Below are 53189 nucleotides of genomic sequence, written 5' to 3'. Positions count from 1 at the left end.
TGATGATCTTGGACGGGTGGTTATTCCGAAGGAGCTCCGGCGGACTCTCGGTATCAGGGACGGAGGGGGAGATCAACCGGGAGACGGGTTGGAAATTTTCGTTGACGGAGATCGAATCATTCTTCGGAAGTACCAGCCGGGCTGCGTGATCACCGGCAGCCAGGATGACCTGATCGAGTTCCACGGCAAGCAGTACAGTAGGGCTGCGATCCGGGAGTTGGCGCGGAAAGTTGGCGTGTAACTCGGACAAGCCTACCGGTCGGAATCCCGGCCGGTAGAGCTGTCAGCCATATCCGCAGACGTACGAGCGGGCCTCTCCCCGGCCCTGTCAGTGGCTCGTGCGTCTCCAGATGCGGCTGACGCATCAATGAGTGGTGGCGGAATCGTTAAAGACGCTAAGACATAAGGCAGATACGAGTTGGTGAGCCCCGGCACAACCTTCAGGCGCGGAGAGAGAAAGCCGAGCTCCCACTGCTTGGGCGTAGAACCGGAATCGGCCAGAAAGCAGTGTTCTGCTACCCGTTGAATAAATGCTGCCGTGCAAGGGTGGAAGTCCCTTGCCCACTCAATTACATAGGAAGGAGGGATGGCATGGGCGAAGCTGCTGGAGCTGTACTGGATGGGCTGTACTGCCAGGTCTGCGGGGATCTGATCGACGGCGAGGAGCCGGGGTATCCGCGGAGCTGCGAAGATTGCGAGGGATGATGGGCGATGAATAAGCAACTCATCGGTTACGCCATTCTGGCAGCCGAAAAGGAAGTTCATTTATCTACTCGGGACACGGAGCGGCTGGTTGCTGCTATGTCGCGAATCATGGGAAGAGCGGGGACCGATGAAGCTGAAGCGGCTGCCGATCGGTATGCCGACCTTATCCAGAAGTAAAAAGCCCCTTCGCGAGAGGGGCCTTAAGTAAAACGAATCTGCCGCCATTGTAGCATGATGGCGGCAATCCCACAAGGAGGATACACAAGTGATTATCAGCAAAGAAGACTTGATTCTTCAATTAATGGAATTGCCGAAGCAAATCGCTGCTGCGGAGGACAAGGTTCTTCAAGCACAAGACAAAGTCCTCGAGGCGAAGGATATCTTGCAACTTAAAGAGGATTCATTGTGGCTCAATGGCTCGATTGATGGGAAGAATGCCGAAATTCGCTCGGCTCAGATGCGTTCTTTTACAGAGTTGCAACGGATCGAGGTTTCCGATGCCGAACGCGAGTTGAAGCTTGCTGCGGTTCGGCTGCAGCAGCTTCGCGATCGCTTCCGCGCATTGAGATCTGTGGTTGATCTCTTGAAGGGAGTTGCTTAATTTGTCCGAGGCAAACCTGCAGGTTATGCCTCAATCCTCCGGCGGCAACGCCGGGGGTGGGGCGATCGTTGATTTCGAGTTTGGGAGTGCGGCGGACTTCCGCCGGAGGATGGTAGACATGAAGCAAAAGTATGATGCTGTTCAGGAATTTTTCAAGGAAGTCATGGTCAAAGATGAGGATTTCGGCGTCATTCCTGGTACTCAGAAGCCTTCGTTGTACAAGCCCGGCGCAGAGAAACTATGCGAGCTCTACGGCTTCGCGGCGATCGTGAAGTCGAAGGAAGAAGAACGAAGCTTCGATACAGGTTTCTATCGGGTTAACTTCACGCTTCAAATGATTCATCGAGCTTCCGGTACAATCATCGGCGAAGGCGTCGGTGAATGTAGCACAAACGAGTCGAAATACATGTATCGCTGGGTGAGTGAGAGCAAGGTTCCGCGTCATCTGGATAAGGAAGATCTTCTATTCGAAGAGAAGAATGGCTCGAACGGCCCCTACAGATCTTACCGCATTCCGAACGAAGATCTATTTAGCCAGTGGAACACCGTATTAAAGATGGCCTACAAACGCGCCTACGTCGGCCTGACACTGCAATGTACTCGCTCGAGCGGAATCTTCACTCAGGACGAAGCGGAGATGGACGATTACGCCGACGTCGCTCCTGAAGATCGCAAGCAGCAACGCGGAGGCCGTACCGCCAACGCAAGCAGCGGGCGGTATCAGGGAGGCGGGCAGCAGGCCGGCGGCAGTCGGTCTGGTAGCGGGCAATCCGGCGGATCCGTACAGAAGAATCGCGTACTCGGATTGATGAAGCAACAAGGTCTCGATTGGAACGGCCTCGCCGACGTGGCCAGCATGGCGCTCGGGAGACAGATCGTTAAGGTTGTGCAGGACATCAAGACGGAAGCAGAGTGGAAGACGGTCGGAGATTTCTTGGAGGCGGATGCGAAAGCGGTTGGATCCGACCAACCGGAGGATCTTGGCTTCGATCCTAATGACCTGCCGCCAGATTTGAGGTGATCCCGTGAAAATAGCACACGTTGCAGATGCCCACTGGGGCTATGGCTATGCCGGCCCCACGCCGGAAGCGCGGTTCGCAGACATAACCCGGACAATGGATTGGGTCGCGGATCGGATCATCGAAGAAGGTTGTGAGCTGGTGTTATTCGCCGGCGACGCCTTTAAGGACGCCCGCGTCTACATTGATCGGGCGACGGCGGAGATTCAGGCATTCGTTGACTGGCTCCGTCGCCTGTCCGACGCCGGCATCGAGGTGATCGTCATCAGCGGCACGCCGTCGCACGATGCGATCAGCGCCTATCATTTGATTCGTGAGATGCAGATCCCGGGCGTCGAAGTCGTGACTGAGCCGCAAACCGCGGCGCTGCCCTCGGATGGTGAGGTGATCGTTGAATGCTTGCCGGGCATGAACCGATCGTCGTTTGCGACGGATCCGCGTTATGCCGGCCTGCCGCCGCATGAGTTTCACGCCAAAATGACTGAAGACATCACGGATATTTGCTCGGATATGCGGGAGGATTCCGGAGGCGTCCCGGTCATCTTGATGTCGCATCTCTCCTACGAACTGGCGGACTTGGGCTTCGAGGACGCCTTGTTGCAAAACGAGCCAATCCTGACGGACGAGGCGGCTCGCATGTTCGATCTCGTTTGCCTCGGCCATATTCACCGGCCGCAGAAGGCCGGCAGCAACGTCTTCTACAGCGGCGCACCGGAGCGGCATAACTTCGGCGACGAACGGACGATACCGGGCTTTTGGATTCATGAGACCGGTGTAGATGAGCACCTTGAATTCTCCGGATTCAAATCTTCATTTATCGAAACGCCCGCTCGCCGCTTTCGGACGATTGATTGGTGCGACATGGACGTCGCGGCCTGGCTGGATGGTCAGGTGGACGACTTTGCTCATGTTCGCGATGCGATCGTCCGCGTCCGGTACACTTGCAGCGAGGAGTTGCAGAAGCGATTCGACCGGCGCTCGCTCGAGCGGGCGCTGTACGACGCCGGCGCCTACTTTGTGGCCGAGATCCGCGCGGAGGTCGAGCGGTCGGAACGCATCCGAGACACCGAGGTGACGGAGGGGCTGACGCCGCTCGCCGCGCTGGCCGCGTGGGCAAATAATGAGGGGCTTGCAGCGGCGGAGAGTGCCGAACTGTTGGCCATCACGGAAGAATTGATGGGGGTGTCGCGATGATCAAGCAGACCTTAGACAAATGGCGAGTTGAGGCGCGGGAGCGCTTTGGGGACAAGGGAGCGAACTGGAAGTTCGTCTGCCCGAGCTGTGGAAATGTTCGATCGCCGCAAGATTTCATTAATGCCGGCTGCAGTGAAGCTGAGGCTTCCCGACTCTCTTATCAAGGATGCATCGGACGTATCGCCCATGCTGGGATGAAAGTTGAGGCAAAAAGCTGCAACTGGTCCGCATACGGGTTGCTCGGAACAATGGGTAAAGGGCGGATTGTAATCACGCCAGATGGGCAGGAAACAGAAGTCTTTGATTTTGCGAAGGAGGCTTCGGAATGAGCGAAGTGGGGCGCTGTGCATACTGCAGAACCGAGCGGCCGGCATCGGAACTTAAGCCGGTGGCAATCATTTTTCAGGATTACAATTACGTCACTTGGAAGAAGTTCGTAAACCGCAAGACCAATCTCTATTGCGTCGACAAGCCGTGCCATGCGCACGATCAGATGGCGCACGAAGGGTAGGGTTAATATGAGCGAGCCTCTGACCTGTATCGGATGTGGCAAACATCCAGACGAGATCGACGAATATATTGAATGCGCCGCAGAAGAAGGGATGTCGCCCGTACAGTATGTGATTGAAGAGGAAGGCACGTATGACAAGTTCGAGCCCGAACGCTTCTACTGTACGCGATGCTATATCGAGGCGGGAATGCCACTGATCGGAGGGGGAGCACATGGAAGTTCGTGAAATCAGCGTAAGCATGCTCTATACGAAAAGCCTGCCGAATTACGAGAATCTTAAACTCGAAGCCGGCGTTACCATCGCGCTTGCTCCGGGCGACAGCATCGAGGAAGCCTACGAGAAAGCGTGGAAGCTGGCACGCGGGCAAGTCCGCGCTCAAATTCCGGCAAGGGGGGCGTCGCCGGTATGATTCCTATTCGCCTCATCATTAACAATTTCAGAGCCATCGAGCACGCCGACATTGATTTGTCGGCGGTTTCCTTGGCCGCGATCGCCGGCCGGAACGGCGCCGGCAAGTCATCCGCTTTCACTTTGTCACCGCGATTCTCCCTATTTGGCGACGTGATCTCCGGCATCAGTCTGGATGATCTGGTCCGTAAGGGCAGCACTGAGATGTCAGTCGAGTTTCACTTTGAACACCAGGGCAGCGTATACCGGACGATCCGGACACGCTCGACTAAAGGCAAAGGCAAGTCGACGTTGGAACTGCAGCAGCGTGTAAACGGCCAGTGGGAGAGCCGCAGCGCCGAGAAGATTGTCGACACAGAGGCGGTTATCCGCAATCTGCTCAACCTGGACGACGGAACATTTACGGCCAGCTCCATGATTCTGCAGGGGCAGGCCAATGCTTTTACTGGCGCAACGGCCGGCATGCGTAAGGAAATCCTGTCGCAGATTCTTGGCCTCAACATTTATCCGGAGCTACAGGAGCGCGCCCGTCAGAAGGCAGGACTCTTGAACATCGAGATCGAGAAGGCGAAGGACAAGATCCGGACGCTGGATGATCGGCTCGCGGGGCGCGCGGTAAAAGATAACGAATTGCAGGACCTCTTACAGAAGAACAGCGAGCTGTTGGCGGCGATCGACAAGGACGAGCAGGCGACCAAAGCGCTTGAGGCACAACTCGCTCTGCTTAACACGAAGCTATCCCGCGCGCAGCAGATCGGTCGCGAAATCGTAGCGATCGAGGGTGAGGTCGATGCGTTGCGGCAGGAGAGGGTGGAGCACGGCGGCCGCCTCGAGCGCGCCGAGAAGATCCTCGCGAATGAGGCGCTTATCCTATCGAAGTCTGCCGAACTTGAACAGATTCGCGGGGAGTTGGCGTCGTTGGAGTCGATGAAACCGAATTCGGATAGGCTGCGGACTGACCTGGACGCAATGCTGGTCGACCTGCAGAAACTCGACGAGGAATTGTTCCAGATTGAGAAAAAGTCGTTCGAGACGGCGCTACAGCTTGCCGGGCGCGAAGAGCTTCGGCAGCGGGCAGAGGAACATGAGCAGCAATCCTTGCGACTCCGTAATTTCGAGATTAAGGCGGAAGCGTGGAACGCGCTGGAGATGGAGATACACTCGCTCGAGTCGCGGCAGGATCGGGAGTTCGTCCGTGTTGAGGCGGAGGAGCGGCGACTGAAAGAACGTATAGCCGCGCTTGAGCAGCAGGAAGCACACATTCACGACAGCGGTTGTTTGCCGACTTGCAAGTTCCAGCAAGCGGCCGCCGCGGCTGTGGCAGAACTACCTTTACTCCGCAAGCAACTTGCTGAGCACGACCGATCGGTGCTGGCTGCGCTCGCGCTGACGATCGCCGAGAAGCAGACCGAACAGCAGGGACTCGGATACGACTTCGCTGCGCATCGCGATTGCAAGCGCTCGGTGGACGATCTGCGGGAGGCCGCGACGGCGTTCGCTCAGTTCTCCGGGAAAGACGAGCTGCTGCAGCAGTTGGAGCAGCAGGCCGCAGAGAAGAAGGCTCGCAAGACAGCGGGAGAAGCACGGCGGGATGATCTGAAACGCCAACTAGCCGACCTTGTGCAGGCGCTCGAGCCGCTGCCGGAACTCCGCCGCAAAGCGGAAGACTTGCAGCGGTACGCCCGCCTGAAGGATGAGATCGGCGCCGCGCGCGTGGCGGCCGACAACGCGAATGAGCGTATGTTCGCCATCGATGCGACGATAACTGCGAAGCAGAGCCGCCGTGACGAACTGGCGCTTGAGCAATCTGCGCTCGAAGTCGAAACGCTGGACCATGCAGCGATCAGCGAGCGCCTGGCGAACCTGCAGACGGTTATCGCGGCCGCCCGCCGCCAGCTCGCCGCCATGGGCGAGCAGATCGGCGGGATGAAGGCCATCTTGGCCGCGCTCGACGCCGACCAACAGGAGCGCGACCGGCTTGCTGCCGATCTCGAACCGAAGGTGCTGCGTTGGACGCGTTACCAGACGCTGATCAAAGCATTCGGCCGCGACGGTATACCGGCACTGATCATTGAAAATGCCGTTCCGCAGCTCGAGCGCATCGCGAACGAGATTCTCGGGCAGATGAGCAAGGGCAAGCATTACGTCCGCTTCGAGACGCAGAAGGAACTGAAGACGCGTGCCGGTCTATCCGAGACGCTTGACATCATGGTCGGCGACTGGACGGCGGAGAGACCGTACGAGACGTTCTCGGGCGGCGAGCAACTCCGCATCGACTACGCGATCCGCTTCGCCCTCGCTGAGTTGCTTGCGCAACGCGCCGGCAGCAAGGTCGAGTGGCTGACGATCGATGAGGGGCTCGGCTCGCAGGATGCGGAGCACCGTGCGCTTGTCCTGGATTCTATCAAGTCGGTGGCCAATCGGTTTAAGAGAGTCCTTGTCATTACCCACATTGAGGACGCCCAGGCCGCTTTCGATCAGGTGATCCGCTTCGATAACGCGGACGGCGGGGTTGAGGTCTGTGTCGCATGATTCAGCGGGGCCGGTGGGGCCGGTATATGACGACGACGGCGTGCTGTTAACCCAGTCCGGTATTGGTGAGCAGGCTTGGGCGCTGTACCACACTGATCCGGCGGCATTCCGGCGCGCAGTTAAAGATTACTTTGCGCTCGGGTATCCGGGATGGACTGCCCGCAAGGTGTCCTACAAGCAGCGGATTGTCTGGATTCGTGACGATAGGGGACGGACGGTTTGACGGTGGAGCAGCTTTTGCTATTTTCTGAGTCTCGTTCTGATCCACGTCAACCGAAGATCATCGCTGTCGGCCCCGGCGTCCTTAACGGCTTTTATTACGAGTTGAGCAGCCGTAAATTTGTATCCTTTGTGCAAGGCCGGCGCTATTACGAGATTCCAGCTTCCCGATGCAAGTTTGATAGAGGTTGGCAGGAAAAACTCAAAAGGGAGCGATCGATTTGAAAGATAAAATGGCGATTATGGACAAGTGGTTGGAAGAGGCAATGGCCGAAGGTAACGAGGCGGCGAAGGCCCATCTGAATGCAATTGCTCGTATTGTTGGCGGACAAGTCGCCAGACTGAGCAAACCTGACGACGTGCCACAAACGATTGCCAAGACAGTCGAAGAAATGGGCAAGGGTGTTACGGCAGGAATGTTAATGCGGCATGGTTCGGCCGGCGTAATGCACGTGGAGTTGCTTAGCCTGTCCAGGGGCGGCCGATGAAGCACGGTAAGCGCCCGACCAGGCGGCAATCGCTCCAGATCAAGGCAGCCGGCTTTAACGCTGACAATTGGTTAGTGGCCAAGAGTCTGCCGACGGAATTGCACCTTATCCATCGTTATACGAGTGATACAAAGATTATCGCAATATAGGGGTTGAGCGGATGCCTCAGACCAGCTATCCGTTTCCGATGTACTCCGGTCTGTTGGAGCCAGGACATTACAACAAAATAGGCAGCGCGATCTGGCTATTCCTGTGGTGCGTCAGCGCCACGACAGCAGAGAAGGAAAAGGAAGGGACTGTCTGGGGCATCGTGCTCGGGAATAAGCCGATCAAGCGTGAGGATTTAGCTTCTCAATTCGGCGTGGCAGAACGAACCGTTCAGAGGTGGATCGATACGCTTGAACAGCAAGGTTACATCCGGATTACTCGAGCGCCTTATGGAATGATTTTCACTGTTCGTAAATCCAAGAAGTTCGTAGACAGACTGGACAATAATGTCCAGTCTCCCCCCGAGAGAGTGGACAAAAATGTCCAGTCTGAACCGCAAGAGTGGACAGAAATGTCCAGTCTCTCCTCCGAGAGAGCGGACAAAAATGTCCACTCTAATAAAGATATTATAAAAGATCTTGATGTTGATGCTGTTGATGATAGGGATTCAGAATTCGAATCGATCTTGAAAGCTTATTGCGAGATTCATCAAAAACTCGATATGCAGGTCCGTCCGCTGGACATTAAGCTCATGCAGGAAATGATCGCCCTGGGGGTGCCACCCCCCCTAATCATTCGAGTCATGCAGCAAGTCCACCAGCTTAAAATGGCGCGGAGCGAGCGAGTATCCAGCTTCGCTTTTTACAAAAACGCCATCATGGATGCTTGGGAAGCGGAAAGAGCCATAACCGAAGGGGTGCCAATCCCCGAGGGGGTGCCACTCCCCCCGGTCGCCCTTGGCTCACCGCAGCGGAAGACCAAGCAGCAACGAGATTTGGAAGAATTAGACCGCATGCAGGAGGAGGCGATGCGCGATGGAAATGGCAGAGGTCATCGGTCTGATGAAGGTCATTAAGCGATCTTATCCGCAGTTTGATACAAGCCCTGAAAGTGTGCAGCACCACTTCAAGTTCCTGCGGGATTTCCCGTCAGAGGCGGCTCTCGTCAATATCGAGAGTTACATTCGCACAGAGCGATTTCCGCCGACAATTGCTGACATCCGGGGGCGACTCGGCGATCGGCTTGATAGTCAACGGAGTAAAGACGAAACGGCTGCCTACTTTGCTCAACTGGAGTTGTGGGAGAGGAATTGCAGCCCGCCACCTGTCGGCTGGCTGGACGGGATCAGAGCCAAGCTGAGGGGTGACGTGAAAGTCGAATGAGCATGATGGACGAATGGATGGACATGTCGCCGCCGGTCGACCTGGTTGCTGAACAGTCGGTGCTAGGGGCGATTCTGATTGACGAGGACGCGATCGACTCGGCGCTGGAGGTATTGCAGCCCGATTGCTTTTACAGCGTCCAGCATCAGCACATCTTCCAGGCGATGTTCACGCTTCGCGAAGCCGGTGTTGCAATCGACTTGACGACGCTGACAGCAAAACTTCGGGACAATAAGCATCTGGATTCGGACACCGACGTTTTGTATCTCACCCAGATGGCCAACGTAGCGCCAACAGCAGCGAACGTGGCTCACTACGCAAATCTCGTTCTTGAAGTCTCACGCCGCAGGAAGGCGCTCAAGATTGCGATGAGCATCATGCGAAAGGCGATCGAGCAGCCGGATTCAACCGAATTTCTAGCGGCAGTGGAAGCGGAGCTTACCGTTTTTTCGGAGCAATCCGCGCCCAAACAAGAGTTCAAGTATATCCGGAGTGTCGTCATGGACGTCATCGAGGATGCAGAGATTCGCTACGTCAATCGACAGATCAATCGGGGCGTGACGGGGATTGCTTCTCACTTCCCCGATCTCGACCGTAAGACAGCGGGATTCCAGCGCGGTGACTTGATCATCGTGGCTGCACGCCCCTCCGTGGGCAAGACGGCGTTCGCGCTCAACATTGCACAGAACGTTGCTCGGGACCACGTACAAGATGGAGTGATAGACCCTGGGAAGAACGTCGCGATCTTCAGTCTTGAGATGTCTGCATCCCAGCTCGTGCAGCGCATGGTGTGCGCGGAAGGGGACGTGGACGCCAACCGGATGCGAACTGGATTTTTCGAAGGCGACGACTGGGAGAGGATTGCCATCGCGGCCGGAGTGCTCGGTGCGTCTAATATCTTTATCGACGATTCCCCAGTCATCACCGTAAACGAGATTCGCGCCAAGTGCCGCCGGCTGAAGAAGGACAAGGGGCTGGACATGATCCTGATCGACTACCTGCAGCTCATTCAGGGACGCAGCCGGCCCGGCGTAAATCGACAGCAGGAAGTCACGGAAATATCCAGGACGCTGAAGCAAATCGCCCGCGAACTGGAAGTGCCGGTTATCGCGTTGTCCCAGCTTTCCCGCGGTGTCGAGCAGCGGCAGGATAAGCGCCCGATGATGTCGGATCTCCGGGAGTCCGGAGCGATCGAGCAGGACGCTGACATTGTTGCTTTCCTGTATCGGGACGACTATTACGACAAAGAAACCGACCGGAAGAACGTCATCGAGATCATCATCGCGAAGCAGCGGAACGGCCCGGTCGGAACGGTGGAGCTCGTGTTCCTGAAGCAATTTAACAAGTTCGTCAGCTTGGACCGGACATACAGCACGAATCCGGAGCCGCCCCCGGATCCGGGATCGCCGCAGGGCAAAAGCGGCCGCATACCGGACATGTACCGAAAGGGGAAGAGCGCATGAAGCCTGCACGGATCGACAATCTGTTTCAAACGCGTCGCCGTCAACTCGTCTGGTTCCGCGGCAGGGTGATAGGAGAGGTTTATACGCTTCCGCCGCGGCGGCGTCGGGGAAGGAGGAACGCAAGGCGATGATCGAGTTTGTTGTTTATGGGGAGCCGGTTGCCCAAGGGCGGCCGCGGGCATCCACGCAGGGCGGGTTCGTCCGGATGTATGACCCTAAAAAGAGTCGGGATTATAAAGATTTTGTTCGGCTTGCCGCTGCAGAACATGCGCCTCCGAAATTGCTTGAAGGGCCCCTGGCCGTCATGGTGACAGCCTATCGTTCAATTCCTAAGAGTTTCAGCAAACGGAAGGCGGCTGCCGCCGAAGCCGGAGAGGTTTACCCGATTAGTAAGCCGGATGCGGACAATTACCTCAAAGGTGTTAAGGATGCTTTGAAAGGCGTTATGTGGGTGGACGACAGCCAGGTCGTTGATGCCTATGCCCGCAAGCGTTATAGTTTCAAGCCTCGCATTGTGGTCAAAATCAGACAAATTGGAGCGTGAATAGCTTGGCATATGCAGAGTTTCGACCAAACGTTAAAAAGGTGAACCTCAAGCCGAAAGGCGAGGTGGAGATCGTTCTTACCACGGACCTCAGCTCCTTGCGGGGAAACATCGAACGCATTTCCGAGATGATTGATCAGAAAGTTCATGTGGCAATGGATTCGACGGTTGTTTCCTACAATGTTCAGATTAACGCAAGGACGGAGAAACCGATCAAGTCGTATCGAGTCGACGAGAAGGGTGTCCATGAAGTCAAACCTGAAGGCGATCAACTCGAAATGGATCTCGACGTCGCCAAGCGGCAGGAACCGATCAAGGACGTTCCGGAGGAGATCGGCCGAGAAGTGGTAGATGCATTCATACTGTCCGGTTTGGCGCCGAGGCCGGAGGGTTGGTATCCAATTGAGGATTGGGTTGCTCAACTGAGCAAGGGTGTGACGTATCAGTGGCTCGCAGAAGAAAATGGCATCAGCAGTGGCAGAATTATTGATTTAGTTGACGAGTACCGTCGTGCTGTTGCTCCATCGGCAGCTGCTTGGGATGCGTGGCGCAAGAATAAGGTTGAGCAGCCGGCCGGCGAGACGGAAGCCGATGAGGACGACGAAGATCCGGGCGTGCTGCACGAAGTGGGCGACGAGGATTTGAACGACGGTGTCGAATCCGACCACGACGAAGAGGATGCCGAAGAACTGGAGGATCTCGACAAGGAAGAGGAGACGGAAGACACCCTCTCCGATTGGGAACGTCAGGTCCTTGGCGAGGATCCGCAAACTCCGGGAGCATCCGACAAGCCGGCTGATCGTGCGGATATTGAAACAGTAATCCTTGCCGAAAGGCCGGTATTTGAGGATATTCCTTACGATTTCCCGACCCTCCTCGAGCGGCGGAAAGGCGGAGAGACTTGGATGCAAATCGCTGGAACTTTGGGCATCCCCTCTACAAAATTGTCGGCAGCCTGGAGCAAGTATAAAAAGCGTGTCGCTGAGCAGCAGGGCGGCGCCGCTTAATCCGGAGGTGCGGTATGAGCGGTTATGATGTGCGCAAGGCAACGCCAGAGGAACTCGCGGATATTGAGCGGCGGGTACGCCTGAAGTACGATGGTCTACCGGTTAAGCGGTGGGAGCCAACGTTGACCAAACAACAATATTTCGACAAGCGGGCCGCCGGCGATAGTCGGCAGTCCCTTATCCTGAAATATTACAACAATGAGTCCGAGAAGCTCGCAAAGCAACTTCGGGAGTGGGGCTTCCGGAACTGGAAAGAAGAAATCGAGGAGGTGGAGTCGTTGGTCAAAGGAGTAAAAACGGCTCTGACGATAACTAAGGACGATTATCTGCAGCGGCGTCTGGCGGGTGAAACGAGAACAAAAATTATGCGTTCACTCGGCGGAGCACCTACGAAGTTTTACAAATTGCTGGAAGAGTGGGGGATTCGCGAATTAGATGCGGAAGAGCGGGCGTTGGAACTATTGGCTCCCGTCAAGCCGGCCAGCGAGGTCGACCGCCGAACGGCGGAGCTATTGGAGCAGAAGGCGACGGCGCGTGGACTGATCGAATTTAATGCGCAGTATCAGTCGAAGGAACCGGACGAAGCAGTTCAGCCGGAAACGCAGGACGCAGCGGAAATGGATCATTTGCCAGAAGAGAACGAGACGCAAGAGCTTGCTGAACAAAGTCCCCCGATGGATAACGAAGACAGTCAGCATAAGGAACTTGCCAATCTGCAGGCGGCAGCAGCGCTATGGCGGCACAACGCTGAAAGCGAACGGAAATATCGACTGAAGCTGGAAGACGAACTGATCAAACTCCGTGAAAAGCTTGAACAGGATAACGCGACGGCCGCCCGAATTATCGAGCAGGAAGTCGAAATCGGTCGACAAAAGGATGCCGAGATCGAGCGCTTGAAACGGGCGGGCACTGAACTGATTGACTTGAATAGAATCAGCGAAGAGCAGCTTCGTGGCCGCATCCATGAACTTGAGGAAGAACGTCCATTGTTGGTCCAAACAATCGAAGATGCAGCGGCGGGAGCGAACGATTCCGGACATGTCATCATCCGGATGCCCGTCCTCCCTGTTACAACAGCTAACGTCGAACGGGCTCGCATCTACGACGCAGTTGAGGCGCTTGGAGCCGGAGTCGAGGCCGCCGAGATCGATCGGGAGCGTGTCATGCGGGAGTTGTTTCTTCTGTTACAGCGCGCCGTCAGCTTCGTCACGGCGGATCTCGCTGAGCTGCTGCCGGGGCAGGACGTGAGCGAGCACGTGCAGCGGTTCTTCGAGGCTCACAACGTTCGACATGTCGCGAGCATGACGGCGATGCAAGAGGCGGGGTGACCGATGCTGTTGAGGGATAACATTCACTATAAGACGGCAGCGGTACTGTTCGGAGGGATCGGCGGCGAGTCTGCCGGTCTTCTCCGGTCCCAGGTCGAGTACGGCGGCGGGCTTTATCGGTTCAAGCTGCTATGTTCAATTGACAGCGATCCGGTTGCCTGTCGAAATCACGACCTCATCACCGGCGAGCAGACTTCCGTCGTAATGGATCTATTCCGTCGTTGGCAATACAAGGCTTGGCACAAACAGGAACCACCGGCGAACTGGCGTGAGATGACAGCGTGGGACATATGGTTGGCGTTCAAGCAACAGGTTCCGTTCTTCCTATTCTCCAGTCCACCATGCAAAGGACTGAGCGGACTCTTGCCGAAAGAGAAGTCCGAATCGGAGCAATACCAGGCGCTGAACTTTCTGACCGTCAGCGGACTGGAGCTCGCACTTCAGGCATGTGATGAATACGGAGATGCCATCCCGGCAATCATCCAACTCGAAAACGTGCCACGAATCACTTCTCGCGGCAAGCCACTCTTGAAGCAGATCAAGAAGCTGCTGAAGAAGTTCGGTTATGAGGTGAGCATACGTGCAGACCACAACCTTGGGGAGATTGGCGGGCTTGGGCAAAACCGCGTTCGGTTCCTTATCATGGCGCGCGATCCAAAGCAGGTCCCGAATGTGATCTATTATCCCGCGCCTAAGCCGATGCGGACGATCGGAGATGTAATTGGGCCGCTTCCGACTCCGGGGGATACGGAGGTGGGCGGACCGCTGCACAAGCTACCGCGCCTTCAATGGAAGACCTGGATGCGGCTCGCACTTATTCCCGCCGGCGGCGATTGGAGGGATCTACAGAAGGTGGATTATCAGAGCCTGCGGATTATTCATGAGCCTCGTGCTGGCGCCTACGGTGTGGCCGAGTGGGATAAACCATCCGGAGCGGTGACCGGTACAGCTGGCCCAGGCAAGAGCAACGGTGTCACGGCGGTGTCGGATCCCCGCCTTGGGCTCGGCGAAAGTGGAAAGACGAACATCTTGCGGATACAGCCGGCAGATCAGCCCGGCATGTGTGTCACCGGCGTCCCGGGACCATTCCAGGGAGCGGCCTGTATTGCGGACCCGGCTTTGCCTGAGCATCCCGGACGGCACCCGGCGAAGTACCGGATCGTTTGCGCAGATGAGGCGGCGCCGTGCGTCACCGGCTCACGGCTTGGGAGCGGCGGAATTGCTATTTCTGACTCAAGCGTAAATACGAAGCTCATGCCAGACAGTTTTGGTGTGCAAGCATGGGATGAGACGGCGAAGACGATTCGCGCCGCAAATCGCATCATGCAGGCAGCCGGCAGCGTCAGTGATCCGCGCATTCACGACCGCCCCGGGCGGTATACGGATAAATTCCGTGTGCAGGCAGCGGATGGACCGGCGGCGACGGTGACCGGAACAACAGATGTGCAAAGCGGTGCGCAGCTGATCGCCGACCCGACCGTGAACCGACCGCCGCGTGCCGGAACCATGGGCGTTCAACAATGGAACGAGCCGGGCAAGACCGTGATTGGCAGTGCGGATGTACACGCCAGTGCAGCGGCCGTCGCGGATCCGCGACCGGTACCGGCGGATAACGAACAAGGCATATGGATGATTATCGCCCAGGACGGCACATGGCACCGTCCGCTAACGACCTACGAGCTCGCCATGCTGCAGAGCTTTCCGCAGTTCCTTCCGGACGGGCGACCGTTTCAATTGGAGGGTTGCTCGGATGCTAAAGCGCGGGAATATATCGGAAACGCGGTGCCACGGGATGCCGCAGAGGAGATGGGTAACGTCGTTCTTCTGGCTGGCGCTGAGGCTGACGCCGGAATCAACTTTTCTCTGAGTTGGGATCCGGTGTGGGTGGCACCGGGGGAAGAGCGGCAGCCGGCGGTGCTGCACTGATGAGCATTCCGCGCATCTTACACTATCCTGGCAGCAAGTGGGCCATAGCGGACTGGATTATTAGTCATACGCCTCCCCATCGTGTTTATTTGGAGCCGTTCTTCGGGTCCGGCGCAGTATTCTTCACCAAACCGCCATCCGTCGTCGAGACGATCAATGATATTAACGGTGAAGTGGTCAATCTGTTCCGGATCATGCGGGAACGTCCGATAGAATTTACTCGAGCTCTCAGTCTAACGCCATATGCTCGTGATGAATATAACGCCGCTCATGAGGCAACGCCTGACGACCTCGAGCGTGCCCGTCGGTTCATGATCCGCTGTTGGCAGGCGATTAGGCCTAAGACGAATTCTATAAGTGGTTGGCGTTGCCGAGCGACAGCCCGAGATGCTTTTCACGTCAAACAGTGGAATTCGCTTCCCGAAAGAGTAGCACTCGTATCTGACCGGCTTCGCGAGGTTCAGATCGAAAACGTGCAAGCAGAAGTCTTGATCAGACGGTACCGAGAACCGGACGTGCTGATATTCGCGGATCCGCCTTACGTTTTGGCAACGAGGTACGATCGGATCTACGAAAATGAAATGACAGATGATCAACACACTCAACTCCTCGATGCGTTGAATGACCATCCTGGTCCGGTGCTGATTAACGGATACGAGCATGAACTGTACGATCGACGGCTGCAGCATTGGCAGCGGTTCACGACCGCAGGAAAACCCGTCAACGGACAACCGCGTACTGAAGTTCTCTGGATCAATCCTGTCGCCGCCGGCCAGATCGGGCAGCAATTTCTGTTTTGAGAGGTGAACCATGATCATTCAACAAGAGTTGTTCAGCAATGCGGAGATCCCGCCGGAACCAGAACATTTATCTTCCCCGAATCCTATGGTCCGGGCGCACGGCCCGGGCCCGGAGGGGGCGAACTGCCGGGGATGCGCTCATCTTTACGGCAAGAGATATAATCGCATCTATTATAAATGCGGACTCCGGGGCGACACAAACGGCCCCGGAACGGACCATCGAATACGTTGGCCAGCTTGCGCGCGGTATCAGGAGGGATGATGGTGGCAGGGAAACGCTATGCAGATGTTGAGCAATATGAGGACAAGCTCGCCAAGGTCATGCAACGCTTCGGGGCCGATGAATACAATTTCGATTGGGGCCGCCGCGGAGGATGGGTCGAGTTCCGGATCGGCGGCGTGCTGTATCGCTTCGATCATTCGGTCGATAAGGCTCAAGCGAATGGTCAGAAAATCCAATATGGCAGCGATGCATTCGCGCAGCTCGTTCTTGCTCTCGAGGATCTGGCCAGACTCGCCGAACGCGGCATCTATAAGCTTCAGACGTGGATCGAGGGCATGCGGTACCTTCCACCGCCGGTTGAGTTGCCGGAGTGCTTCCGGATGCTGGGGTTTGAGTGTGTGCCGGAGGATCTCGAGACGGTGAATTTCCATTATCGTTCTCTTGTGAAACTGAATCATCCGGACTCACCGACTGGAAGCAACGAGGCATTTATCGCGCTGCAGCGGGCGGCCGAAGAGGCGAAGCGTTACTTGGAGGAATCAAATTGAAAATCGAATTGTTACCGATAGACCTGGAGCGAATCGAGAATATCAAGAAACTCCTTGAGAGCGAAGCATCTACAGAAATGATCGTCACTTGTGCGCTGATTGTATGGGAAAAGAAAATTTTGAAGGAGCGATCCCCTTGAACATTGAAGAATGCATTGAATTTTTAGGATACAGGCTCGATAGGATTGACCAACCGATGGTCGACCTGGCCGTGCCGATCTTCAACGGAATTACTGCAACGAACGGTGGCTTACACGTTAATCGCAATCGTTTGGCCAAAATGGCGCTCCCGGACCATCAACTGAAGCAGGTCGACCGGGTATGGCGGGTAGGCATCTGGGACGATACAAATGCGCGTGGAATTTCAATATTTGAAAACGAGTCTCTGATCGAGGCGCTCCGAGCGGCAGTGAAATATGTGAAGAAGAACTGGGGGGATTGCGAAATGAAGCCGTCTCCGAAGCTTGATACCCAGGAGGATCTTTTCGCGTTGATTCGCATGATGCCTGAGCAGGATCGCTTTCGTGCCTTGGGAATCTTTCATCGGATGCAACAGCGACGGATTACAATTCAGCAGGCAATGAATGAGTTTAAAGAGCTATTCTTCAAAAATCATATTTTCGAACCGGGAGATGAGACGAATGAACGTTGACACTGGAGAATTGGTTCGGTTGCAGGAGCAAGAGCGGAAGCGACTTGTTTGCGGCGAATTCGAGCCAATACCCGCGGAGCTGCGGGGAGCTGCTGAGAAGAAGCTGGCCGGCAGCGATCGCGCCGTCGTTAGCCAGTCGTCCGGCGGAAAGTTGTCCAAGTGGGCGCGGCTGCAGCGAAAGAAGAGGCGGAAGTCTACGCAGGAGTCGCGCCGACGGAATCGGGGGTAACGTGTGGGCCCAAATTGTGAGTGGAGGGGAACTTATTTGGAGTCGTGCCACTCTTGGTCAAACAGTTTATCTTGCGACCAACTAACCGCTATACTTGTGCTTTTTATAGTTGGTGCATTGGTGGCTTTCATAGCCATGGCAATCATTATTCGTAAATAGCTGCTCTGTAGAACCCCATTTTGTGAAGGAGTAATGTCATGAGAAACACGAGGGTTTCGGTTATCGAATCCAAAAAAGATCTTGATTCGTTCATTGCTGAAAATGACGTTATTTCCGTTCAGGCAGTGGTTGTAAGTGGCTTGTCGCAGTCGATGCTTCGAGGCGGTGGGACTCTTATGGAAAATAGACTGATATGGAATGTATGGTACAAATCGTAATGCAGAAACCGAAGATTTAGTTCAGGAAGAAAGGTGAAGCATGAAGCCTTATGATTTTTATTTATCGCCTGAAGATTATGAGGTTGCCGCGATCAACGGCATTAGTCGACAAACACTTGATGCCAGAATTCGGCGCCATGGCTGGGACAAGGCTCGCGCTATTACTATACCTTGCCAGCGACGCACAGACCGAGGTCCTTGGAGGAGAGTGGCGGCTGCTAACGGCATCGCAGATAGCACTTTCCAAGCTCGGATATCTATTCACGGTTGGGATCCAGAGGAAGCGGCGACTACACCGCCTCATCCAAGACCTTATGAGTTGGCCGCTATAAAGAATCGTAAAATTCCGCGCGAGATCTATGAGCTTGCGGTTGCAAATGGGATCTCAGAGAGCACTTTCCGGAGTAGAATTTATGAATCTGGATGGGATGTTCGCCGTGCAGCGACAGAGCCGCTATGGACTCACGAACAGGTTTGTGCCTACGGAAATGCTCGAATTAAGAAAAAGTACGGAGATAACCCGATGGGCCACCTATTTCCGCATCGTGAAAAAAGATGAAGCACGAAAAATGAATGAACTTGGAGGTAACAATGGCCAGAATAACGATCCAGTACGACGACGGCCGCCCGGACGAAATTCACGACGCAGCGCAATTCATCCTCTTCCACGTTCCGCCCAGCGAGACGGAGGAGCAACTCATTATGACAGCGCAATGCTCGGCTGAGTTTCTGCGTGATTCAGTAACCGAAGAGAATGCACGGGGATATTACAAGCAAGCTTTCAAGGCGATGAGTCAGAAGCGACTGGGGGAGAAGCAGTGAAACGCAAATACATCGTTCACAAAATTGAAGATGTCCAGAAGCACCTTTCCATGGAACAACGTGCCCAGCTCGGAGTGATTGGGGCGACGATCGACAGCCGCCGCATCAATGCCGGAAAAGCGCCGGCCAGCAACAACTCGTATATCGTGATTAATACGGACGAGCCGTATACGCCGCAGATCGTCGAGATCCTCAAGCGTTACGGACATTGGGGGTAGGGCTATGAAGCCGCGATACATGATTCTTAAGGGTGGAAGCCCTGCAATTCACAAGCTCGGCGACATCGGTCGAGAGCAAGACGACCTTATTTACGTGAAGTCGGAAACCCCCGATCACTTCATCGGTAATTTCGTTGAAGGATTCGGATTTACGGATGTTGCGTTTAAGAAAAATGATTGCCGGTCGCTGAACCCAGGCGAGATTGAGGAATTGAACAACAGCGTGATTCGACTTGGGGGAATCAGATATAGAATGCGGGTTGATCCGGAAGGGTATCCGATCGAGGAGAAAAGTCATGAGTGAAGCAAACATGCCAATCAAGGCCATCACCGTCTGGCAACCGTGGGCGACACTGATCGCGCTGCGACTTAAGAGATTCGAAACGAGAAGCTGGTCAACGAAATACCGCGGCCCAATCGCGATCCACGCCGCCAAGCACATCGATCGGGAAGCTTGCGAGCGCGAACCGATCAAGTCGGCGCTTGCTGAGCATGGGTATACGGCGAGCAACTTGCCGACCGGAGTCGTCGTGGCGACGTGTATCTTGACAGATTGCCTGGGCGTCCATCGCACGGATGGAGAGAGAGACAAGCATCCTGTCTGGTTGCGGCGTAAGGCGATGCACAACGAGGCGTTCCGCAATTTGTTTTGGGCTGGTGGCAAGTCGCCCGAATATTATTTCGGGGACTACTCTGATGGACGCTTCGCTTGGGAACTGACGGAGGTCAAGCAACTGCCGCAGCCGATTCCGGCCAAGGGAAAGCAGAGGCTGTGGAATTGGGAGCCTGGAGAAGGAGGCAGACTATGAGCAAAGCTAGTCAAGCATTAACGAGAGTTGAGGCACAAGCGCTGGAAATCATCAAGTTGTTCATCAACGAGAACGGCTATGCGCCAAGTATTCGAGAGTTGGCCGACGCGATGAATTACAATTCCAGTTCGACAGCATTCAACGTCGTCGAGCGCCTGCGCAAGAAAGGAGCCATAGCCACGGGAAGAAACGGTCCGCGGACGATCCGGGTGCTACGAGAAAATGGCGATGAACGAATTGATAAAATCGTGGAGCAGTGCGGCCAGATCGGCGAGTACGATGACGAAGAGTTTACCCCGCCACAATTTTTGGACGATCTCGAGGGGGACGCCGAAGGTGAGTTCTGGGAGTGGATCTCGACGTTGCTCCAAGCAAGCGCTCGGAAATCAATAAACTTGTATTTGGACAGATAAAAGAAAATCCCCCGCACCTTGGCCGGCGAGCGGGGGATTCAGCGGTAACGTCATGCCTCACCTGAAAGTATAGCACATCATGGAGGTGTGGGGCATGGCACAGATTCAATTTCCGTTTGAGATAGATAGAGAGGCGACCCGGGCCGCGGTTGAGGAGCGTCTGGAGTCAGCTCGAATATACAAGCAGGTGGGATTCTTTCGGCGAGAGATGAAGACCACGCCGGCGTGGGAGCCGCGAGAGCATGGAGCGACGAATGTTGTTGGGAAGCCCGCGGAGGAGATCGCCGTTCAGAACGTCGATGCCGAGGAGCGCATGCGGCTTCAATATGAACAGGTCGAGCGAGCTGTCGAGCGATTGGGACGAATGGAGCGTCGCCTAATTGAACTGCGGTATTTGGATGATGAGGGAGTATTCGATTATCAAGTATCCGGCGAGATGCACCTTAGCGAACGGAAGTATTATCGGATCAAAAGCAGTGCATTGTACAAGCTGGCTTTCGCGCTTCGTCTGGAAGTGTATGTCGATCAGGAGGAGCCGACTACAATAGCGACCGGCGGCGGTGCGTGAAATCGTGGCAGAGAATTGGCGGTATTTTGGCAGGAAAACGGCAGAGCGTTTGCTTCTGGACATGATATATTTATAGCGTGCCATACGAGGTTGACCACCTCACTCCTCCGCTGCCGCTCCGAAAGGGGCGGCTTCTCCATTTATTCAGCTTGATTTTGTCGAATCATGTCGAATAATATGGAATAAAGAGGGGGTGATTGGTTTGTTCTTCAAAGATAAGAAGACGGGTGAAGTCTTCGAATATGCTGGAGCAGGCGGAACGATCTGCTTAGAACGGAAGGACCGCACGGTGATTCATGTACATCAGAATGACTTGCTTGAACAATTCGAAAAGCTTTAGAACAACCATGAGAAGCCCTGTAGCCCGTTTTGGGGCTCGGGGCTTTCTTCTGTTCGGCAAATCGAATATTGTCGGGAAGAGGCAAAACGATGCCATTGCGTTCTCGACCGGGCCTATTCTCGGGACGTTTTATCGGAAAACCGACATAACACAAGGAGGCGGCCACCATGCTCCAGATCATGCTCGACATTCCTCAGTACGACCCGTGGCTGCTGACACATAAAGGCGACCGCGCATGCAGGCAGCTCGCTGATCGACACTATTCGCGGCAGCATGTCGGGGCGCCGATGTTCACGCGGCCGGGCCGAAACCTCGTATTGAGGACAGCGGCTGGCGACGCCGCATGGGTGACCTGGGCCGGTATCCGCGACGACGGCTTGCGGGCATGGGAATGTACGATCTTCCGAAATGAATCGCCGCACCTATCCAGCGACATGATTCGAGCGGCTATCGAAGCAACAATCGCCGAATGGGGGGGGCTGCCGCCTGATGGCATAATCACATACGTCGATTCCTCGAAAGTTCGGAGCTCGAATCCGGGCTTTTGTTTTTTGAAGGCAGGCTTCCGGCGGATCGGCCGGAGCAAGAAGAGAGGGCTAATTTTACTTCAGCACATTCCGACAGACTCCACAGCAAAATAGGTGTATGATGGCTCCATCCTATGAGAATGGAGTTGTTTGGATGATTACTAAATTAAAGGAACGGGTGCGAAACTTGACTACGCTAAGTGTCATGTTCCGTTATCATTATCCAGATCGTGTTGTTGATCATCAAATTGCCACCGAAGTGGAATTTAAAGATGATCTGATGACATTCGCGAATCCGAACAAAACGTTACAACTAAGGGATGAAGACATTACGCATGAAGAAAGAAGAGTTATAATAAAAACTCATGACGGTCAAATTCCTGTTGATGTTATAATCAGATATTTACCAGCACCCTAACCGGTGCTTTTTCTTTTGGAGGTGTACCATGATCATCCAAACCATCCCGATCGACCGTCTTAACGCCGCAGCCTACAACCCACGCGTCGATCTGCAGCCGGGCGATCCGGAGTACGAGAAGCTGCGGCACAGCATCGAAAACTTTGGCTACGTGGAGCCGATCGTCTGGAACGAGCGGACCGGTAACATCGTCGGCGGTCATCAGCGATACAAGGTTCTGCAGGCCCGCGGCGATCCCGCTGTGGAGGTGTCGGTCGTCGACTTGGACGATCAGCAAGAACGGCTGCTGAATCTCGCGTTGAACAAGGTGTCCGGCCGCTGGGACGAGGAGGCGTTGGCCAGGCTGCTGGATGAACTGCAGGCCGGCGGCGCCGAGTTGGATCTGTCCGGATTCGACGCGGATGAGATTGGGGAGCTGATCGCCGGCCTCCCGACGGATACCGCTGTCGAAGAACCGGTCGTCGAAGATGATTTCGACGTGGGCAAGGCACTCGAGCAGATCCAGAAGCCGTTGACCCGCCGCGGCGATGTGTGGCAGCTCGGGCGGCATCGATTGATGTGCGGTGATGCTACTGATCAGGCGGACGTGGAACAGCTCATGGACAGGGCGAAGGCCGCGCTGGTCGTGACGGATCCGCCATACAATGTGGCCATCGAAAGTGTTTCGGAACGCCTGGTAGAAGACGGCCGGGGCAAAATAATGAACGACGATATGCCCGCGGAGGATTTCGCGGGCTTTTTGCATGCCGTTTTCCAGCGATATGCCGATATCATGTCCGCGACGGCGGCGATCTACATATTTCATCCGTCGCGACATCAGGCAGAGTTCGAAAAAGCGATGAACGCGGCCGGTATCGTTGTTCGAAATCAATGCGTATGGGTCAAGAACGCGGCATCTTTCGGCTGGGCGCAGTACCGTTGGAAGCACGAACCGGTATTCTACGGCCATCTCCGCGGGAATGCACCGGCCTGGTACGGCGATCGCCGACAGACGACGGTGTGGCGAGCGGGATTGACTGCGGAGGAGCCGGAGCCATCGACCGTGTGGGAGGTTTCCCGCGGAGACGTCGGCAAGTACGTTCATCCGACGCAGAAGCCGCTGCCGCTGTTGGCCATCCCGATCGGGAACAGCAGCCAGGCCGGCGACGTCGTGGTGGATCTCTTCGGCGGATCCGGATCTACGCTTATGACCTGTGAGCAGATGGGGCGCGAGTGCCGAACGATGGAGCTGGATCCGATCTTCTGCGACGTGATCAAGGAACGGTACCGGGCGGGAGCGGGCATTGAACCGGTGCTGATTCATCGTTCCGCAACACAATAAAAAGGAGAGGCGCGCTAACGCCCCTCCCGCCCGACCGGAAACACCCCGGCCGAGATCATGTACAGCCGTGGCCACGGTTTTACGAACGCATGATCTCATATTCATCATAATGGATGCCGAGGTGTTTAACCAATGCCGAATCAAGATGATTTGCTGCAGCAGCATGAGCTCGAGGTGCTGCTCGGCATTATGGAAAGCAAGGAGCAGTACCGCAAAATCATCAAGGCCGCTGTCGCGCGCTGGGTGAAGGACTTTCAGGACAATCGGATCGAGATCAACACCGTCGACGATCTGAGGAAGCTGATTGAGCTCGATCTAGAGATTCAGAAAAACGAACTATGAACATTAATTTGTTATATCACACACCTGCCAACTTATATAGATGATGTCCGGTTTAGGCCGGAACACACAATTGGAGGTGGTTCGAATGAAGAACCAAATCATATCGCATCTCGAGGAACACGGAGTCAAAAGCAAGACACTTCGAGAACTAGTCGCTGAAATGACCGAAAAAATGCAGGAAAAAGAGAAAGCAGAGATTCGGGAAGCAGCCAGAGTACATTATACGTATCCGGACGTCTTATTCAATTATAAGAACCGGTCACGGTAGAATTATCGCAACGAGGGCGACCTGTTAAGGTCGCTTCTTCGCATTCGCGGGGGGTGGTGGTATGTAGTGGCAAAAGAGCGCAGCCCGAACAGAGATAAAGCGAAGCAGATGTGGCTGGAGAGCGGCGGCAAAATGCTGCTGAAAGACATCGCCGCTGCTCTTAGCCTTGGGGAAACCCAGATACGAAAGTGGAAGAGTCAGGACAAATGGGCTGCCGATCTGAATAGTAACGTTACCAATGAATCTAATAGTAACGTTACCAAACGAAAGGGAGCGCCGAAGGGTAACAAGAACGCCGTCGGCAACAAGGGTGGCGCGCCGAAGGGCAATCAGAACGCCAAGGGGAACCGCGGCGGCACGGGGGGGCCGCCGGGCAATAAGAAGGCGGTCCGGACCGGTGAGCACGAGACGATTTGGTTCGATACGCTGGATGAGGAAGAGCAGGAGATGCTGGACGGGATCGACACGGACCCTGTTGTCCAGGCGGACGATGCGATAGCACTTATTGCATTCCGAGAACGGCGAATGCTCAAACGGATTCAGCGGCTGACCGACGGCCTGACGGAGAAGCAGCGGAGCGTCCTGCGCGAGCTGCGGACGGTGAAGGAAGCCAAGCCAGTTACCGATCCGAGAACTGGCAAAGAAACGACGGTCGTCACCGAGTCCGAGAAAATGGTCGTGGCCAAGATCGAGACGACGACCATTCGCATCCTTGAAGACATTTTGCGCATCGAAGACGCGTTGACCCGCGTCCAGGCACAGAAGCTGAAGGCGATCGAGCTGAAAAACAGGCTGATTGCCGTCGATGAGGAAAAGGAAGTCCGGACGGCCATCCTTCAGATCGAGTTGCAGAAGCTTCAGGGCGGTGCCGGCGCGACACAGAGCTGGACCGAAGCGCTCAAGGCGATCGCTGAGCGGCGTAAGGCAAAGTTGGCGGAGCAGGCGGCAGCGGTGACCGGCGATGAGTAAGCCGTACAACGTCGTATCGGATATCGCATTCCTACTCGATCTTTATTGGGACGATCCGGCTTCTTTTGCCGAGGACATGCTCGGAATGGATCCGGACGACTGGCAGCGAGAAGTAATGATGGACGTCGCCGAGCATCGTCTCGTCAGTGTTCGATCGGGCCAGGGTGTTGGGAAAACCGGTGCTGAGGCTGCGCTTGTCCTTTGGTTCTTGTGTACCCGCCCGAACCCGAAGGTCGTTTGTACCGCGCCGACGCGGCAGCAGCTCTATGATGTACTGTGGGCTGAGGTCGCCAAATGGCTGGAATCGTCCATGGTGAAAAATTTGTTGAAGTGGACGAAAACCAAGGTCTATATGGTTGGCCATGAGGAGCGCTGGTTCGCGACGGCCAGGACGGCCACGCGTCCGGAGAATATGGCCGGCTTCCACGAGGATCACATGCTTTTTGTTGTGGACGAGGCCTCCGGGGTTGCCGATCCTATCTTGGAGACGATTCTCGGAACGCTTACCGGTGAAGATAATAAGCTTGCGATGTTTGGAAACCCCACGCGGACTGCTGGGGTTTTTTATGATTCACACAACCGGGACCGGGCGCGTTTCCGTACGCACAAGGTCGACAGTCGCACGTCCAAGCGGACGAGCCGCGAGAACATCCAGATGCTCATCGACAAGTACGGTGCCGATAGCGACGTCGTTCGCGTGCGGGTATACGGAGAGTTCCCAAAGGCGGAAGCCGACTCCTTCATCGCGTTAGAGTTGGCCGAGTTTGCCGCCGGTGCGACTGTTGAGGCTGCCGGGGATACGCTGCACCTGGGCGTTGACGTGGCCCGGTTCGGGGATGATGAGACGACTATCGCACCGCGGATCGGGATGAAAGTGTTCAAACTCCGCTGTTACAACAAACAGGACACAATGGCCACTGCAGGCCGAGTGATAGCAGCCGGCAAAGAAATGCTGAAACAATTCCCGAAACTCCGTAACGTGGAGATCAAAGTCGACGACAGCGGCGTCGGCGGCGGGGTGACGGACCGGCTGAACGAAGTCATCCTGGAGGAGCGGCTGCGGGGATGGCGGGTCACGCCGGTTATCAACGGGAGCAGTCCCACCAAGCATGCGACGGAGCACTACGAGAACCGCGGGACGGAGACCTGGGCGGATCTGCGCGATCTGCTGCAGGAGTCATTCTCCAAACACATTCAGGGGCAGCCGGCGGCCGTTGAGCTGCCGAATGACGATCGGCTCGTTACGCAGTTGTCTCAGCGCAAGTACCGTATGACCAGCAAGGGCAAGTTGGCCCTTGAACGCAAGGAAGATATGAAAAAACGAGGACTGGATTCGCCTGACCGGGCGGATGCGGTCGTTTTGGCGTTCGTGGAGCCGGCGCGCAGCGGGGTCTATTTCCCGGATGCCTGATTTAAATAGAAGGGAGGAAATCCAATGCCACTATGGCCAAATGGTGAAGAACAGCGCGAACTCGAGAACATCATCATTCGCGGCGCGCGAACGGCGGCGACGCTCGAGCAGATTATCCAGCTCGAGATCGGCGACTGGCGGAAGTCCGATAAACGAAAGTGGATGGAGATCGGCGAGCGCTATTATCGAAACAAGCCTGACATACTGGAACGGCAGCGGACGGCGATCGGCGCGTCCGGAGCGAAGGAGATCGTCGGCAATCTGGCCAATAACAAGTTGACCAATCCATTTACGCGCAAGCTGGTAGATCAGAAGGTCGGCTACCTGCTTGGCAAGCCACTCAGCGTTCAAACGGATAATACGGCCTATGCGGACGAATGGTCGGACATCCTGCAGCCGGCCATGTTCCGCCGGTTGCAGAGCACCGGAAAGCAGGCCGTCAACGCGGGTATTGCGTGGTGGTTCGTTCACTATGACGATGTCGGTAAGCTATCATTCCGCAAGATGAATAGCTTGGAGATCAAACCGCTATGGGCCGACGAAGCGCACACCATTCTGGATGCGGTCATTCGTGACTACGAGGTTACCGTGTATGAAGGGCTTCAGCGGAAGACGGTCCGGAAGATCGAATGGTGGGACTCCCAGGGCGTGCGCCGGTACGTCGTGGACGGTACCGGGCTGACTCCGGATGTTGAGGCCGGGGCGGTCGGCTCGCACTTTACTGTCCAAGTGGGCGATAAGGAGCAGGGGATGAACTGGGAACGCGTCCCGTTTATCTGCTGGAAGTACAACGAGGAAGAGCAGCCGCTCGTCGAGATCATCAAGTCGCTGGTGGACGATTACGATCGGAACAAGTCCGACAATTCGAACAACCTGGAGGATCTGCCCGATAGCATTTACGAGGTAACGAATTATAGCGGCACTAACCCGGGAGAATTTAGGAAGAATCTTGCGACATATCGAACCGCATTTGTGAATGATGGCGGCGGGATTAAGGCTGTTAATTTGGAATTAAACGTCGAGGCATATAAGACGCATATGGAGCAGGCCCGAAAGGACATCTACGAGTTTGGGCGAGGCGTTGATACGCAAGGGGTGGACATCGGCAGCGCGCCGAGCGGAATTGCGCTGAAGTTCCTCTATTCCGACCTTGATCTGGATGCGAGCATGATGGAGACCGAATTCCAGGCGTCGCTCGAGCAGCTCCGCTGGTTCGTCGACACGCATCTATTCAACAGCGCCGGCGTCGATTACAGCGGCGAGGACTTGTCCTTTATTCTGAATAAGGATATGCCGATCGACGAAGCGGCGATCATTACGGCCATCAAGGATAGCGTCGGAATCCTGTCCGACGAGACGCTCGTCGCGCAGCATCCGTGGGTTAAGGATGTGGTGGCCGAGCTCGAGCGAATTAAGAAGCAGAAGGAAGATGCACTGAAGCGAATGGCCGACGGCTACGGCGGGCTGCCGCCCGACTCGGATCCGGATGGGGACGGGGGCGGCGGTGATGCCGAATGAGGTCGGAGGAATACTGGGCCAAACGCATGGAGGCTCAAAACGAGGCGCAGCTTGAGAAAGGCGAAGCCTACATCCGTAAGGAGCGCGCAGAGTACGACAAGGCGATGGCCCGGATCAAGCGGGACACTGAATCCTGGTACGCTCGACTGGCGAAGAATAACAGCGTCAGCATGGCCGAAGCCCGCAAGCTTTTGTCGGCGAGTGAACTGAAGGAGTTTCGCTGGAGTTTGGATGAGTACCGGGAAGCGATCATTAAGCACGGCGGCGACCCAAAATGGCGAAAGGCCATCGAGAACGCCCGGGCCCGGATCCATCTTACGAAATTAGACGAGCAGAAGATCCGGATGCGACACGAGATCGAGCTGCTTGCCGCCAAGCGTGTCAAGGGCACGACCGATACGATGTCCGACATCTACAAGGACGGCTATTACCGCGCAATATACGAGGTGCAGCGAGGTAACGGGCGGGGCGTTCCGCCGGCGCAGCTGGACAAGCGGCAAATCGATCGCGTGCTGGCCAAGCCTTGGGCGCCGGACGGGAGCAACTTCAGCGCTCGGATCTGGCTGGATCGGACGAAACTTTTCGCGGAGCTGGAGACGTCGCTGGAACAGCATATCATTCGAGGCGAGCAGCTTCCGACGGTCATCAAGGATTTTTCGGATAAGATGGGCGTGAGCATGCGGACGGCAGAGAGACTGATCCGCACGGAGTCTGCTTATTTCAGTGGGCAGTCCCGTCTGGACGGATACCGGGAGTCTGGTGTCGAGCGGTACAAGTACGTGGCCACAATGGACCATCGCACATCCGAACAGTGTGAAGACATGAACGGAAAGGTCATCCTCGTCAGCGAAGCCAAAGCCGGCACTAACTATCCACCGCTACATGCATACTGCCGCTCGACGACGATTCCCTTTTTCGGAGAAGATGAATCGGATCCGGAAGATGCACAGGCTAAGCCGGACGAGCAGCAGTCGAAACGGGAGCAGGAGCCCTACTCTGATGAGCCGGATGCCTATGATGTGCCTCCCGATGAGACGTTCAGCGACTGGGCTGAGAAGCACGCTCCGGAAGCGACGGAGAAGCCGGAAGCACCGGAACCGCCTGCGCCGGTTACGCCAGCTCCGGTAAAACCGGTGGATCCGTCGCCGGAACTTCCAGCGACTGAACGAGTAGAAGAGCCTCCTGCACTGACACATGACGAAGAAGCAGCAGTTACACGGTACGTTGGCGGGGAGTCCTACGGACTTAACGATAAGCTGCGCCGCGGCGATCCGCTCGACAGCATTGAAATGCAATGGGTCGAAAATTTGGACAAGGCGCTCGCAAAGCTGCCGACGTACAGTGGGGATCTGTCCCGTTCATTACATTTTGCTTCGGCTGCTGCTTTGGCTGCGTTTATGCAAGACATCAAGCCGGGAGCCGTGGTACAATATCCTCAATACATCTCGACGACAGCGGGCGCGCTCTACAATCCGGTCGGACAAGTTCAGTTTTATATTCTGGGAGCTGTTGGCGGGAAGGATATTACTGCGTACAATCCCGGAGAACTTGAAGTGCTTTACGGGCGTGATTTTCCGTTCAAGGTCGTTAAACTGGATTTCATTGACGGCGTCTACTTTGTCATGTTGGAGGAGCTCGTGAAATGAGCGAAAAGAAGAAGCCTTTCTCAGATCCGCGCTGGAACGACACATCGAAGCCTAAGGTCATCGGCTATCAAGAGATTTCCGAGGAAGATCGGGCAAAATATGAAAAGCTCAGCAGAGAGCACCTGAAAAAAATAGGCGTTTTGAAAGATTGAAGCACTCCCGCATACGCGAGGGTGCTTTTTTTGTGGGCTCCGGTTGAGACTGCCGGGGCCTTTTCGTCGCCCTGTCGCATGGCAAAAAACTAGGCATACTCAGCGGCCGGAGTATATCGGTCGGCTCCCATAGCTGGAGAGCAGCTATAAAAATCTATGGAGGCTGATGATAGATGGATTGGTTGAAAGAGCTTTTGAAAAAGCTGGGCGTGGCGGAAGCGGATGTCGACAAAATTGATGCAGAAGTTGTGAAGGAACTGCCGAAGCATTTTGTGGCCAAAACGCAGTATACAGAGGTTGTCGAGGCGCGGAAGAAGGCGGAGAAGGAGGTTTCCGATCGCGACAAGCAACTCGAAGACCTGAAGAAGTCTTCCGGCGATGCCGCGGAGCTGACGAAGAAGATCGAGACGCTGCAGACGGAGAACAAGGCGGCCAAAGAGAAGTACGAGGCCGAAGCGAAGGAGCTGCGACTGGGCACCGCCGTGAAGCTGGCGCTCGCCGGCAAGGTACACGATCCAGACATCGTCGCCGGGCTGCTTGACAAGACGAAGATCGAATTGGACGACAACGGCAACATCAAAACCGGCCTGGACGACCAAATTAAAGCCCTGCAGACGAGCAAGGCTTTTTTGTTTGTTCCCGAGGATAAGGGCGGCCAGTTCCAGTTCCGCGGTGCCAATCCTTTCGAGAGCGGCGGCTCAGGCGGCGGTGCCGGCGACAAAGCTGCTGAATTTGGCAAACGGCTCGCCGATTTTGCTAAAGGAAATTCGTCCAATGCTGACGCGCAAAAATCTTATTTTGGAGGCTGATAGAAAATGAGCAAGTTCGTTTCCAGAACTTACGGGAACCGGAAGGATATTTTGAAGTTCCCGGACCATTATGTCGCGGTACCGGTCACCGTCGACGATGACGGCGTGGTTGCGGTCGATGGGAAGAAGATCGTTCCGGCAGGCACGATCGTCGGTGGCGGAACGCTGGCCGATCCGGAAATTATGGTCAAGAAGGCAACGACGACACCGGGCGATCCGGAAGAGGGGACGCCGGATACGACGGACGCGGAGGGTGTTCTGCTTAACGACGTGGACGTGACCTACGGACCGGCTCCTGGCGCGATGGTCATTCACGGGTTCATTGATTTGACCAAGCTGCCGGAAGATCCGGATGCAGCAGAGGTTGCTGCGCTGAAGATGATTCAATTTATCGCCTAACTGGCGGGAAGGAGACTGTTCATGCTTACTATTTTCGATTATTTCAATGCTCGGGCGATCGCTGCCTTTTACACGAATAATCCGAGCAATAACATTACGTACTTGGGAGCAACGCTGTTTCCCGCGAGAAAGAAGCTTGGCCTCGATCTGAGTTGGATCAAAGGGGCCCGGGGTTTGCCGGTATCCCTGCAACCTTCGGCATTCGACACGAAGGCGACTTTGCGGGATCGGATTGGATTCGCGAAGATTGAAACCGAGATGCCATTTTTCCGGGAATCTATGCGAATTGGTGAAAAGGACAGGCAGGAAATTTTGCGCCTGCAGGACAATTCCAACGACCAATATGTGATGCCGCTCATTACCAACATCTACAATGACGTTCTGACGTTGGTCAACGGTGCTGATGTTGTGCCTGAACGGGAGATCATGCAGCTGTTGTCCAGTGGGAAAATTCGCATTACGTCGGCGCAAACCAGGCAGGATTACGACTATGATTACCAAATGAACAGCGATCACATGGAGACCATTACGGATAATGCCCAGAAGTGGAGCAATCCGGCGGCTCCGATCGCGGAGCATATTCCGGAATGGCAGGATCAGGTAGAGACGGACACTGGAGTTCGTCCGCGCCGAGCGATCTGCACCCGGAAGACCTGGGGTTACATCATGAAGAACGAAGGCTTCTTGAAAGATATGAATCCGGTAGGTTGGCAGAACGTCATCGTGACCAACGAGATGATGCGGAAATATTTGCTCGACAAATTCGATTTGACCGTCGCCGTGTACAACAAGAAATATGCTCTGCTTGACGGCAGCACGCATATGTTTTACCCGGACGACTACTTCACGCTCATCCCGGATGGCAATTTGGGGACAACGTGGTACGGCACGACCCCGGAAGAAGCTGATCTGATGGCCGGTGCAAAGACAGCGGAAGTACAGATCGTGAATACCGGCGTGGCGATCACTACAATTAGAGAGCCCCATCCGGTCAATGTTGAAACGGTCGTATCCGAAATCGTGTTGCCGTCTTTCGAGACAATTGACACGATCTTCATCGCGAAGGTCGCCGGGGTGTAAGAGAGGCTTCAGCCTCTCTTTATTAATGAGGGAAGAAGGAGATAGACATGAGGAAATCCAAAGAAGGAGATCCCAATGTGGAGCAGCAATCATTTCCGGGAACAGGAGACCAACCGCCGGTTGACCTGTTGAACGGTGATGCCTCCAATGGAGAAGGGGCAGCGGGTACGAACGACACACCTCCGGAAATGCCACCAGCGCTTGTCGACATGGTTTTGCTGAAGAATATTCGGCGCCGAGATCGTGTTTGGAAGAAGGGCGAGAAACTGCCCGTTTCTGCAGATGAGGCACGCGTGCTTATCGGTGCGAAGCTGGCCAGGCTGCCGGAGTAACCACCATGATCACGGCATCGGATGTATGGCCGATCGTCAAGCTTCGTCTCGACCTTCCTGACGACACGCGGAAGCCGCTGATCGACACGTACATTGCGGAGATCGAGCGGCGGGTATTGCACGATATCAATCACCGCCGGATGCCGGACGGGCTGCTGTACGTGTGGGCGAGCATGGTCATGGATGCCGTGCGGGTCGATCTACCTCATGTCGAAGAGATCGACGAGACAGTCGGCGGACCGGCCGGCAGCGTTAAGGTAGGAGACACCTCCGTCTCCGGCGGGGGCGGGTCTGGCGGCGGGCTGGCCAACACGGCCAAATCTGTCATCGATCAGGTCGTGTTTAATTACCGCGCTGACCTAAACCATTACCGGCGTATGACATGGGGGACGGGCCGATGATCAATTACCGCCGGCATCGCCGCGCGATCGAGCGCATGTACGAGGACCGGGCCATGATCAGCCGGCACGAGCCGGTGAAGGACCCGGTGACCAAGGAGACCAAGCAGGTGCTGCAGCCGGTCTACGAGGACCAGGCTTGTAAGCTCTCGCAGACAAGTCTGCCCCGTAATGGACAGACGGAGGCGCAGAACGATATTCGATTCGACGCAAAGCTGTTCATCGCGCCGGAGCTGGAGATTCGGCAGGGCGACGTAATTTCTGTCACGCGCAAAGCAACCGGCCAAGCAGAGACGTTCTCCGCCGGCAAGCCGTTCCCGCCGTACAGCAGCCATCAGGAGATTTATCTGACTGCTAAGGGGTGGGCGTGATGCAAGACTTGAAAGAAGCGCCGATTCCCGCGGCGACCGTCATCACCTTGAACATCCACATGATCGACGGAACTACATTCGTGCAGGATCTGCCCGTTGATGATGCGGACGGTGCTCAGGATTTTCTGAATTGGTTCAGGCAGCCGGGCCGAATCAAGGTCTGGACGTGGCAAGTCCCGAGTGATGCCTCTTTGCACTCGCTGCACCATCGCCACATCATGGCGGTGGACATAGAAGGCTATGTCGAGCCAGACGGCCGCCCCTCCCGATGGTATGAGAGGATGTTGGATCGGATGAGCCTTTGGTGGAGATTTCGTCGTGGCTAATCTGGGCAGCTTCGATTTTTCCGAACTGTTGAAGTTTCGCGACAGCCTGGTCGATATGCAGAGGCACTTCCCCGATTTTATGCGGAAGTGCCTCTATCATTTGGCAGATGAGATGCTCGCAGATGTCGTCATGCGTACGCCTTCCAGCAACGGGGCACTGCGTCGCGGATGGACGCTCGGGGAGTTACGTCCGACTGGGGACGGCTATGAGATCGAGGTCCACAACACGGAAGAATACTCGTTCTATGTGGAAAATGGCTTCGCAGCTCACTGGGTCCCGGGGAAGTGGGTGGGCAACACTTTCTACTATATTCCGAATTACAGCCCGCCCAAGGGCGAGCCGGCGGGAATGTACGTCGGACCGCGAAACGGTTGGGTTGAAGGTAAGTTTATGATGCTTATCTCAAGCGAACTGTTGATGCGTGAGATTCCGAGAATCATGGAGCGCGAGATGCAGCGGTTTATCGACCGTTTTTTGAGGTGATGCTCATTGTCGCAAGAAGTCAGTTTTAACTCAGTCCGATACGCGGTTCACGCTGCGCTCGATGCCGCCTTTCCCGACATTCCGGTTTCCGGAGAAGAGATTCCGCAAGGGCTCGAGGCGCCGTATTTCTACGTCCGTCTGTTGGAGCCGGGCCATACGCGGGAGCTGGGGCGCCGATACAAGCGTCGGCATCCATTCGTGGTCCGTTATTTTGCCGTCGACCGACAGAATGACGCGATGTACGCCATGGCTGAGCAGCTCACGGAGGTACTGGCATCCATTACGGTCGGCGGCCGTCCCTGCGCCGGGAATGACATTCGGTATCAGATTGAGAACGAGGTGCTCTACTTCTGGGTCACCTACTCCCTGCTGGTATGGCAGCAGTGGCCGGATGACCCGGCGATGGAGACGCTCGAACAGCATGGAGGGATTAAGGATGAGCCGTAAAGCGGAAGATGCCGGCGCGCAGCCGGCGAAGCATAGCAAGGCCAATCTGCTGCAATCCAAGCGGTTCACGCCGCAGCAGAAAGACTATCTGCGGGCGTTGCTGCAGGACGGCGAGACGTACTCCGTCTCCGAAGCCGAGCAGTTGCTGCAGAAATATTTGAAACAGGAGGCGAAGTAAGCGATGGCCGGTGGAAGCTGGACTGTACAAAATAAGGTGCGCCCAGGCGTTTACGTGAACATCGTGACCGCGCCGAAGGCGTTGGGCACACTGGGCGAACGCGGCATCGTGTCGATCCCGTTGCTGCTCCCTTGGGGCGAGCCGAAGGTGATCACGACGATCGAAGCCGGCGAGGACACGATGCCCAAGCTGGGCTATCCGATCACGGATTCGGCTCTACTGCTCGTGCGGGAAGCGCTGAAGCGCGCCCAGAAACTGCTGCTCTACCGCGTGAACGCCGGTACGAAGGCAGCCGTCACCAGCGGGAACCTGACGGTCACGGCCAAATGGGGCGGCGCCCGCGGGAACGATCTGACCATCGTCATCTCGGAGAACGTCGACGACGAGGACCTGTACGACGTGCGGACGCTGCTGAACGGGGATGAAGTCGACTCCCAGACGGTGGCCAACATTGCCGGGCTCGTCTCGAACGATTGGGTCGTATTCAGCGGTACAGGCGATCTCGCCGCTTCGGCTGGCGTACCCCTGGTAGACGGGGCAAACGGCAGTGCGACGAATCAAGACTACCTGGATTATCTGGCCGCGATCGAGCCGCAGGACTTTAACACGATCGCGCTGCCGTCAACGGACGTCACGGCTAAAGGGGCGTTCGTTTCCTTCGCGAAGCGGCTGAGGGACGACGAGGGCAAGAAGATCCAAGTCGTGCTCGAGAATTACCCGTCTGCGGATTACGAGGGCGTGATCTCGGTCAAAAATGGCGTCATCCTGGACGATGGAACGACGCTCACCGCGGCCCAGACGACGGCATGGGTGGCCGGCGCGACGGCCGGGGCCGCGGTGAACGAGGCTCTGACGTATGCGGCCTATGACGGAGCAGTAGACGTGGCGACGCGGTACACCAACAGCCAGATCATTGCCGCGCTGCAGGCAGGCGAGTTTTTCTTCACCGCGAACAACGGCCGGGCTGTCGTGGAGCAGGACATTAACTCGCTGACGACATTCACGCCGGACAAAGGGAAGGCTTTTTCGAAGAACCGTGTTATTCGCGTACTGGACGGCATCAATAACGACTTTGTCCGGATATTCTCGCAGTTCTACATTGGTAAGGTGTCGAACAATGCCGACGGACGGAACCTGTTGCGGGCGGAGTGCGTGAATTACCTGACCTCGCTCCAGAACATCAACGCGATTCAGAATTTTGACAGCCAGACGGACATTTCCGTCGCGGCAGGCAACGATGTGGATGCCGTCCTGATCGAGGCCGACATTCAACCGGTGGACAGCATCGAAAAAATCTACATGACCATTACCGTTCAATAGGAAGGAGGATGCCAGATGTTTTTCAGAGAGAGCGATGCAATCAGCGGCAAACAGGCCACAGCGTTCGCGACGATCAACGGCCGGGTTGAAGAACTCTTCTACGCCAAAACCATCGAAGCGACAATCGAAAAGAATAAAGTCGACGTGCCGATCTTGGGTCAAACCAATACCGCTCAACGTTCTGCTGGCTGGAAGGGCAGCGGCACACTGACGGTCTATTACGTGACGTCGGTATTCCGTCAGTTGATGCGGGATTTCGTCAAAACGGGGAAGGATTTCTGGTTCGAATTGCAGATCACTAACGAGGATCCGACATCGGGAACCGGCAAGCAGACGGCCACGCTGTTAAAATGCAACTTGGACAGCATCATCGCCGCGAAGTTCGATGCGACGTCTGACGACATGCTGGAAGAAGAAATGCCATTCACGTTCAGCGATTACGATCTGCCGGACTTGTTCAATTCGATTACGGGCGCTTAAACGGCGCCCATCTATGATGAGGAGCGATTAATATGAGTTTGCAAGCATTTTTCGCACAAAATGTGCAGTTGGAAAGTACAGAGGATTTCGTCATTTCCGATCGTTTTAAGGATGAACAGGGAGCGCCAATACCGTGGAAGCTCCGGACGCTGTCCGAGGAAGAGAACGAGGAAATCCGAAAAGCTTCGACCCAAATGGTGAAGGGAAAGGGCGGCCAACGGATTCAGGAAACGAAGCCGGAAGTGTATATGGCGAAGATTGCCGTCGCGAGCGTTGTGTTTCCGGATTTGAAGGATGCGGATTTGCAAAAGTCTTACGGCGTTCTCGGCGCTGAAGCCTTGCTTAAGAAGATGCTGCGTGCCGGGGAGTATGCGACTCTCCTCGGAAAGGTTCAAGAGCTCAACGGATTTGACCGAGAGTTCGACGATCTGGTCGAAGAGGTAAAAAACTAATCAAGGAGGGCGACGGGGAGGCCAACGTGGCTTACTACGCCCTCCACGAATTTAGTTTAATGCCTTGGGATTTTGCTGCGCTTGAGACCGATAAAAAAGCGGCGTTAACCGCGATGATACTGGTTCGGGTAGAAGAAGAACGTCGGGAAAGAACGAAAATTAAGAAAAAATAGCGGTCCACCCTTCGTTTTTATATGGTATTATATTCCTAAAAACAAATTGGAGGGCGAAATGAAAGGAAGACTGTTCATTCTGTTGTTGTTCGTTATGTCGATGGTAGCTTGCACAAATACCGCAGTTACTTCAGATAGTTCTGAAAAGGTTCCTGAAAAGAAGGTGGAGCCCATTATTGACGTAGTGCAGTTTGCTCATTTAACAAAGAGCGAGTTAATCAGCAAGCTTGGCGATCCAGAATCCACTGAAGATTGGGTCTTTGATAGTGCAAATGGACAAAAATATAACGCGGTTACGCTGACTTATGACGATGAACTTCAGGAGTTCATGCTCATTGATGACAAAGTTGTGCGATTTACCTTATATGGTTCAGGGCAAGTTTACGATAAAGAGCATGTACTCGAACAATTTGGAATTGACCGTAGTCCCAATCTAACGAAAGTAGCAGATACGGGTTCAGCTCTAAGGTATCAGCGTGTGGATAAATCAATGAATGTCGACGACTTCTGGCTAATAGAGGGAACAGAAAAGGGTTATATTGAAACTCTTAAAGTAACATACGATTCAAGATATTTTTAACCTAGATTGACACTAACACCCCTCGGGGTGTTTTTTTATTTTTTGGAGGTGCTATAGGTGCCTACGATTTCGACCACGCTGCGGATGATGGATCGTTTCACTCAACCGCTGCAGCGCGTAACCAACCAGGTCAACACTGCAATTACTGCGCTCGAGAGGATGCGGCGATTAATCGAGCGGCCGGCCCGGATGAACCTTAACATCAATACGACAGCGATCAATGCGAGGCTTGCCAGTATCCATGTCGCTCCAATCAATGTGATGGTACGTCTGAACACGTTCCAGGCATTAGCTCAGGCAACTGCATTGAGGGCGCAGATCATAAGCCGAATCGGCACAATAACCGCTACCGTCAACCTCAGTAGTAATATTACATCTTTGCTTAGCCAACTCATCATTTTGGTACGGCAACTGAACCAAGCCATTCGTAACATGCCGCCTTCCGGTGGTGGTGGTGGTGGTGGCGGATCTGGAGGTGGCGGTGGAGGAGGAACATGGTTCGGTGGTTTTGGGGGGCTGGCGGCTGGCTATTTGTCATTTGCAGGGGTTGGAGCTGCAATGCAAACCAGCGACGAGTATATTAACACCAAAGCTCGCCTAGATTTGATCAATGATGGGCTTCAGACGACGGACGAACTCCAATCCAGGATTTTTTCAGCAGCAAAACGAGCGCGGGGTAGCTATGAGGATATGGCAGGCGTTATCGGCCGGATGGGTACGCTCGCAGGTGATGCTTTCAGATCGAACGATGAACTGATCGCCTTTTCTGAGCTCATGCAGAAATCATTTCGCGTCGGCGGATCTGGCACGATGGAGCAGCAAGCGGGCATGTACCAACTCAGCCAGGCGATGGCTGCAGGTAAGCTTCAAGGTGACGAATTCCGTTCGATCATGGAAAACGCTCCGATGCTCGCTCAGGCAATTGCCAAGTTCACAGAAAAATCAAAAGGTGAATTGAAACAGATGTCCGCAGAGGGGACGATCACGGCGGACATTATCAAGGGGGCAATGTTCGCGGCGGCGGACGATATCAACAGTAAGTTTGCAACAATGCCCCGGACGTTCGGGGATATCTGGAACGAAGTCAAGAATTCCGCTTTACAGTCGTTCGGACCACTTATTGAGACGATCAATCAGTCTATGCAAAGTGAAAACTTTGATAGATTGCTCAACGGACTCACGATTGGACTGCAAATGCTTGCAAGTGGGGCATCGTGGGCCTTTTCGTTTATTTTGAACCATCTGGACTTGATTAGAAACTTTTTGGTTGCCCTGGGCATTGTTGCTCTCGCGTTTGCAGCTCAATGGCTGGTTTCGTGGGTCATTGCGGCATGGCCTGTATTAGCTGTAATTGCGGGCATTATGCTCCTGTTATGGTTGCTCAGTAAGATGGGAGTGACAGCAGATCAGATTGTCGGTTTTGTGGCTGGCTTGTTTATGGGGCTATATGCGGCTGTCTATAACGGTATTGCCTCTCTCTATAATAGATTTGCAGTGTTTGCCGAATTCTTCGCGAACGTTTTCAATCATCCAGTTTATTCCGCGAAGAAGTTGTTCGTCGATTTTGTAAATACAACGTTGGACAGCGTAAAAAAAGTAGCGGAGGCAATCGATTGGGTTTTTGGCAGCGACTTAGCGGGTCACATTACATCCCTGCAAAATCAAATGCAAGACTGGCTAGGTGAAATGCCGGAAGGTTATAAAGTTATCCAACGCATGGAGGAGAAGTCGATTATCGACGAAGCGAAGAAAGGCTACGACGCTGGTTCGAACTTTATGAAGGGCATATCTGAGAAGATGGGCAGCCTTGGGAAAGGCTTGCTCGGTGGAATGGATATGAGCGGATTCGGAGGCGCTCCGAACATCGAAAAAGTCGGCGAAGTCGGCAAAATCAAGGATACCGTCGACATATCCAGCGAGGACTTGAAGATGATGCGCGAGTTGGCCGAGATGAAGTCGATTCAGAATTTCGTGACGCTGACTCCGCAGGTCAGCTTCGGGGACACGCACGTCCGCCAGGACGGCCGATCGGTCGACGAGATTATCGCCAATATCGGCGATCAAATGACCGAATTGATTGCGTCTGGAGCACGGGGGGTGTACACGTAATGGACGAGCAGAGGTTAAGGGAGATTATCCGGGAAGTTGTAAGAGAAGAGTTGGCTGAATTCAAGGAAAAGAATCAGCAATTCATTACATTGACGCCATCTATTCAACTAGCAGATGCCGATGCTTTTTTTTCGGAACGTTTCTCTAAAATGATTGAAAAAATCGTTCTTCCACCAGCAAGCGAGGTGTATGGCTGATGGCGTACGGCATCTGGCTGTCGTATAACAACCAGCAGGAGGGCTTCCAGCTCCCGGTCAATCCGAGCAGCATCGAGATCAGCGACGGGAGCAAAGGGGCGACCTACGATATCGTGGAGCTCGGCGAGATCAATGTGATTAAGAATCCGAAGCTGACGACGTATCGGTTCAGCAGCATCTTCCCGGCGCAGTTATACCCGTTCGTCGACGTTCCGCTGCTGCAGTCGGTTACTGCTGCGAACGATTCCGGAGTGAAGGTGAAGACCAATCCCTACGTGGATTACATTACAAGATGGATGGCGACCAAGCGGCCCATCCGTTTTGTTTTTACGGGGGATACGTTCGACTTCAACGAGGCGGTTTCGATAGAATCGTTCGACTGGAAGGAAGCGGCCGGCAGCTCGGGTGACATCGAATATTCGATCACGCTGAAAAAATACGTTTTCTATTCCGCACAACGCGTCACCGTTAAGACCGCGGCTACAGGCGGAAGCAAGCAGATCGTCAAGGCGGCCAAGCCCCGCGCGGACGAACGGGAGAAGCCGAAGACGTATGCGCTGCGCGCCGGCGACACGCTGTGGAAGGTGGCTAAGAGCGTGCTCGGGAACGGCGACCGCTGGCGTGAGATCCAGAAGCTGAACGGGCTGACCGATGCACAGCTTAAGACGCTGGCGGTCGGGAAGGTCCTGAAGCTGCCGAAGTAGGAGGGGTTATCGTGATTGAGCTGCTCTTGGACAACAAGGACGGCAAGGTGTGGGACTTGTCCAGCATCGTTTCGGATATCTCGTGGAAGACGACCCGGATTGGCCGGCCCGGTAGCCTGGAATTCACCCTCGTGCGGGGCGGTATCTTTCAGGCGAAGGATTTTAAGATTAATACCGGTGACGTGATCAGCTTCCGATACGATTCTGCCAACGTCTTCTACGGCTACGTCTTCAAGCTTTCCGAAAGCAACGACGAAGCAGTTAAAATCCTTTGTTACGATCAGATCCGGTACCTGCAGAGCAGCGACACTTACGCTTTCGCCGGCGCGACGGCCGCGGATGTCTTGCGGCGGATCGCCGGCGACTTCGGGTTGAAGCTCGGCCGGGTAGATGATACCGGCTACCGAATCCCCACTTTGCTGGAGGACAACCAGAAGCTGATCGACATCATCTGCAAAGCCCTCGACCTGACGCTGATCAACGGGGGCCGCAATTATTTTTTGTATGACGATTTCGGTGGGCTGTCTCTTCGGGATTCCGAGAGCATGCTGCTCGAATTTTTCGTAGGCGACAGCAGCCTTATGACAGGTTATGGCGCGGAGCGCTCTATCGACAGCGACACATACAACAGGATCAAGCTCTATCGGGATAATAAAAAGTCCGGGAAGCGCGATACGTACATCGCCCAGGACAGCGCTAGCATGGCCAGGTGGGGTGTGCTGCAGCTCTCGCAATCCGTCGACGAGAATATGAACGATGCACAGATCAGCGATATGCTGAACACGCTCATTGCGGTGAAGAACCGGGAGACTCGCACGCTGAAGGTCGACGCGATCGGCGACGTCCGGGTCCGCGCCGGCTGTTATGTGCCGATCGTGATCGGCGAGCGCGGGATCAATCAGCCATTCCTCGTCGACACCTGCTCGCATCGGTTCGACGGCGGCGATCATACTATGACGTTGGAGCTGAAGGTCATATGAGCATTGAGAAGTTGATGGGAGCAATTAAGCAGGCGAGCATGGGGGCGGTGGAGGCGGGCGCGCCGGTCGCCGTCCGGATCGGCATCGTCAAATCGGTATCACCACTCGCGGTTACGGTGGATCAGCGGCTGACACTCACGTCCGAGTTTTTACTCCGGACCGCCGCCACGCTGCCGCTGAAGGTGACGATCGGCGGCACGGACTACCCAGTGCGTGAAGATCTGCAAGCCGGCGACAAGGTCGTGCTTCTGCGTGCTCAGGGTGGCCAACAATACGTCTTATTGGACAAGGTGGTGGATTCATGATTCCGGTCGGCGCATCGATCGCGGAAACTGAGACGGAAGAGATCTCGCAGCCCTCCCGCACGTATAAGCTGGACTTCGCGCGCGGGCGCGTCGCCGGCTTGACGGACGGCTTGGACGCCGTGAAGCAGGCAGTGGTTAAGATTCTGCAATCTGATCGGTTTTTCCACGAGATTTATTCGTTCGACTACGGCCATGAACTCGGCGCGGTAGTCGGCGGAGCCCCGGCCTTTGTTCGTTCCGAAGTGTCTCGCCGCATCCAGGAAGCGCTGCTGCAGGACGATAGGGTGACTGCGATCCAGAACATGCAGGTGATCGTCGAGGGGGAAAGCCTGACAGCGACTTTTCTCGTTGTCTCGACGGAGGGGAGTTTTCAGCAGGAGGTGAGTAACGGTGTTTGAGCACATGACCTATGATTTTATTCTGCAGCGGATGCTCGACCGCGTCTCTGATGACCTGGACAAACGAGAAGGGAGCATCATCTATGATGCACTGGCGCCGGCGGCGGCCGAACTCGCGCAGCTCTATATCGATCTCGATATCAATTACAATCTCTCGTATGCGGACTCCGCAGCGGGAGATTTTTTGTCTCGACGGACCGCGGAGTTCGGGATAAATCGACGAGCTGCGACTAAGGCGATCCGGCAAGGACTGTTCTTCGGAAGTGGCGCCGCTCCGCTGAACGTGCCGATCGGTAGCCGGTATGCGATCGAGGATCTGTCTTACATCGTCGTGGCGCAAATCTCGGCCGGCGCCTACCGGCTTGAGTGCGAGGTGGCCGGCGTCGTCGGTAACCAAAAGTTCGGCGACTTGCTTCCGATCACGAGCATTCCCGGCCTGGTGAGCGCGGAGCTGACGGATGTGCTTGTACCGGGTGAGGATGAGGAGACGGACGATGCGTTACGGGCGCGATTTTACACAGCGGTCAACGAGCCGGCTTTCGGCGGGAACGTCGCGGACTATAAAAAGAAGATTAACGCCATTTCGGGCGTCGGCGCTACGAAGGTCTATCCGGCCTGGGCCGGCGGTGGGACGGTCAAATGCACGATCATCGCCGCGGACTGGTCACCTCCGTCGCCGGCGCTCATTAATGATGTGCAGACGGAGATTGATCCGACGGGTAATAGCGGGCAGGGGATTGGCCTGGCTCCGATCGGCCACGAAGTGACGATCACGGGCGTATCCGGAGTGGCTGTCAATGTGGAGACGACGTTGACGCTGGCCAGCGGTGTGACGCCTGGCCAGGTGCAGGCGGACGTGGCGGCGGTCATCGACGCATACCTGTTGGAGCTGCGGCAAGATTGGGCAAACCAGCAGCAGCTCATCGTCCGGACGGCGCAGATCGATGCGCGCATGCTCACGGTGCAGGGAGTGGAGGATGTGGCCGATACCGAGATTAATGGCGTGGCCGCCAATCTGACGCTTGCCGCGGACGAGATCCCGGAGCTTGGGACGGTGACGATTAATGAGTAAGCCAATTCGCGAGTATTGGCCCTCGTTTTATGAGGATATAAAGGATTTTGTGGAACTGGCGCAGACAGAGGACGAGGAGCTGCAGCTTGCCGCCGGAGCGGTCGACCAGTTATTCAGCGATCAGTTCGTGATGACCGCCGGCATCGATGCGATCAAACGCCGAGAAAAGATGCTCGGCATTCAGGCGGATCCGTCCGTCGAAACGCTCGACTTCCGCCGTCGCCGCATCGTTAACCGCTATTCGACAAAGCCGCCGTTTACGCTGCGCTACCTGCAGCAGCGACTCGACCAGCTCGTCGGGCCGGGGCTGACGGTCGTGTCGGTGGATGTGCAGCAATTTATCCTGTACGTGACGGCCAACATTCAAAACGCCAACGTCTTCCGTGAGGTGCAATACACGATTGAGACAGTTAAACCTGCCAACCTGGCGTATCAGCAAAACACCTCAATTTCCGAGGCGGTCGGACTTGAGGAGCATATCGCCATGAAGGCGATCACGTGGAATTATAAATTAAACGGATCGTGGCAGCTCGGAGAGAAGCCCTTTGCCTCATATGGATCGGAGGTCATCGTTAAATGATCGATACGCAGTTTTTGCACGACGTCGCCGGTTACGTCAATGGGCGAATCGCTAAGGTCGTCCTTAACAGCATGGTGGAGATTACGAGCTTTACGGTTAAGGAAGCGCCGGACCGAACGGTCATCCTGCAATATATCATTCCGGTGGCCGACGTTTCGCTCGTCGAGCTGATCGAGCTAAAGGACGCATCGGACAACCTGATTACCTCGAACGAGGTAGAGATCCCGATCACCTCGGATACGCTCGTGTTGCAAACAGTCGAAGTCAAGGAGGTCATGACGTAATGGCAAAAACGGATTGGGCATTGAATGATACGGTGCTGCCCGACGATATGAACGGCCTCGGCGCGGAGATCAACGCCAACGCGGATAAGCTCGCGGATAACCTGGATGGCCGCCCGTGGGAACCCATCTCCCTCTCTCAGGGCGTCCAAGTCGTCCAGGGCGGCGACGCCCCGGCAATCCTTCACCCGACCATGCAGGGCCGGACGCTCGTCAATCTGCTCGGGCGCGCGGGAAAAATGGAGTCGCTCGATGATTGGGAGGCCGGAGACGGGACCGCCTTAGCGATTGCCTCCGGAGGATTATTTGGCCCTAATATGATCGCTGTTACGGGACAAGGAGGCTTCGCGGGAGTATTCCGCACCGTCAATCTGGATGTGACAAAGGATTATTTGGTGGTCGGATATGTCAGTGGCGGGACCCTCGGCAGCGCCAATATCACGGTAGGCATATACGCAGGCCTGCCGGATGATGGGGTTACCACAAATTCAGTACCAACGGACAGCGGCAGCCCGTGGCAGCTAATGTTTGGTACGTTCAGGCCAACGTCCAGCAATCTGTTTTATATCGCAGGGAATGCTGTTGGCGGCGCAGGGGTATTCGAAGTTCAGGCAAATTTCGACGGATTTTCTATCTACGAGATCACCGCCGCCGAAAAGGCGTACATCGACGGTTTGACGACCGCCGAGGCCCAGGCGTACATTGCCGCCAATTACCCCTACGTAGACGACATGAAGCACGTCAATGCCGTCTATATCGAGAATAAGGGGAAGAATCTGCTTCCTCCGTTTTCGGAGTGGGCGCTACACGCGCGCGCCGTCGTGACAGATGCTTATAAACTGACGTTAAACGCCAACGATGTGACCCAACAATCTTACATCGATATTCCTTGTGTCCCGTTACAGGATTATTCGTTTGTTGGAGACGATTTTGAGGTTTATTTGCGGGGGCGGAACAAGGAATATATTTCAACCGTAGGTGACTCCTTCGTCACTACGGAAGATACAGCATTTATTCGTGTTTCGACGTTCGACAATCCTTCGTCGGGAACTTACTCCTTTGCCGATCCCATGCTCAACATCGGCCCCGAGCCCCTCCCGTTCGAGCCGCAGAAACCGTCCTATCTCTATCTACCAGACTGCAACCTCCGTTCCAACGTAGACGGCAGCGTAACAGATCGGCTGTATACGGATGGACAAGGCAAACCGAGGGTGATGCGACGGTTCCGGGAAGCGGTGCTGGATGGGGCGCTGGCGTGGGGATTTCAATCAGGCGCTTCGGGGACGGGATATAAAACCGTTCAAACCTTAAATTTCCCTGTCGGATACGAGCGGAGTGTAGAGCCCAATGTCATTAAATTCGACGGCTCCAAGTTGAAGTACGGCGCACCGACAACTGACGGCGCGGATTATCTTAGTGCGACTAACTGGTCAAATCTCGGAAATACCGTTTTGTCTATTCCGAACTCTGATAGCGGTTGGGGAGAATCCTACGCACCCACAGTAGATGAGATTAAGGCTTATTTTTGGGGATGGAAACTTTACGATAATACCCTTCCGTTGTCGGATACGAGCACATACGTTAGGACTGACGGATTAGAAAAACGATGGGCGTATAAAAACAAAAGTGGTACGTGGGTGACAGGTCGACAGTCTCCGGGCGATAGTCTTCCGAGTGACTGGATCGGCTCGCCCTACCGCCTCATGTACCAACTCGCCCAAAGCATAGACGAGCCAGTCACCTATGAAGGCTCCTTGATGCTGCATGAGGGCGATAATCAGGTCGAGGTTGGAACGGGGATTGTGGTACGGGAAGCGGCGAAGGCATCTGAAAGCAATAAAAATATTAACATCTACGGGCATCCAACAGTATTAAGTACAGCCTTAAATTGGCGTATTGATAGAGCCATAACCCTTTATAAAGATGGTGATATTGATTACAAATGGGCTTCAAGGACGGACTATGCCTACGGCAATTATCGTTATACGAATGGTGACTATGACCCATCCGCCGCCTATTCCGTCACTTACTTGGCGCTCGATGCCTACGCGATCGGCATTGCCCCGCAGACAATCAGCGCGGAGTATGCGCCGAACATCCGGGAGTCGGTCGATTCGCTCGTGAGGGAACTGGTGGAGGCGCGGACGGAAACGTCCGTCTTGCAGAATACGAAGGCGCAGAAGCAGCAGCCGCAATGGATCGCGCCGACGCTGCGGAATGATTGGGAGAATTACGGCGACACGTATGCGCCAGTTAGTTATACCAAAAATGATGAAGGATGGGTAACAATTCGAGGGGCGATAAAAGGTGGAGTTGTGACCAACAATACAGTTCTTTTCGTCTTGCCGGTCGGGTACAGACCTTTGAATAGATCGTCATTCACGATACACGGAGCGACACAAACACCTGTGGAATTGGTGATCTGGGAAAATGGCGAAGTAAAATTAAATTATGCAAACGCAACAAGTACCGTTCTGAATGCGATATTCAGAGCCGAACAATAAGGAGGGATCACCAAATGAAAGAAGCCGCAAAAGTAGACCTCGAAGGCTACTACGTCGAACCGGTCATCGTCCCACTCTCACAAACGGGCGTAACGGAGATTCGCGAGCTGCTGCCCGCCGAAGACGAAGAAGAGCCGGAAGAGATCGTAACCGGATATATCATCGCCGAGAAAGTCCCAAACGGGCTGTTTAAGCCCCGGTGGGACTTTTCTTTATGGGACGACTATCTGGATGCAATAGTAACCGCCCGCGATGCATTTGATCAGGCACTTGCTGACTGGTATGCACAATCTGACGAGGAGCGCGGAGACAGGCCAGTCTATGTTGTACCTGATAAACCCGAGTGCTGGGTCGAGGGGATGGCACAGGAGGAGATTGACGAGATCCGGAATGCGCCGCAGCCGCTTTCCGAGACGGAGCAGCTCCGCGCGGAGAATCTCGACTTGAAACTCGCGCTCGCCGAACTGGCCGAGGCGCAGCAGACGGACAAGCTTGACGTGCAGCTCGCACTTGCGGAGCTGGCCGAAATTTTAACCGGAGGGGATGCGTAATGGCTAAAGTCTACTATGACCTGATCAAAGCTGGCCTGCGTGAGATTGAGGACGTGCCGGTCCGCTGGCGCGCCGATGTGCAGACGATGCTTGACGCAGATACGCAGGGCTCCGCTGAATAAGCGGGACCTATTTAATTGGAGGTGGGGCGGATGAGCCAAGCAGATAACGCAGATGTACTGCAGCGCATGACGCGTGTGGAGACCAAATTGGACAATATGGATGGCAAGCTTGACCGGGCGATCAGCGCCAGCGAGACGGCCGTACAGGCGCTCGAGTCCGCCAAGTCGGCCCATTTGCGACTTAACGAGATCAAAGACAATCAAAAATGGCTATGGCGCACCGTCACCGGCTCGATTATCGTTGGGGCGATCGGTGCGCTTATCAAATTTAACGGAGGATGATCATTATGACAATCAAATGGTTAAAAGCAGCAACGATCCGCGCGGTTAAGACGGCAGCTCAGACGGCCATTGGCGCAATCGGAGCAACGACGGTATTTAGCGGTGTGGACTGGCAGGTCGTAGGCGGCACAGTCTTGCTGGCGACGATCCTCAGCTACCTGACCAGCTTGGCGGGATTGCCAGAGACCGAAGTATGATTAAGCATACTCGTATTCGCGTCGTCGCCGGCAAGGTGGAGGAAGGCCCGCTGCAGTACAGCGGCGGGTACAGCAAGGCGCAGGGCTGGACGGACATCCGGATCGTCGAGCTTCCGCCGGCAGCCGTGCGGGCAGCCCGGTACATTTACAGCAAGGGCAGCAGCGTGCCGGCGATTGCCGCCAAGCAGGCCGGCGACGTGCTCGCGTTTAACGCCTCATATGTAGACGTGGCCAGCGGAGCGCTGCTCGGCCGGACCATTGCCGACGGCAAGCAGATCGCGCCGGACATCGCCAGCAAGACGGTTGATCGCGACCACCTTTACTTTGCTGGCGGCCGCTTCGGCATCGGCGATATTTCCGGGGTCGACGGTGTAACGTGGGCTGCTCAGGGAGCGCCCCGGCTTATACAGGCCGGCAAAAACGTTGCCGACGCTGCGGCAGAGCTGGAAAACGTGCAGTCGGACATTAAACAGCTGCAGCCGCGTTTGGCCGCCGGAATTAAGACGGATGGCACATTGATCCTTGTGCTTGTCGATGGCCGCGGGAATGCCGACCGGGGGTTGTACCTGTCGGAGCTCGCCGCGGTCATGCTGCATTACGGCGCACACGACGCGATCAACCTTGACGGCGGCGGATCGGCAACGCTGTATTCTAGCTTCCCGGAACTTCGGGCGTCTCTCGACATCAAAAAGGGTAACTATCACCTCGCCGATCTGTCGGCCAGTGGCCCGCGCACGGTACACCATGCCGTTGTCATTGAGGTGGACAAGGCTAAGCTGTTTCCGCCGGCACTATTCGGCATCGACTGTGCTGTGCCGTTGACCGCGGCTAAGGCCAAAGCGATTGCGGCCGAGGGGGCAAAGTTCGCGGTCCGGTATCTCGTGCCGCCTGCGTATGCGTGGAAGCGGATGCTCAAGTCGGAGGCGGATGCGATCCAAACGGCCGGGCTGAGGTTGGCCAGCGTGTTCCAACTCGGTGCCGACCGGCCCAAAGGCGGGGCCGCGAACGGGAACGCTGATGGCAAGGCTGCGCTGGCCGAAGCCAAAGTGATCGGGCAACCGACAGGTTCGGCGATCTTCATGGCCGTCGACTACGATGCGCCGGCCAGCGATTACGACAAGATCGAGGCTTATTTGCGAGCTGCACAGGACGAGCTGCCGGGCTATCACGTAGGCGTATACGGCCATTACGGCGTAATTGAGGAGATGTTCCGCCGCGGAGCCTGCCGGTACTTCTGGCAGACCTATGCTTGGTCTGATGGCAAAAAGAGCAGCCGGGCGGATTTGTGGCAGTATAAAAACAACGTCACGCTGGCCGGCCACACGGTCGACTATAACGAGTGCTACGACGATTCTATTTTCTGGGGATCGGCGTCCCGGGAGGAGGAGAAGCCCGTGAGCACGAACGAGATCGCCGTTATCGTCAACGGCAAAGAGTTGCCGGAGAAGGGCGAGGTCAAAGCCGGAGTGACCCGCGTTCCGGCCAGGGCGCTCGCCGAGGCGCTGGGAGCCAAGGTGGTATGGGATAAAGAGGCCAATGCCGTGCGTATCACGATATGACGATCAGCCCGGGAGCTTAGGCTCTCGGGCTATTTTTATTTCGCAGTTTGCTTTTACGTAATAATTCCCGTCATCCAACCTGATAAAATCCCTTGTATGCTCCACGATCCGCCCGCTGCCGATCAGCTCGCCGTCCTGCCAAACCTCTACGGTCAACCCATGGAGGAAGGCATGGTTAATCAGTTTAGCCTCCATTATTTGATTCGATCCCTCCGGACTCCCGTTGCTGATACTATTCGACTTCACACTCTACATTCCTTTACACTTCCCAAATACATTCGTGAGGCGGTACGTTTACAAAAGCTTGGATGCTTGGCTGCCGCATAGTCCGGCCCTCTTGCCAGCGCCATTCCGTGTATTGGATCCTTGCGGTCAATACAGGCTGACACCATTGTGCCCCGCGCATGTCCGGATGGCGGTTTGCAAATGGGCAGTCCAGGGTGCTGATCTGCGCGACCACTCTGGTTATTTCGCGCCAGTCCGCTTGCGTGAGTTTGCCGGTCCCGACCTTGCCGATAAACTGCAACTTTCCTTCGTGGTACAGTCCGGCCAATACCGCGTTAACGACTCCGCTTCGCAACGTGAATCCCCCGATCACCGCGATGACATCCCCGTAATTTTTAACCTTTACCCACCGACCGTCTTTGCCCTCGATGCCGTATGTACTGTTGAGATCCTTGCAGACGATACCCTCCATACCTTGTTCTTTAATGACCCCAAACAAGGCTTCTCCGTCTGGATGCGAGGCCACCGGCTGGACGACAGGGCCGGGAACAAGGACCTCGGAAAGCAGCAGCTGCCGCTCCCGGAGCGGTCGATCGGTGAGCCAGTCGCCGTCAAGGTATAAAATATCGAACACCATGTAGTTGATCGGCACCTCATGCCTGGCCATTGCTACCCGATCGGCCCGGCGCACTCCGTCGCGCCGCATAACCTCATGAAACGATGGTTTGCCGTCAGCGGCCAGGGCGATGACCTCGCCATCCAGGATGATGGAGGATGCCTCAAAATAGCTCCGGTCGGTCAACTCCGGAAACTGCATTGTTCGTTCATTTAAGTGACGGTTAAAAAGCCTGATTTGGGCGCCGTCGAAGTATGGAAGGATTCGCACGCCGTCCCACTTGACCTGATAGATCCATTGCTTCCCACTGGGTACGGAATCTGAGCGGATCGGCTCAAAAGGGATGATTGGTTTCATAATCATTATGGTGTCCAATTAGGAGGAATAAATTGAGTATTGTCAGGGAACACTCGTTCGTAATATGATAAGAACAAACGTTCTCTATGGGGGCGAGGGAAAATGTCCATTACGAAGTATGTAGGCAAAACGATAGTCATCATGTACGTGGACAAAAAGGAGCGGATAAGCCAAAGAACCATCCGGATCATCCGGGTCGACGCGGGTACGGTGTATGCGTTCGATTTGTTGCGCAACAAGCCAAGGAGATTCGCGTCCGAACGGATTTTGGCGGCGCAGCCGGTGACCGCCTATGTCTCCTGAGCGCACGATCTTTTTGATCGATGGTCAAAGCTTTTACGCTTCGTGCGAGAAAGCAGCCCATCCAGAATACAAAAATCGTCCGGTTGCGGTCGGAGACCCCAGCCGACCATCAGGAATCGTACTGGCCGCATGCCCGATTGCTAAATCCCGGGGAGTGACGACCGCCGAACGCAATTTTACCGCCTTGGCTAAGTGTCCCGACCTGGTGATTATCCGGCCTCGGATGCTGAGGTACATTCAGATATCGTTAGCTATAACGGAGATATTTGAAACCTACACGGACTTGGTCGAGCCGTACAGCATTGACGAGCAGTTTCTGGATGTAACTGGTGTGCTAAAACAGTATGCTTCTGCGGAAGCGCTGGCTCGTCAAATACAAGAGCACATCCTTTTGTCCACAGGCGTTTGGAGCCGCGTCGGGATCGGCCCGAGCAAGATTCTTGCGAAGACGGCGACGGATAACTTCGCTAAAAAAACCGACGAGGGTATCTTCAGGCTTGGATACGATAACATCGAGACCGCTTTGTGGCCGCTGCCGGTGCACCAGATGTTTATGGTGGCCAGCAAGATGGGGACCCATTTTAACATCATGGGACTTTCGACGATCGGGGACATCGCCCGGCTGTCGCTCCAAGAATTTAAACGCCGGATGCGGTTAAGGATGGGCAAGCAGAGCGACATCCAGGCGGAGTATTACTGGCAGACGGCGCGGGGAATCGACCCGAGTCCTGTCGTCCCGTCGATCCGTAATGAGCTCAAATCGGTATCCCACGGCAAGACACTCCGGGCCAGCCTGTATTATAGACGGCAGGATATCGAGCTTGTGCTGCAAGAGCTCGTGATCGAGGTTTGTCGTCGGGCTCGTCGATTGGGAAAGCAAGGCCGTGTGGTATCTGTGGGGCTTGGGGAGACGGACGGAGAACGGGCTTTCCGCTTTGGTCGGCAGACTACACTAGCCCACGCAACGAACCTCACGCACGAAATCGAGGCTGCTGTCCTACGGTTATTTAGGGAATATTGGCAAGGGTTGCCCGTTGCTTTCCTCTACGTATCCATAACGCAGTTGACCGACGATAATGTAACGCAGCTGACGCTCTTTGACGACCGCGCGAGGGCTTATGACCTTGAGCGAGCAACGGACGCAATAAAGGATCGATACGGGAGTGCGGCGATCATGAAGGCGTCGTCATTACAAGATGCGGGCGTAGCACGGGAGAGAGCTGGACAGATCGGAGGTCATTACAAATGAGCAAGCTTGATAGAAACGGCCGTTGGGGCGGCAAGATGCTGCTGACCGAGCATCAGGAGCAATATGAGCAACGTAATCGAACAGCCGCGGGAAAAGCAACAGCCGAGGAACTGAAGCTGATCCGGGACTCCGTTCTACTGCCCCACCTGATGACGATGGTTCAAAGATCGCTTGACGAAGTCGGGCGCTCTCAGATATCCATGCATAATGTAATGGCGAGGTTTATGAGGATGGTGTTGGACCAGGTAAGCCTCGAAACCTTCAACAATCGTCGCGAGCTGAAAAAGCGCAACATCAAGATCCTGGGCGATGATACACAGGACGATATCGTTTACAACCGCTATGTATGCCGAGGATACGAAGACAAGTTTGGTATGACGCGAGAGGTGATGCGAGCGGAAATCGGGAATCACCTTGCCAAAGCTGTTGAAAGCATACTTAAACCAACCAAGGAGTGATTGGCATGCCAGCAGTAGCTAAACCAGGGAAGTCGTACAAGGCAAAGAGACCGACAAGAGTCGAATTCGAGTTGGAAGAATTAGCGGACCAATTGACCGAGGCCAAGAACGAGGAGACTGAGGTAGTGCTAACTGTCTGGGGTTGGGATGAGGTGGTTCGAGGTGTCATAACGGAGATGGATTCCAGGACGACGCTTGTCCACGTCTACCGGAACGGCGAGACGATCAAGGTTCCGTTCCTGGATGTTATGAGGGTGAGTAGCCCCGAGTAATCGGGGCTTTCGTTTGTCCACACATGTCCACAATTTGACCACAAGGGCATGATTTAATGTGACTAGATATGACCAAAAAAATCACGATTTAATGGTTTGTGATCTGTCACGATGCCCTGTGATTGGTCTAAATAATCTGAGTCGAATTACAA

75 protein-coding genes (1 of these 75 running past the window's edge) are annotated in these 53189 nt (G+C 55.2%); 74 read left to right on the top strand and 1 reads right to left on the bottom strand.

Going from position 1 to position 53189, the window contains the following annotated elements; all coding sequences use genetic code 11:
* From ACFFT4_RS00410 to ACFFT4_RS00065, 70 genes are all read left to right on the top strand, one after another.
* Nucleotides 1–241, top strand: the 3' portion of a protein-coding gene (locus ACFFT4_RS00410; protein WP_378044156.1) for an AbrB/MazE/SpoVT family DNA-binding domain-containing protein. It extends 29 nt beyond the left edge of the window; only the last 241 of its 270 coding nucleotides appear in the window; its start codon lies off the left edge, out of view; it ends in the stop codon at nucleotides 239–241.
* A 470-nt stretch (nucleotides 242–711) separates the two neighbouring features.
* Nucleotides 712–882 carry a hypothetical protein gene (locus ACFFT4_RS00405; protein WP_378044155.1) on the top strand — a complete coding sequence of 57 codons (171 nt, stop codon included), beginning with the start codon at nucleotides 712–714 and terminating at the stop codon, nucleotides 880–882.
* Between the two features lie 88 nt (nucleotides 883–970).
* Nucleotides 971–1306 (top strand): hypothetical protein, encoded by a 336-nt coding sequence (locus ACFFT4_RS00400; RefSeq protein WP_378044153.1) that lies wholly within the window; start codon nucleotides 971–973, stop codon nucleotides 1304–1306.
* Between the two features lies 1 nt (nucleotide 1307).
* A complete protein-coding gene (locus tag ACFFT4_RS00395) occupies nucleotides 1308–2327 on the top strand; it encodes a hypothetical protein (RefSeq protein ID WP_378044151.1) in 1020 nt (339 codons plus the stop codon).
* A 4-nt stretch (nucleotides 2328–2331) separates the two neighbouring features.
* A complete protein-coding gene (locus ACFFT4_RS00390; protein ID WP_378044150.1) occupies nucleotides 2332–3519 on the top strand; it encodes a metallophosphoesterase family protein in 1188 nt (395 codons plus the stop codon).
* A complete protein-coding gene (locus ACFFT4_RS00385; protein WP_344341595.1) occupies nucleotides 3516–3848 on the top strand; it encodes a VVA0879 family protein in 333 nt (110 codons plus the stop codon). Before ACFFT4_RS00390 ends, ACFFT4_RS00385 begins: the two co-directional genes overlap by 4 nt.
* Nucleotides 3845–4030, top strand: a complete 186-nt coding sequence (locus tag ACFFT4_RS00380; RefSeq protein WP_378044148.1) for a hypothetical protein — start codon at nucleotides 3845–3847, stop codon at nucleotides 4028–4030. The genes ACFFT4_RS00385 and ACFFT4_RS00380 overlap by 4 nt, the downstream gene beginning before the upstream one ends.
* A gap of 212 nt (nucleotides 4031–4242) precedes the next feature.
* Nucleotides 4243–4440, top strand: coding sequence for a hypothetical protein (locus ACFFT4_RS00375; RefSeq protein WP_378044146.1), 198 nt, complete (start codon nucleotides 4243–4245; stop codon nucleotides 4438–4440).
* On the top strand, nucleotides 4437–6971 hold the full coding sequence (locus ACFFT4_RS00370) for a sbcc family protein (RefSeq protein ID WP_378044145.1): 2535 nt from the start codon (nucleotides 4437–4439) through the stop codon (nucleotides 6969–6971). The genes ACFFT4_RS00375 and ACFFT4_RS00370 overlap by 4 nt, the downstream gene beginning before the upstream one ends.
* A gap of 219 nt (nucleotides 6972–7190) precedes the next feature.
* The gene (locus ACFFT4_RS00365) at nucleotides 7191–7415 is read left to right on the top strand and encodes a hypothetical protein (protein ID WP_378044144.1); all 225 of its coding nucleotides are present in this window, start codon (nucleotides 7191–7193) and stop codon (nucleotides 7413–7415) included.
* Complete coding sequence (locus tag ACFFT4_RS00360; RefSeq protein ID WP_378044142.1) at nucleotides 7412–7678, top strand: hypothetical protein; 267 nt, start codon at nucleotides 7412–7414, stop codon at nucleotides 7676–7678. Before ACFFT4_RS00365 ends, ACFFT4_RS00360 begins: the two co-directional genes overlap by 4 nt.
* A complete protein-coding gene (locus ACFFT4_RS00355; protein ID WP_378044141.1) occupies nucleotides 7675–7827 on the top strand; it encodes a DUF6906 family protein in 153 nt (50 codons plus the stop codon). Before ACFFT4_RS00360 ends, ACFFT4_RS00355 begins: the two co-directional genes overlap by 4 nt.
* A gap of 11 nt (nucleotides 7828–7838) precedes the next feature.
* Nucleotides 7839–8741 (top strand): hypothetical protein, encoded by a 903-nt coding sequence (locus ACFFT4_RS00350; RefSeq protein ID WP_378044140.1) that lies wholly within the window; start codon nucleotides 7839–7841, stop codon nucleotides 8739–8741.
* Nucleotides 8701–9048 (top strand): replicative helicase loader/inhibitor, encoded by a 348-nt coding sequence (locus ACFFT4_RS00345; protein WP_378044138.1) that lies wholly within the window; start codon nucleotides 8701–8703, stop codon nucleotides 9046–9048. The genes ACFFT4_RS00350 and ACFFT4_RS00345 overlap by 41 nt, the downstream gene beginning before the upstream one ends.
* Nucleotides 9045–10511: a replicative DNA helicase gene (gene dnaB / locus ACFFT4_RS00340; protein WP_378044137.1), complete on the top strand. Its 1467-nt coding sequence runs from the start codon at nucleotides 9045–9047 to the stop codon at nucleotides 10509–10511. Before ACFFT4_RS00345 ends, dnaB begins: the two co-directional genes overlap by 4 nt.
* A gap of 127 nt (nucleotides 10512–10638) precedes the next feature.
* Nucleotides 10639–11055, top strand: a complete 417-nt coding sequence (locus tag ACFFT4_RS00335) for a RusA family crossover junction endodeoxyribonuclease (RefSeq protein WP_378044135.1) — start codon at nucleotides 10639–10641, stop codon at nucleotides 11053–11055.
* 5 nt (nucleotides 11056–11060) lie between these two features.
* Nucleotides 11061–12062 carry a hypothetical protein gene (locus tag ACFFT4_RS00330; protein WP_378044133.1) on the top strand — a complete coding sequence of 334 codons (1002 nt, stop codon included), beginning with the start codon at nucleotides 11061–11063 and terminating at the stop codon, nucleotides 12060–12062.
* Between the two features lie 14 nt (nucleotides 12063–12076).
* Nucleotides 12077–13390: a hypothetical protein gene (locus ACFFT4_RS00325; protein WP_378044132.1), complete on the top strand. Its 1314-nt coding sequence runs from the start codon at nucleotides 12077–12079 to the stop codon at nucleotides 13388–13390.
* A gap of 3 nt (nucleotides 13391–13393) precedes the next feature.
* A complete protein-coding gene (locus tag ACFFT4_RS00320) occupies nucleotides 13394–15316 on the top strand; it encodes a DNA cytosine methyltransferase (RefSeq protein WP_378044130.1) in 1923 nt (640 codons plus the stop codon).
* Nucleotides 15316–16116 carry a DNA adenine methylase gene (locus ACFFT4_RS00315; RefSeq protein ID WP_378044128.1) on the top strand — a complete coding sequence of 267 codons (801 nt, stop codon included), beginning with the start codon at nucleotides 15316–15318 and terminating at the stop codon, nucleotides 16114–16116. Before ACFFT4_RS00320 ends, ACFFT4_RS00315 begins: the two co-directional genes overlap by 1 nt.
* Nucleotides 16117–16380: 264 nt before the next feature.
* A complete protein-coding gene (locus ACFFT4_RS00310) occupies nucleotides 16381–16887 on the top strand; it encodes a hypothetical protein (protein ID WP_378044126.1) in 507 nt (168 codons plus the stop codon).
* Nucleotides 16884–17027, top strand: a complete 144-nt coding sequence (locus tag ACFFT4_RS00305; RefSeq protein ID WP_378044125.1) for a hypothetical protein — start codon at nucleotides 16884–16886, stop codon at nucleotides 17025–17027. Before ACFFT4_RS00310 ends, ACFFT4_RS00305 begins: the two co-directional genes overlap by 4 nt.
* Nucleotides 17024–17539 carry a hypothetical protein gene (locus ACFFT4_RS00300; RefSeq protein ID WP_378044124.1) on the top strand — a complete coding sequence of 172 codons (516 nt, stop codon included), beginning with the start codon at nucleotides 17024–17026 and terminating at the stop codon, nucleotides 17537–17539. The genes ACFFT4_RS00305 and ACFFT4_RS00300 overlap by 4 nt, the downstream gene beginning before the upstream one ends.
* Entirely contained in the window at nucleotides 17529–17768 is a 240-nt protein-coding gene (locus ACFFT4_RS00295) for a hypothetical protein (protein WP_378044123.1), read from the top strand. Before ACFFT4_RS00300 ends, ACFFT4_RS00295 begins: the two co-directional genes overlap by 11 nt.
* Nucleotides 17769–18185: 417 nt before the next feature.
* Nucleotides 18186–18704: a hypothetical protein gene (locus ACFFT4_RS00290; protein ID WP_378044122.1), complete on the top strand. Its 519-nt coding sequence runs from the start codon at nucleotides 18186–18188 to the stop codon at nucleotides 18702–18704.
* Between the two features lie 32 nt (nucleotides 18705–18736).
* Nucleotides 18737–18967 carry a hypothetical protein gene (locus tag ACFFT4_RS00285; protein WP_378044120.1) on the top strand — a complete coding sequence of 77 codons (231 nt, stop codon included), beginning with the start codon at nucleotides 18737–18739 and terminating at the stop codon, nucleotides 18965–18967.
* On the top strand, nucleotides 18964–19185 hold the full coding sequence (locus ACFFT4_RS00280; protein WP_378044119.1) for a hypothetical protein: 222 nt from the start codon (nucleotides 18964–18966) through the stop codon (nucleotides 19183–19185). The genes ACFFT4_RS00285 and ACFFT4_RS00280 overlap by 4 nt, the downstream gene beginning before the upstream one ends.
* A 4-nt stretch (nucleotides 19186–19189) precedes the next feature.
* Nucleotides 19190–19489: a hypothetical protein gene (locus ACFFT4_RS00275; protein ID WP_378044117.1), complete on the top strand. Its 300-nt coding sequence runs from the start codon at nucleotides 19190–19192 to the stop codon at nucleotides 19487–19489.
* 13 nt (nucleotides 19490–19502) lie between these two features.
* Nucleotides 19503–19994 carry an ASCH domain-containing protein gene (locus tag ACFFT4_RS00270; RefSeq protein WP_378044169.1) on the top strand — a complete coding sequence of 164 codons (492 nt, stop codon included), beginning with the start codon at nucleotides 19503–19505 and terminating at the stop codon, nucleotides 19992–19994.
* Complete coding sequence (locus ACFFT4_RS00265; RefSeq protein WP_344309611.1) at nucleotides 19991–20407, top strand: LexA family protein; 417 nt, start codon at nucleotides 19991–19993, stop codon at nucleotides 20405–20407. Before ACFFT4_RS00270 ends, ACFFT4_RS00265 begins: the two co-directional genes overlap by 4 nt.
* A gap of 94 nt (nucleotides 20408–20501) precedes the next feature.
* Nucleotides 20502–20975: an ArpU family phage packaging/lysis transcriptional regulator gene (locus tag ACFFT4_RS00260; protein WP_378044115.1), complete on the top strand. Its 474-nt coding sequence runs from the start codon at nucleotides 20502–20504 to the stop codon at nucleotides 20973–20975.
* Between the two features lie 507 nt (nucleotides 20976–21482).
* Nucleotides 21483–21956, top strand: a complete 474-nt coding sequence (locus ACFFT4_RS00255) for a hypothetical protein (RefSeq protein ID WP_378044114.1) — start codon at nucleotides 21483–21485, stop codon at nucleotides 21954–21956.
* 40 nt (nucleotides 21957–21996) lie between these two features.
* Nucleotides 21997–22260 (top strand): hypothetical protein, encoded by a 264-nt coding sequence (locus ACFFT4_RS00250; RefSeq protein WP_378044113.1) that lies wholly within the window; start codon nucleotides 21997–21999, stop codon nucleotides 22258–22260.
* A 28-nt stretch (nucleotides 22261–22288) separates the two neighbouring features.
* Nucleotides 22289–23581: a site-specific DNA-methyltransferase gene (locus ACFFT4_RS00245; protein WP_378044112.1), complete on the top strand. Its 1293-nt coding sequence runs from the start codon at nucleotides 22289–22291 to the stop codon at nucleotides 23579–23581.
* A 132-nt stretch (nucleotides 23582–23713) separates the two neighbouring features.
* Entirely contained in the window at nucleotides 23714–23923 is a 210-nt protein-coding gene (locus tag ACFFT4_RS00240) for a hypothetical protein (RefSeq protein WP_378044111.1), read from the top strand.
* Between the two features lie 334 nt (nucleotides 23924–24257).
* A complete protein-coding gene (locus tag ACFFT4_RS00235; RefSeq protein WP_378044109.1) occupies nucleotides 24258–25160 on the top strand; it encodes a phage terminase small subunit-related protein in 903 nt (300 codons plus the stop codon).
* Nucleotides 25153–26571 carry a DEAD/DEAH box helicase family protein gene (locus tag ACFFT4_RS00230; protein WP_378044108.1) on the top strand — a complete coding sequence of 473 codons (1419 nt, stop codon included), beginning with the start codon at nucleotides 25153–25155 and terminating at the stop codon, nucleotides 26569–26571. Before ACFFT4_RS00235 ends, ACFFT4_RS00230 begins: the two co-directional genes overlap by 8 nt.
* A gap of 24 nt (nucleotides 26572–26595) precedes the next feature.
* Nucleotides 26596–28089, top strand: coding sequence for a phage portal protein (locus ACFFT4_RS00225; RefSeq protein WP_378044106.1), 1494 nt, complete (start codon nucleotides 26596–26598; stop codon nucleotides 28087–28089).
* Nucleotides 28086–29735, top strand: coding sequence for a minor capsid protein (locus ACFFT4_RS00220; RefSeq protein WP_378044104.1), 1650 nt, complete (start codon nucleotides 28086–28088; stop codon nucleotides 29733–29735). The genes ACFFT4_RS00225 and ACFFT4_RS00220 overlap by 4 nt, the downstream gene beginning before the upstream one ends.
* A complete protein-coding gene (locus ACFFT4_RS00215; RefSeq protein ID WP_378044102.1) occupies nucleotides 29732–29887 on the top strand; it encodes a hypothetical protein in 156 nt (51 codons plus the stop codon). Before ACFFT4_RS00220 ends, ACFFT4_RS00215 begins: the two co-directional genes overlap by 4 nt.
* Nucleotides 29888–30060: 173 nt before the next feature.
* The gene (locus ACFFT4_RS00210) at nucleotides 30061–30696 is read left to right on the top strand and encodes a phage scaffolding protein (protein WP_378044100.1); all 636 of its coding nucleotides are present in this window, start codon (nucleotides 30061–30063) and stop codon (nucleotides 30694–30696) included.
* 6 nt (nucleotides 30697–30702) lie between these two features.
* Nucleotides 30703–31095, top strand: coding sequence for a hypothetical protein (locus ACFFT4_RS00205; protein WP_378044098.1), 393 nt, complete (start codon nucleotides 30703–30705; stop codon nucleotides 31093–31095).
* Between the two features lie 21 nt (nucleotides 31096–31116).
* Nucleotides 31117–32175: a major capsid protein gene (locus tag ACFFT4_RS00200; protein ID WP_378044097.1), complete on the top strand. Its 1059-nt coding sequence runs from the start codon at nucleotides 31117–31119 to the stop codon at nucleotides 32173–32175.
* Nucleotides 32176–32222: 47 nt separating this feature from the next.
* The gene (locus ACFFT4_RS00195; RefSeq protein ID WP_378044095.1) at nucleotides 32223–32507 is read left to right on the top strand and encodes a hypothetical protein; all 285 of its coding nucleotides are present in this window, start codon (nucleotides 32223–32225) and stop codon (nucleotides 32505–32507) included.
* A gap of 5 nt (nucleotides 32508–32512) precedes the next feature.
* Complete coding sequence (locus ACFFT4_RS00190) at nucleotides 32513–32908, top strand: DNA-packaging protein (protein WP_378044093.1); 396 nt, start codon at nucleotides 32513–32515, stop codon at nucleotides 32906–32908.
* Entirely contained in the window at nucleotides 32905–33276 is a 372-nt protein-coding gene (locus tag ACFFT4_RS00185) for an ABC transporter ATP-binding protein (RefSeq protein WP_378044091.1), read from the top strand. The genes ACFFT4_RS00190 and ACFFT4_RS00185 overlap by 4 nt, the downstream gene beginning before the upstream one ends.
* Entirely contained in the window at nucleotides 33276–33602 is a 327-nt protein-coding gene (locus ACFFT4_RS00180; RefSeq protein WP_378044090.1) for a hypothetical protein, read from the top strand. Before ACFFT4_RS00185 ends, ACFFT4_RS00180 begins: the two co-directional genes overlap by 1 nt.
* Nucleotides 33595–34086 (top strand): HK97 gp10 family phage protein, encoded by a 492-nt coding sequence (locus ACFFT4_RS00175; protein ID WP_378044088.1) that lies wholly within the window; start codon nucleotides 33595–33597, stop codon nucleotides 34084–34086. The genes ACFFT4_RS00180 and ACFFT4_RS00175 overlap by 8 nt, the downstream gene beginning before the upstream one ends.
* Before the next feature lie 6 nt (nucleotides 34087–34092).
* The gene (locus ACFFT4_RS00170) at nucleotides 34093–34533 is read left to right on the top strand and encodes a phage tail terminator family protein (RefSeq protein WP_378044087.1); all 441 of its coding nucleotides are present in this window, start codon (nucleotides 34093–34095) and stop codon (nucleotides 34531–34533) included.
* Entirely contained in the window at nucleotides 34523–34711 is a 189-nt protein-coding gene (locus ACFFT4_RS00165) for a hypothetical protein (RefSeq protein ID WP_378044085.1), read from the top strand. The genes ACFFT4_RS00170 and ACFFT4_RS00165 overlap by 11 nt, the downstream gene beginning before the upstream one ends.
* 3 nt (nucleotides 34712–34714) lie before the next feature.
* Nucleotides 34715–36031 (top strand): phage tail sheath family protein, encoded by a 1317-nt coding sequence (locus ACFFT4_RS00160; RefSeq protein ID WP_378044083.1) that lies wholly within the window; start codon nucleotides 34715–34717, stop codon nucleotides 36029–36031.
* 15 nt (nucleotides 36032–36046) lie between these two features.
* Entirely contained in the window at nucleotides 36047–36511 is a 465-nt protein-coding gene (locus tag ACFFT4_RS00155) for a phage tail tube protein (RefSeq protein ID WP_378044082.1), read from the top strand.
* A 32-nt stretch (nucleotides 36512–36543) separates the two neighbouring features.
* Entirely contained in the window at nucleotides 36544–36963 is a 420-nt protein-coding gene (locus ACFFT4_RS00150) for a phage tail assembly chaperone (protein WP_378044080.1), read from the top strand.
* Between the two features lie 26 nt (nucleotides 36964–36989).
* Nucleotides 36990–37136, top strand: a complete 147-nt coding sequence (locus ACFFT4_RS00145; RefSeq protein WP_378044078.1) for a hypothetical protein — start codon at nucleotides 36990–36992, stop codon at nucleotides 37134–37136.
* A gap of 58 nt (nucleotides 37137–37194) precedes the next feature.
* The gene (locus tag ACFFT4_RS00140) at nucleotides 37195–37716 is read left to right on the top strand and encodes a hypothetical protein (RefSeq protein ID WP_378044076.1); all 522 of its coding nucleotides are present in this window, start codon (nucleotides 37195–37197) and stop codon (nucleotides 37714–37716) included.
* A gap of 57 nt (nucleotides 37717–37773) precedes the next feature.
* Nucleotides 37774–39825 carry a tape measure protein gene (locus ACFFT4_RS00135; protein WP_378044074.1) on the top strand — a complete coding sequence of 684 codons (2052 nt, stop codon included), beginning with the start codon at nucleotides 37774–37776 and terminating at the stop codon, nucleotides 39823–39825.
* Nucleotides 39825–40022 carry a hypothetical protein gene (locus ACFFT4_RS00130; protein ID WP_378044072.1) on the top strand — a complete coding sequence of 66 codons (198 nt, stop codon included), beginning with the start codon at nucleotides 39825–39827 and terminating at the stop codon, nucleotides 40020–40022. The genes ACFFT4_RS00135 and ACFFT4_RS00130 overlap by 1 nt, the downstream gene beginning before the upstream one ends.
* Entirely contained in the window at nucleotides 40022–40726 is a 705-nt protein-coding gene (locus ACFFT4_RS00125) for a LysM peptidoglycan-binding domain-containing protein (RefSeq protein WP_378044071.1), read from the top strand. Before ACFFT4_RS00130 ends, ACFFT4_RS00125 begins: the two co-directional genes overlap by 1 nt.
* 11 nt (nucleotides 40727–40737) lie before the next feature.
* Nucleotides 40738–41706: an XkdQ/YqbQ family protein gene (locus ACFFT4_RS00120; RefSeq protein ID WP_378044070.1), complete on the top strand. Its 969-nt coding sequence runs from the start codon at nucleotides 40738–40740 to the stop codon at nucleotides 41704–41706.
* A complete protein-coding gene (locus ACFFT4_RS00115) occupies nucleotides 41703–42011 on the top strand; it encodes a DUF2577 domain-containing protein (protein ID WP_378044068.1) in 309 nt (102 codons plus the stop codon). Before ACFFT4_RS00120 ends, ACFFT4_RS00115 begins: the two co-directional genes overlap by 4 nt.
* Nucleotides 42008–42409 (top strand): DUF2634 domain-containing protein, encoded by a 402-nt coding sequence (locus ACFFT4_RS00110; RefSeq protein WP_378044066.1) that lies wholly within the window; start codon nucleotides 42008–42010, stop codon nucleotides 42407–42409. The genes ACFFT4_RS00115 and ACFFT4_RS00110 overlap by 4 nt, the downstream gene beginning before the upstream one ends.
* Nucleotides 42402–43481, top strand: a complete 1080-nt coding sequence (locus ACFFT4_RS00105; RefSeq protein ID WP_378044064.1) for a baseplate J/gp47 family protein — start codon at nucleotides 42402–42404, stop codon at nucleotides 43479–43481. Before ACFFT4_RS00110 ends, ACFFT4_RS00105 begins: the two co-directional genes overlap by 8 nt.
* The gene (locus ACFFT4_RS00100; protein WP_378044062.1) at nucleotides 43474–44061 is read left to right on the top strand and encodes a putative phage tail protein; all 588 of its coding nucleotides are present in this window, start codon (nucleotides 43474–43476) and stop codon (nucleotides 44059–44061) included. Before ACFFT4_RS00105 ends, ACFFT4_RS00100 begins: the two co-directional genes overlap by 8 nt.
* Nucleotides 44058–44345, top strand: a complete 288-nt coding sequence (locus ACFFT4_RS00095; protein ID WP_378044060.1) for a ketopantoate hydroxymethyltransferase — start codon at nucleotides 44058–44060, stop codon at nucleotides 44343–44345. The genes ACFFT4_RS00100 and ACFFT4_RS00095 overlap by 4 nt, the downstream gene beginning before the upstream one ends.
* Nucleotides 44345–46846, top strand: a complete 2502-nt coding sequence (locus ACFFT4_RS00090; protein WP_378044059.1) for a hypothetical protein — start codon at nucleotides 44345–44347, stop codon at nucleotides 46844–46846. The genes ACFFT4_RS00095 and ACFFT4_RS00090 overlap by 1 nt, the downstream gene beginning before the upstream one ends.
* Nucleotides 46847–46860: 14 nt before the next feature.
* The gene (locus ACFFT4_RS00085) at nucleotides 46861–47397 is read left to right on the top strand and encodes a hypothetical protein (protein ID WP_378044058.1); all 537 of its coding nucleotides are present in this window, start codon (nucleotides 46861–46863) and stop codon (nucleotides 47395–47397) included.
* A complete protein-coding gene (locus ACFFT4_RS00080) occupies nucleotides 47397–47519 on the top strand; it encodes a CD1375 family protein (RefSeq protein ID WP_378044056.1) in 123 nt (40 codons plus the stop codon). Before ACFFT4_RS00085 ends, ACFFT4_RS00080 begins: the two co-directional genes overlap by 1 nt.
* Before the next feature lie 30 nt (nucleotides 47520–47549).
* Complete coding sequence (locus ACFFT4_RS00075) at nucleotides 47550–47801, top strand: hemolysin XhlA family protein (protein ID WP_378044054.1); 252 nt, start codon at nucleotides 47550–47552, stop codon at nucleotides 47799–47801.
* A gap of 5 nt (nucleotides 47802–47806) precedes the next feature.
* Nucleotides 47807–47998: a holin gene (locus tag ACFFT4_RS00070; RefSeq protein WP_378044053.1), complete on the top strand. Its 192-nt coding sequence runs from the start codon at nucleotides 47807–47809 to the stop codon at nucleotides 47996–47998.
* A complete protein-coding gene (locus ACFFT4_RS00065; RefSeq protein WP_378044051.1) occupies nucleotides 47995–49557 on the top strand; it encodes a glycoside hydrolase domain-containing protein in 1563 nt (520 codons plus the stop codon). The genes ACFFT4_RS00070 and ACFFT4_RS00065 overlap by 4 nt, the downstream gene beginning before the upstream one ends.
* 259 nt (nucleotides 49558–49816) lie before the next feature.
* Here ACFFT4_RS00065 and ACFFT4_RS00060 read toward each other — a convergent pair whose 3' ends face one another.
* The gene (locus ACFFT4_RS00060; RefSeq protein ID WP_378044049.1) at nucleotides 49817–50755 is read right to left on the bottom strand and encodes an ATP-dependent DNA ligase; all 939 of its coding nucleotides are present in this window, start codon (nucleotides 50753–50755) and stop codon (nucleotides 49817–49819) included.
* Nucleotides 50756–50857: 102 nt separating this feature from the next.
* Between ACFFT4_RS00060 and ACFFT4_RS00055 the strand changes: the two genes are divergently transcribed.
* The 4 genes from ACFFT4_RS00055 to ACFFT4_RS00040 are packed head-to-tail and all read left to right on the top strand — an operon-like array spanning nucleotide 50858 to nucleotide 53037.
* Nucleotides 50858–51058, top strand: coding sequence for a hypothetical protein (locus ACFFT4_RS00055; RefSeq protein WP_378044047.1), 201 nt, complete (start codon nucleotides 50858–50860; stop codon nucleotides 51056–51058).
* Nucleotides 51048–52307, top strand: coding sequence for a DNA polymerase IV (locus tag ACFFT4_RS00050; protein ID WP_378044045.1), 1260 nt, complete (start codon nucleotides 51048–51050; stop codon nucleotides 52305–52307). Before ACFFT4_RS00055 ends, ACFFT4_RS00050 begins: the two co-directional genes overlap by 11 nt.
* On the top strand, nucleotides 52304–52765 hold the full coding sequence (locus ACFFT4_RS00045) for a YhjD family protein (protein WP_378044044.1): 462 nt from the start codon (nucleotides 52304–52306) through the stop codon (nucleotides 52763–52765). The genes ACFFT4_RS00050 and ACFFT4_RS00045 overlap by 4 nt, the downstream gene beginning before the upstream one ends.
* Before the next feature lie 5 nt (nucleotides 52766–52770).
* Nucleotides 52771–53037 (top strand): YolD-like family protein, encoded by a 267-nt coding sequence (locus tag ACFFT4_RS00040; protein WP_378044043.1) that lies wholly within the window; start codon nucleotides 52771–52773, stop codon nucleotides 53035–53037.
* Nucleotides 53038–53189 lie beyond the last annotated feature (152 nt).

The sequence above is a fragment of the Cohnella cellulosilytica genome (genome assembly GCF_042431195.1).
Classification (GTDB): Bacteria; Bacillota; Bacilli; order Paenibacillales; family Paenibacillaceae; genus Cohnella; species Cohnella cellulosilytica.
Note: the sequence above shows the minus strand (reverse complement) of the source record. Positions and strands in the feature narration are given on the sequence as shown.

Coding starts and splice junctions, on each gene's coding strand:
- ACFFT4_RS00405 (WP_378044155.1), top strand. CDS start 712: ATGAATAAGCAACTCATCGGTTACGCCATTCTGGCAGCCGAAAAGGAA.
- ACFFT4_RS00385 (WP_344341595.1), top strand. CDS start 3,516: ATGATCAAGCAGACCTTAGACAAATGGCGAGTTGAGGCGCGGGAGCGC.
- ACFFT4_RS00380 (WP_378044148.1), top strand. CDS start 3,845: ATGAGCGAAGTGGGGCGCTGTGCATACTGCAGAACCGAGCGGCCGGCA.
- ACFFT4_RS00375 (WP_378044146.1), top strand. CDS start 4,243: ATGGAAGTTCGTGAAATCAGCGTAAGCATGCTCTATACGAAAAGCCTG.
- ACFFT4_RS00370 (WP_378044145.1), top strand. CDS start 4,437: ATGATTCCTATTCGCCTCATCATTAACAATTTCAGAGCCATCGAGCAC.
- ACFFT4_RS00355 (WP_378044141.1), top strand. CDS start 7,675: ATGAAGCACGGTAAGCGCCCGACCAGGCGGCAATCGCTCCAGATCAAG.
- ACFFT4_RS00350 (WP_378044140.1), top strand. CDS start 7,839: ATGCCTCAGACCAGCTATCCGTTTCCGATGTACTCCGGTCTGTTGGAG.
- ACFFT4_RS00345 (WP_378044138.1), top strand. CDS start 8,701: ATGGAAATGGCAGAGGTCATCGGTCTGATGAAGGTCATTAAGCGATCT.
- dnaB (WP_378044137.1), top strand. CDS start 9,045: ATGAGCATGATGGACGAATGGATGGACATGTCGCCGCCGGTCGACCTG.
- ACFFT4_RS00335 (WP_378044135.1), top strand. CDS start 10,639: ATGATCGAGTTTGTTGTTTATGGGGAGCCGGTTGCCCAAGGGCGGCCG.
- ACFFT4_RS00325 (WP_378044132.1), top strand. CDS start 12,077: ATGAGCGGTTATGATGTGCGCAAGGCAACGCCAGAGGAACTCGCGGAT.
- ACFFT4_RS00320 (WP_378044130.1), top strand. CDS start 13,394: ATGCTGTTGAGGGATAACATTCACTATAAGACGGCAGCGGTACTGTTC.
- ACFFT4_RS00315 (WP_378044128.1), top strand. CDS start 15,316: ATGAGCATTCCGCGCATCTTACACTATCCTGGCAGCAAGTGGGCCATA.
- ACFFT4_RS00295 (WP_378044123.1), top strand. CDS start 17,529: ATGAACGTTGACACTGGAGAATTGGTTCGGTTGCAGGAGCAAGAGCGG.
- ACFFT4_RS00290 (WP_378044122.1), top strand. CDS start 18,186: ATGAAGCCTTATGATTTTTATTTATCGCCTGAAGATTATGAGGTTGCC.
- ACFFT4_RS00285 (WP_378044120.1), top strand. CDS start 18,737: ATGGCCAGAATAACGATCCAGTACGACGACGGCCGCCCGGACGAAATT.
- ACFFT4_RS00275 (WP_378044117.1), top strand. CDS start 19,190: ATGAAGCCGCGATACATGATTCTTAAGGGTGGAAGCCCTGCAATTCAC.
- ACFFT4_RS00265 (WP_344309611.1), top strand. CDS start 19,991: ATGAGCAAAGCTAGTCAAGCATTAACGAGAGTTGAGGCACAAGCGCTG.
- ACFFT4_RS00260 (WP_378044115.1), top strand. CDS start 20,502: ATGGCACAGATTCAATTTCCGTTTGAGATAGATAGAGAGGCGACCCGG.
- ACFFT4_RS00255 (WP_378044114.1), top strand. CDS start 21,483: ATGCTCCAGATCATGCTCGACATTCCTCAGTACGACCCGTGGCTGCTG.
- ACFFT4_RS00250 (WP_378044113.1), top strand. CDS start 21,997: ATGATTACTAAATTAAAGGAACGGGTGCGAAACTTGACTACGCTAAGT.
- ACFFT4_RS00245 (WP_378044112.1), top strand. CDS start 22,289: ATGATCATCCAAACCATCCCGATCGACCGTCTTAACGCCGCAGCCTAC.
- ACFFT4_RS00240 (WP_378044111.1), top strand. CDS start 23,714: ATGCCGAATCAAGATGATTTGCTGCAGCAGCATGAGCTCGAGGTGCTG.
- ACFFT4_RS00230 (WP_378044108.1), top strand. CDS start 25,153: ATGAGTAAGCCGTACAACGTCGTATCGGATATCGCATTCCTACTCGAT.
- ACFFT4_RS00225 (WP_378044106.1), top strand. CDS start 26,596: ATGCCACTATGGCCAAATGGTGAAGAACAGCGCGAACTCGAGAACATC.
- ACFFT4_RS00220 (WP_378044104.1), top strand. CDS start 28,086: ATGAGGTCGGAGGAATACTGGGCCAAACGCATGGAGGCTCAAAACGAG.
- ACFFT4_RS00215 (WP_378044102.1), top strand. CDS start 29,732: ATGAGCGAAAAGAAGAAGCCTTTCTCAGATCCGCGCTGGAACGACACA.
- ACFFT4_RS00210 (WP_378044100.1), top strand. CDS start 30,061: ATGGATTGGTTGAAAGAGCTTTTGAAAAAGCTGGGCGTGGCGGAAGCG.
- ACFFT4_RS00205 (WP_378044098.1), top strand. CDS start 30,703: ATGAGCAAGTTCGTTTCCAGAACTTACGGGAACCGGAAGGATATTTTG.
- ACFFT4_RS00200 (WP_378044097.1), top strand. CDS start 31,117: ATGCTTACTATTTTCGATTATTTCAATGCTCGGGCGATCGCTGCCTTT.
- ACFFT4_RS00195 (WP_378044095.1), top strand. CDS start 32,223: ATGAGGAAATCCAAAGAAGGAGATCCCAATGTGGAGCAGCAATCATTT.
- ACFFT4_RS00190 (WP_378044093.1), top strand. CDS start 32,513: ATGATCACGGCATCGGATGTATGGCCGATCGTCAAGCTTCGTCTCGAC.
- ACFFT4_RS00185 (WP_378044091.1), top strand. CDS start 32,905: ATGATCAATTACCGCCGGCATCGCCGCGCGATCGAGCGCATGTACGAG.
- ACFFT4_RS00180 (WP_378044090.1), top strand. CDS start 33,276: ATGCAAGACTTGAAAGAAGCGCCGATTCCCGCGGCGACCGTCATCACC.
- ACFFT4_RS00165 (WP_378044085.1), top strand. CDS start 34,523: ATGAGCCGTAAAGCGGAAGATGCCGGCGCGCAGCCGGCGAAGCATAGC.
- ACFFT4_RS00160 (WP_378044083.1), top strand. CDS start 34,715: ATGGCCGGTGGAAGCTGGACTGTACAAAATAAGGTGCGCCCAGGCGTT.
- ACFFT4_RS00155 (WP_378044082.1), top strand. CDS start 36,047: ATGTTTTTCAGAGAGAGCGATGCAATCAGCGGCAAACAGGCCACAGCG.
- ACFFT4_RS00150 (WP_378044080.1), top strand. CDS start 36,544: ATGAGTTTGCAAGCATTTTTCGCACAAAATGTGCAGTTGGAAAGTACA.
- ACFFT4_RS00140 (WP_378044076.1), top strand. CDS start 37,195: ATGAAAGGAAGACTGTTCATTCTGTTGTTGTTCGTTATGTCGATGGTA.
- ACFFT4_RS00130 (WP_378044072.1), top strand. CDS start 39,825: ATGGACGAGCAGAGGTTAAGGGAGATTATCCGGGAAGTTGTAAGAGAA.
- ACFFT4_RS00125 (WP_378044071.1), top strand. CDS start 40,022: ATGGCGTACGGCATCTGGCTGTCGTATAACAACCAGCAGGAGGGCTTC.
- ACFFT4_RS00115 (WP_378044068.1), top strand. CDS start 41,703: ATGAGCATTGAGAAGTTGATGGGAGCAATTAAGCAGGCGAGCATGGGG.
- ACFFT4_RS00110 (WP_378044066.1), top strand. CDS start 42,008: ATGATTCCGGTCGGCGCATCGATCGCGGAAACTGAGACGGAAGAGATC.
- ACFFT4_RS00100 (WP_378044062.1), top strand. CDS start 43,474: ATGAGTAAGCCAATTCGCGAGTATTGGCCCTCGTTTTATGAGGATATA.
- ACFFT4_RS00095 (WP_378044060.1), top strand. CDS start 44,058: ATGATCGATACGCAGTTTTTGCACGACGTCGCCGGTTACGTCAATGGG.
- ACFFT4_RS00090 (WP_378044059.1), top strand. CDS start 44,345: ATGGCAAAAACGGATTGGGCATTGAATGATACGGTGCTGCCCGACGAT.
- ACFFT4_RS00085 (WP_378044058.1), top strand. CDS start 46,861: ATGAAAGAAGCCGCAAAAGTAGACCTCGAAGGCTACTACGTCGAACCG.
- ACFFT4_RS00080 (WP_378044056.1), top strand. CDS start 47,397: ATGGCTAAAGTCTACTATGACCTGATCAAAGCTGGCCTGCGTGAGATT.
- ACFFT4_RS00075 (WP_378044054.1), top strand. CDS start 47,550: ATGAGCCAAGCAGATAACGCAGATGTACTGCAGCGCATGACGCGTGTG.
- ACFFT4_RS00070 (WP_378044053.1), top strand. CDS start 47,807: ATGACAATCAAATGGTTAAAAGCAGCAACGATCCGCGCGGTTAAGACG.
- ACFFT4_RS00065 (WP_378044051.1), top strand. CDS start 47,995: ATGATTAAGCATACTCGTATTCGCGTCGTCGCCGGCAAGGTGGAGGAA.
- ACFFT4_RS00060 (WP_378044049.1), bottom strand. CDS start 50,755: ATGAAACCAATCATCCCTTTTGAGCCGATCCGCTCAGATTCCGTACCC.
- ACFFT4_RS00055 (WP_378044047.1), top strand. CDS start 50,858: ATGTCCATTACGAAGTATGTAGGCAAAACGATAGTCATCATGTACGTG.
- ACFFT4_RS00050 (WP_378044045.1), top strand. CDS start 51,048: ATGTCTCCTGAGCGCACGATCTTTTTGATCGATGGTCAAAGCTTTTAC.
- ACFFT4_RS00045 (WP_378044044.1), top strand. CDS start 52,304: ATGAGCAAGCTTGATAGAAACGGCCGTTGGGGCGGCAAGATGCTGCTG.
- ACFFT4_RS00040 (WP_378044043.1), top strand. CDS start 52,771: ATGCCAGCAGTAGCTAAACCAGGGAAGTCGTACAAGGCAAAGAGACCG.